The 57,671-nt window shown below is 36.4% G+C and carries 47 protein-coding genes, 2 tRNA genes, 1 pseudogene and 1 riboswitch (2 of these 51 running past the window's edge); of the genes and pseudogenes, 7 read left to right on the top strand and 43 right to left on the bottom strand.

Translation table 11 applies throughout. The features are described 5' to 3' along the window. The 9 genes from lpdA to IGI87_RS06425 form a co-directional block, all read right to left on the bottom strand. Window positions 1–430 carry the 5' portion of a dihydrolipoyl dehydrogenase gene (gene lpdA, locus IGI87_RS06465; RefSeq protein ID WP_113793913.1) on the bottom strand. The gene continues 977 nt to the left of window position 1, outside the view, so only the first 430 of its 1,407 coding nucleotides appear in the window; its start codon is at window positions 428–430; the stop codon falls past the left edge of the window. Window positions 431–437: 7 nt separating this feature from the next. Beyond that, a complete protein-coding gene (locus IGI87_RS06460; RefSeq protein WP_438736490.1) occupies window positions 438–2,057 on the bottom strand; it encodes a dihydrolipoyllysine-residue acetyltransferase in 1,620 nt (539 codons plus the stop codon). 142 nt (window positions 2,058–2,199) lie between these two features. Further along, complete coding sequence (locus IGI87_RS06455; protein WP_002357767.1) at window positions 2,200–3,177, bottom strand: alpha-ketoacid dehydrogenase subunit beta; 978 nt, start codon at window positions 3,175–3,177, stop codon at window positions 2,200–2,202. A gap of 2 nt (window positions 3,178–3,179) precedes the next feature. Continuing rightward, window positions 3,180–4,295: a pyruvate dehydrogenase (acetyl-transferring) E1 component subunit alpha gene (pdhA, locus tag IGI87_RS06450; protein WP_104854580.1), complete on the bottom strand. Its 1,116-nt coding sequence runs from the start codon at window positions 4,293–4,295 to the stop codon at window positions 3,180–3,182. Window positions 4,296–4,892: 597 nt separating this feature from the next. Then, window positions 4,893–7,505: a magnesium-translocating P-type ATPase gene (gene mgtA, locus IGI87_RS06445; RefSeq protein ID WP_438736489.1), complete on the bottom strand. Its 2,613-nt coding sequence runs from the start codon at window positions 7,503–7,505 to the stop codon at window positions 4,893–4,895. Window positions 7,506–7,728: 223 nt separating this feature from the next. Next, a riboswitch (M-box (ykoK) riboswitch) is annotated at window positions 7,729–7,896 on the bottom strand. Between the two features lie 81 nt (window positions 7,897–7,977). Further along, complete coding sequence (locus tag IGI87_RS06440) at window positions 7,978–8,559, bottom strand: TMEM175 family protein (RefSeq protein WP_438736488.1); 582 nt, start codon at window positions 8,557–8,559, stop codon at window positions 7,978–7,980. 168 nt (window positions 8,560–8,727) lie between these two features. Beyond that, entirely contained in the window at window positions 8,728–10,341 is a 1,614-nt protein-coding gene (locus IGI87_RS06435; RefSeq protein ID WP_438736487.1) for a glycoside hydrolase family 13 protein, read from the bottom strand. 1 nt (window position 10,342) lies between these two features. Next, the gene (locus IGI87_RS06430; RefSeq protein WP_438736486.1) at window positions 10,343–11,968 is read right to left on the bottom strand and encodes a glycoside hydrolase family 13 protein; all 1,626 of its coding nucleotides are present in this window, start codon (window positions 11,966–11,968) and stop codon (window positions 10,343–10,345) included. Window positions 11,969–11,995: 27 nt separating this feature from the next. After that, on the bottom strand, window positions 11,996–13,762 hold the full coding sequence (locus tag IGI87_RS06425) for a glycoside hydrolase family 13 protein (protein ID WP_438736485.1): 1,767 nt from the start codon (window positions 13,760–13,762) through the stop codon (window positions 11,996–11,998). Between the two features lie 259 nt (window positions 13,763–14,021). Here IGI87_RS06425 and IGI87_RS06420 point away from each other — a divergent pair, with 259 nt between their 5' ends. The 3 genes from IGI87_RS06420 to IGI87_RS06410 all read left to right on the top strand — a co-directional run bounded on the left by IGI87_RS06420 (window position 14,022) and on the right by IGI87_RS06410 (window position 17,568). Next, on the top strand, window positions 14,022–15,272 hold the full coding sequence (locus IGI87_RS06420) for an extracellular solute-binding protein (protein WP_438736484.1): 1,251 nt from the start codon (window positions 14,022–14,024) through the stop codon (window positions 15,270–15,272). An 85-nt stretch (window positions 15,273–15,357) separates the two neighbouring features. Further along, window positions 15,358–16,701 carry a carbohydrate ABC transporter permease gene (locus IGI87_RS06415; protein ID WP_104854588.1) on the top strand — a complete coding sequence of 448 codons (1,344 nt, stop codon included), beginning with the start codon at window positions 15,358–15,360 and terminating at the stop codon, window positions 16,699–16,701. Window positions 16,702–16,704: 3 nt separating this feature from the next. After that, window positions 16,705–17,568 carry a sugar ABC transporter permease gene (locus IGI87_RS06410; RefSeq protein WP_002369496.1) on the top strand — a complete coding sequence of 288 codons (864 nt, stop codon included), beginning with the start codon at window positions 16,705–16,707 and terminating at the stop codon, window positions 17,566–17,568. Between the two features lie 38 nt (window positions 17,569–17,606). Here the strand turns inward: IGI87_RS06410 and IGI87_RS06405 are convergent, their stop codons facing one another. Then, window positions 17,607–18,116 (bottom strand): MarR family winged helix-turn-helix transcriptional regulator, encoded by a 510-nt coding sequence (locus IGI87_RS06405; RefSeq protein WP_438736483.1) that lies wholly within the window; start codon window positions 18,114–18,116, stop codon window positions 17,607–17,609. Window positions 18,117–18,240: 124 nt separating this feature from the next. Here IGI87_RS06405 and IGI87_RS06400 point away from each other — a divergent pair, with 124 nt between their 5' ends. The 3 genes from IGI87_RS06400 (at window position 18,241) to IGI87_RS06390 (ending at window position 21,854) form a co-directional block, all read left to right on the top strand. Further along, window positions 18,241–20,580: an ABC transporter ATP-binding protein/permease gene (locus tag IGI87_RS06400; protein ID WP_438736482.1), complete on the top strand. Its 2,340-nt coding sequence runs from the start codon at window positions 18,241–18,243 to the stop codon at window positions 20,578–20,580. Between the two features lie 118 nt (window positions 20,581–20,698). After that, window positions 20,699–21,196 (top strand): PepSY domain-containing protein, encoded by a 498-nt coding sequence (locus tag IGI87_RS06395; protein WP_242365932.1) that lies wholly within the window; start codon window positions 20,699–20,701, stop codon window positions 21,194–21,196. Window positions 21,197–21,392: 196 nt separating this feature from the next. After that, a complete protein-coding gene (locus IGI87_RS06390; RefSeq protein WP_104854592.1) occupies window positions 21,393–21,854 on the top strand; it encodes a phage tail protein in 462 nt (153 codons plus the stop codon). 42 nt (window positions 21,855–21,896) lie between these two features. Here the strand turns inward: IGI87_RS06390 and trxB are convergent, their stop codons facing one another. The 25 genes and pseudogenes from trxB to IGI87_RS06265 all read right to left on the bottom strand — a co-directional run bounded on the left by trxB (window position 21,897) and on the right by IGI87_RS06265 (window position 50,514). Beyond that, window positions 21,897–22,811, bottom strand: coding sequence for a thioredoxin-disulfide reductase (trxB, locus tag IGI87_RS06385; protein ID WP_438736481.1), 915 nt, complete (start codon window positions 22,809–22,811; stop codon window positions 21,897–21,899). 157 nt (window positions 22,812–22,968) lie between these two features. Continuing rightward, window positions 22,969–23,505: a hypothetical protein gene (locus tag IGI87_RS06380; RefSeq protein WP_280210346.1), complete on the bottom strand. Its 537-nt coding sequence runs from the start codon at window positions 23,503–23,505 to the stop codon at window positions 22,969–22,971. A gap of 47 nt (window positions 23,506–23,552) precedes the next feature. Further along, window positions 23,553–24,002 carry a DUF5085 family protein gene (locus tag IGI87_RS06375; RefSeq protein WP_438736480.1) on the bottom strand — a complete coding sequence of 150 codons (450 nt, stop codon included), beginning with the start codon at window positions 24,000–24,002 and terminating at the stop codon, window positions 23,553–23,555. A gap of 8 nt (window positions 24,003–24,010) precedes the next feature. Further along, window positions 24,011–24,457 carry a hypothetical protein gene (locus tag IGI87_RS06370; protein WP_025189366.1) on the bottom strand — a complete coding sequence of 149 codons (447 nt, stop codon included), beginning with the start codon at window positions 24,455–24,457 and terminating at the stop codon, window positions 24,011–24,013. A 238-nt stretch (window positions 24,458–24,695) separates the two neighbouring features. After that, window positions 24,696–25,424, bottom strand: coding sequence for a hypothetical protein (locus IGI87_RS06365; RefSeq protein WP_010712383.1), 729 nt, complete (start codon window positions 25,422–25,424; stop codon window positions 24,696–24,698). Next, window positions 25,412–26,110, bottom strand: coding sequence for a hypothetical protein (locus tag IGI87_RS06360; protein ID WP_438736479.1), 699 nt, complete (start codon window positions 26,108–26,110; stop codon window positions 25,412–25,414). Before IGI87_RS06360 ends, IGI87_RS06365 begins: the two co-directional genes overlap by 13 nt. 25 nt (window positions 26,111–26,135) lie before the next feature. Continuing rightward, on the bottom strand, window positions 26,136–26,846 hold the full coding sequence (locus tag IGI87_RS06355) for a hypothetical protein (RefSeq protein ID WP_202577601.1): 711 nt from the start codon (window positions 26,844–26,846) through the stop codon (window positions 26,136–26,138). Between the two features lie 63 nt (window positions 26,847–26,909). After that, window positions 26,910–27,617, bottom strand: a complete 708-nt coding sequence (locus IGI87_RS06350; RefSeq protein WP_438736478.1) for a hypothetical protein — start codon at window positions 27,615–27,617, stop codon at window positions 26,910–26,912. Beyond that, entirely contained in the window at window positions 27,596–28,030 is a 435-nt protein-coding gene (locus IGI87_RS06345; RefSeq protein WP_438736477.1) for a hypothetical protein, read from the bottom strand. The genes IGI87_RS06350 and IGI87_RS06345 overlap by 22 nt, the downstream gene beginning before the upstream one ends. A gap of 176 nt (window positions 28,031–28,206) precedes the next feature. Further along, window positions 28,207–28,926, bottom strand: a complete 720-nt coding sequence (locus IGI87_RS06340; RefSeq protein ID WP_438736476.1) for a hypothetical protein — start codon at window positions 28,924–28,926, stop codon at window positions 28,207–28,209. Next, window positions 28,914–30,218 (bottom strand): annotated as a pseudogene (locus tag IGI87_RS06335) (T7SS effector LXG polymorphic toxin); the annotation flags it as partial. The gene IGI87_RS06340 and the pseudogene IGI87_RS06335, both read right to left, overlap by 13 nt. Beyond that, window positions 30,197–30,907 (bottom strand): hypothetical protein, encoded by a 711-nt coding sequence (locus IGI87_RS06330; protein WP_057086930.1) that lies wholly within the window; start codon window positions 30,905–30,907, stop codon window positions 30,197–30,199. The gene IGI87_RS06330 and the pseudogene IGI87_RS06335, both read right to left, overlap by 22 nt. Continuing rightward, a complete protein-coding gene (locus tag IGI87_RS06325) occupies window positions 30,904–32,445 on the bottom strand; it encodes a T7SS effector LXG polymorphic toxin (RefSeq protein ID WP_438736475.1) in 1,542 nt (513 codons plus the stop codon). The genes IGI87_RS06330 and IGI87_RS06325 overlap by 4 nt, the downstream gene beginning before the upstream one ends. Window positions 32,446–32,460: 15 nt before the next feature. Continuing rightward, window positions 32,461–33,105, bottom strand: a complete 645-nt coding sequence (locus tag IGI87_RS06320) for a DUF4176 domain-containing protein (protein WP_002407018.1) — start codon at window positions 33,103–33,105, stop codon at window positions 32,461–32,463. A 13-nt stretch (window positions 33,106–33,118) separates the two neighbouring features. Beyond that, window positions 33,119–33,391: a hypothetical protein gene (locus IGI87_RS06315; RefSeq protein WP_438736474.1), complete on the bottom strand. Its 273-nt coding sequence runs from the start codon at window positions 33,389–33,391 to the stop codon at window positions 33,119–33,121. A gap of 19 nt (window positions 33,392–33,410) precedes the next feature. Beyond that, on the bottom strand, window positions 33,411–33,857 hold the full coding sequence (locus IGI87_RS06310) for a YwqH-like family protein (RefSeq protein ID WP_438736473.1): 447 nt from the start codon (window positions 33,855–33,857) through the stop codon (window positions 33,411–33,413). Between the two features lie 12 nt (window positions 33,858–33,869). Continuing rightward, on the bottom strand, window positions 33,870–34,742 hold the full coding sequence (locus IGI87_RS06305; protein ID WP_438736472.1) for a DUF6232 family protein: 873 nt from the start codon (window positions 34,740–34,742) through the stop codon (window positions 33,870–33,872). A 14-nt stretch (window positions 34,743–34,756) separates the two neighbouring features. Continuing rightward, window positions 34,757–39,205: a type VII secretion protein EssC gene (essC, locus tag IGI87_RS06300; RefSeq protein ID WP_438736471.1), complete on the bottom strand. Its 4,449-nt coding sequence runs from the start codon at window positions 39,203–39,205 to the stop codon at window positions 34,757–34,759. Further along, window positions 39,186–40,358, bottom strand: a complete 1,173-nt coding sequence (essB, locus tag IGI87_RS06295; protein ID WP_368552223.1) for a type VII secretion protein EssB — start codon at window positions 40,356–40,358, stop codon at window positions 39,186–39,188. The genes essC and essB overlap by 20 nt, the downstream gene beginning before the upstream one ends. Next, the gene (locus tag IGI87_RS06290; protein ID WP_438736470.1) at window positions 40,355–40,624 is read right to left on the bottom strand and encodes an EsaB/YukD family protein; all 270 of its coding nucleotides are present in this window, start codon (window positions 40,622–40,624) and stop codon (window positions 40,355–40,357) included. Before IGI87_RS06290 ends, essB begins: the two co-directional genes overlap by 4 nt. Before the next feature lie 14 nt (window positions 40,625–40,638). Further along, window positions 40,639–41,136, bottom strand: a complete 498-nt coding sequence (locus IGI87_RS06285) for a hypothetical protein (RefSeq protein WP_438736469.1) — start codon at window positions 41,134–41,136, stop codon at window positions 40,639–40,641. 2 nt (window positions 41,137–41,138) lie between these two features. Further along, window positions 41,139–44,615, bottom strand: coding sequence for a type VII secretion protein EsaA (gene esaA, locus IGI87_RS06280; protein WP_438736468.1), 3,477 nt, complete (start codon window positions 44,613–44,615; stop codon window positions 41,139–41,141). Between the two features lie 27 nt (window positions 44,616–44,642). Then, window positions 44,643–44,936, bottom strand: coding sequence for a WXG100 family type VII secretion target (locus tag IGI87_RS06275; protein WP_202564659.1), 294 nt, complete (start codon window positions 44,934–44,936; stop codon window positions 44,643–44,645). 416 nt (window positions 44,937–45,352) lie between these two features. Then, window positions 45,353–46,060, bottom strand: a complete 708-nt coding sequence (locus IGI87_RS06270; protein ID WP_104854593.1) for a GntR family transcriptional regulator — start codon at window positions 46,058–46,060, stop codon at window positions 45,353–45,355. Window positions 46,061–46,266: 206 nt separating this feature from the next. Continuing rightward, a complete protein-coding gene (locus tag IGI87_RS06265; RefSeq protein WP_438737408.1) occupies window positions 46,267–50,514 on the bottom strand; it encodes an acyl-CoA dehydratase activase-related protein in 4,248 nt (1,415 codons plus the stop codon). A gap of 175 nt (window positions 50,515–50,689) precedes the next feature. Here IGI87_RS06265 and IGI87_RS06260 point away from each other — a divergent pair, with 175 nt between their 5' ends. Continuing rightward, entirely contained in the window at window positions 50,690–51,301 is a 612-nt protein-coding gene (locus IGI87_RS06260; RefSeq protein ID WP_002357803.1) for a TetR/AcrR family transcriptional regulator, read from the top strand. Window positions 51,302–51,356: 55 nt separating this feature from the next. On the opposite strand, the gene IGI87_RS06255 is transcribed toward IGI87_RS06260, so the two are convergent. The 8 genes from IGI87_RS06255 to IGI87_RS06220 form a co-directional block, all read right to left on the bottom strand. Then, the gene (locus IGI87_RS06255; protein WP_002357804.1) at window positions 51,357–51,536 is read right to left on the bottom strand and encodes a hypothetical protein; all 180 of its coding nucleotides are present in this window, start codon (window positions 51,534–51,536) and stop codon (window positions 51,357–51,359) included. A gap of 154 nt (window positions 51,537–51,690) precedes the next feature. After that, window positions 51,691–51,762, bottom strand: a tRNA-Gln gene (locus IGI87_RS06250). 9 nt (window positions 51,763–51,771) lie between these two features. Then, window positions 51,772–51,852: transfer RNA gene (locus tag IGI87_RS06245), tRNA-Tyr, on the bottom strand. 96 nt (window positions 51,853–51,948) lie between these two features. After that, on the bottom strand, window positions 51,949–52,182 hold the full coding sequence (locus IGI87_RS06240) for a DUF2969 domain-containing protein (RefSeq protein WP_002357806.1): 234 nt from the start codon (window positions 52,180–52,182) through the stop codon (window positions 51,949–51,951). 146 nt (window positions 52,183–52,328) lie between these two features. Then, window positions 52,329–53,798 (bottom strand): flotillin family protein, encoded by a 1,470-nt coding sequence (locus IGI87_RS06235; protein ID WP_002357808.1) that lies wholly within the window; start codon window positions 53,796–53,798, stop codon window positions 52,329–52,331. Window positions 53,799–53,814: 16 nt separating this feature from the next. Then, entirely contained in the window at window positions 53,815–54,348 is a 534-nt protein-coding gene (locus IGI87_RS06230; RefSeq protein WP_162782449.1) for a hypothetical protein, read from the bottom strand. A 183-nt stretch (window positions 54,349–54,531) separates the two neighbouring features. Continuing rightward, a complete protein-coding gene (locus IGI87_RS06225; RefSeq protein WP_438736467.1) occupies window positions 54,532–57,168 on the bottom strand; it encodes an FtsX-like permease family protein in 2,637 nt (878 codons plus the stop codon). A 9-nt stretch (window positions 57,169–57,177) separates the two neighbouring features. Continuing rightward, window positions 57,178–57,671: the 3' portion of an ABC transporter ATP-binding protein gene (locus IGI87_RS06220; RefSeq protein ID WP_002360463.1), read on the bottom strand. 208 nt of this gene lie beyond the right edge of the window; the window shows 494 of its 702 coding nt (coding positions 209–702); its start codon lies beyond the right edge, outside the window — the gene reads right to left on this strand; its stop codon occupies window positions 57,178–57,180.

The following is a 57,671-nucleotide window of genomic DNA, read 5'->3' as shown; positions in this document are numbered from 1 at the left end:
CATTATTGAATGAGTAAGTTTGTGCTGAGTCTGGGTGAATAACACGCAATGTATTTTCGTCAACGAAGAATGCTTCGCCTTCAATAATTTCTACTTTGTGTTTTTTCAATAACATGCCAACGCCGCCTGTTAATGATTTAACAACTGTGTTATCTTTCCAGTCTTGTGTTTTCGTAAAGTCTAATTCTACGTCTTTTGCTGTTACACCAAAAGTTGAAGAATCTTGTGCTTCTTGATAATGATGTCCTGCAGCAATTAATGCTTTTGAAGGAATACAACCAACGTTTAAACAAACGCCTCCGATGTATTCACGTTCGATAATTGCAACTTTTTGACCCATTTCAGCTGCACGAATTGCAGCTACATATCCACCAGGTCCAGCTCCGATTACGACTGTATCTAATTCAATGGCGAAATCTCCTACTACCATTTGTTAATCATCCTTCCATTAATAGTAATTCTGGATCAGCTAATAAGCGTTTAATGTTGTTCATTGCTTTTTGAGCAGTTGCGCCGTCAACGATACGGTGGTCAAAGCTTAATGATAATTTCATCATGCGTCCCACAACGATTTCGCCGTCTGCATTAACAACTGGTTCTTGAGCAATTGTACCAACGCCTAAAATAGCAACTTCAGGGTAGTTGATTACTGGTGTAAACCAGCCGCCACCGACTGAACCAATGTTACTAATTGTGATTGTGCCATCACGCATATCTTGTGCAGTTAATTTACCTTCGATAGCCAATGCTGCTTTTTCGTTGATTTCATCAGCGATAGCAAACATGCTCTTCGTATTAGCATTTTTAACATTTGGTACATATAAGCCATGATCTGTATCAGTAGCGATACCAATGTTAAAGTAATTTTTGTAAACAATTTCTTGTGCTGCGTCATCGATTGATGCATTCAAGATTGGGAATTTTTGAACAGTTGAAGTCAATGCTTTTACAACGTATGGTAAGAATGTTAATTTTGTACCATTTGCAGCAGCAACATCTTTAAATTTCTTACGGTGATCCCATAATTTAGAAACTTCTACTTCATCATGTAATGTTACGTGAGGAGCAGTGTGCTTGCTGTTAACCATTGCTTTCGCAATTGCTTTACGTGTTGGTGTCATTTTTTCACGTGTTTCCATTTCGCCTAAATCAGAAGTAAAGGCTTTTGGCGCTGCTTTAGGTGCAGCTGCTTCCGCTTTAGGTTCTGCTTCTGTTGCGGTAGCTTCAGTAGCTGTTGCTGCTTGAGAACCACCAGAGACAAAGGCATCAATATCCGCTTTAATGACACGGCCACCTTTACCAGTTGCAGTTACTTGTGTAATATCAACGTCTTTTTCACGCGCATACTGACGAACAGATGGCATTGCTAAAACGCGTTTGTTTGGATCAGCGGCTGCAACTACGCCTGTTGAAGCGGCTGGAGCTGATGCTTCCGCTTTAGGAGCGTCAGTAGCTGGTGCTGCGGCTGCTGGTGCTGCTGAATTATGACCAGGTGCGTCAATTTCAACTAACACGTCACCCACATTGGCAACTGTTCCTTCTGGTACAACGATATTTTTTACAGTACCTGTTACTGGTGATGGAATTTCTTCTACTGATTTGTCATTTTGTACTTCTAATAATGAATCATCTTCATTAATTGTGTCGCCAGCTTTAACGAACCATTTAACGATTTCGCCTTCGGCAATTCCTTCACCGATGTCTGGTAATTTGAATTGGAAAAATCCGCCAGCTGCTTCTGTTGTTGGTACAGCAGCAGGTTGTGCTGGTGTTTGTTCTTGTGCAGGAGCTGCTGGTGCTGCATCGTTATCTTCGTGACCAGGTGCATCGATTTCGATTAACACGTCACCAACGTTTGCAACTGTTCCTTCTGGTACAACGATATTTTTTACAGTACCTGTTACTGGTGATGGAATTTCTTCCACTGATTTGTCATTTTGTACTTCTAATAACGTATCGTCTTCGTTGATTGTATCGCCAGGTTTTACAAACCATTTAACGATTTCGCCTTCGGCAATCCCTTCACCGATATCCGGTAATTTAAACTGATAAGCCATTTTTTAAGTCTTCCCTTCTTCGTTGGATCTGTCTATTTTCTTAGGAGCAAAACGCGGGGAAACGACTATAGTAGCTGAACATTTCATGCCTATAGCCGTATTCCACCTGTTTAATTCTTCGTTTATCTACTTCGAATAACTATTAAAATTCGACGATTTCTCTAGCTTTTGCTTCGATATCTTTCGCATTTGGTAACCAGATATTTTCTGCTTGTCCGAATGGGAAGATTGTATCTGGAGCAGATACACGTCCGATTGGTGCTTCTAATGATAATACGGCACGTTCAGAAATTTCAGAAACAACCATAGCGCCAACGCCAGCTTGTTTTTGTGCTTCTTGAACGACAACCACACGGCCAGTTTTTTCAACAGAGTTAATAATTGTTTCCACATCTAAAGGAGCCACTGTACGTAAGTCAATGATTTCTGCTGAAATATTGTCTTTCGCTAAGCTATCAGCTGCTTTAATCGCTTCACGAACCATAGCGCCGTAAGTGATGATTGATACGTCTGTTCCTTCACGAGTTACAGCCGCTTTATCTAAAGGCACTTCATAAGCTTCGTCTGGCACTTCCTCACGGAATGAACGGTATAATTTCATGTGCTCTAAGTAGACAACGGGATCGTTGCTGCGAATAGATGAAATTAATAGTCCTTTTGCATCGTAAGGGTTTGATGGAATAACAACACGAACGCCTGGTGATTGTGCGATTAATCCTTCTAAGTTATCTGAGTGAAGTTCTGGTGTATGAACACCACCACCAAATGGGGCACGAACAGTAATTGGCATATTACGAGTTCCACCCATACGGTAACGCGTACGAGCCATTTGACCAACGATTTCGTCAAATACTTCAAAAACGAAACCAAAGAATTGGATTTCAGGAACTGGACGGTAACCTTGCAAGGCAAGACCGAAAGCCAATCCACCGATACCAGATTCAGCTAAAGGTGTATCGAAGACGCGGTCTTCACCAAATTTTTCTTGTAAACCTTCAGTTGCACGGAAAACCCCACCGTTGTTACCAACGTCTTCACCGAAGATTAAGACATTTTCGTCTTTCTCTAATTCAAGAGCTAAGGCATCTGTAATTGCTTGGATCATAGTTTTTTGTGCCATTTTTATTTCGACTCCTTCGCTTCATAAAATGCAATTTGTTCTTTAATTGTTTGAGGTTGAACTTCAAACATATTTTTCAAGAAATCAGAAACTTTTTGTTTTGGCGCTTTATCCGCTTCTGCAATCGCTACTTTGATTTCTTCTTTTGTTTTTTCAATAATTTCTTCTTCTTTTGCTTCAGACCATAAGCCTTTATCTGTTAGATATTTACGGAAACGAGTCAATGGATCTTTTTGTACCCATTCGTCATCCATTTCTTTTGAACGGTAACGTGTTGGATCGTCTCCAGATAAAGTATGTGGACCATAACGATAGGTTAATGTTTCAATTAAAACTGGACCGTTTCCTGCAGCTGACCAATCGCGTGCTTCTTTTGCAATTGCGTAAACTGCTAATGGATCCATACCATCAACTTGAATACCAGGAATTCCTGCTGCAACAGCTTTTTGAGCTAAAGTTTTAGCCGCTGTTTGTTTTTCACGAGGTGTAGAAATCGCAAAACCATTGTTTTGGATAATGAAGACACCGTTTGCTTGGTAAGCACCAGCAAAGTTAATTGCTTCATAGAAGTCCCCTTGTGAAGAACCGCCGTCACCAGTATAAGTGAAGACAACATTTTCTTTTCCACGTTTTTTCAATCCTAAAGCAACACCAGCTGCTTGGATGTATTGAGCACCAATGATAATTTGTGGTGGTAACGCATTTAAATCTTCCGCGTAGTAGTTCCCTGCTACGTGACCACGAGACCATAAGAAAGCTTCTTTTAATGGTAAGCCATGTTGTACTAATTGAGGTACATCACGGTAACCTGGTAATAAGTAGTCTTCTTTTTCCATTGCAAATTGACTTGCCAATTGGCTTGCTTCTTGTCCAGCTGTTGGTGCGAAGAATCCTAAGCGTCCTTGACGGTTTAATGCAGTAGAACGTTGGTCTAACACACGAGACCAAACCATGCGTGTCATTAATTCAACTAATTCCTCATCCGATAAATCAGGTACTAAATCTTCATTCACAATTTTTCCATCTTGATCCAAGATTTGGAAAGTTGGGAAATCAGCGTCGACTTTAGCCATTAGCTCTTTAAAGTCAATAGGTTTTTGTTTCTTAGCCTTTGCCATTTTGTCACACAATCCTCTCTATTACGTTTCTTTAATTTCGATAAAAGTAAAACAGAGTGCGAAACTGTATTACTTTTTATCGACTACACTTAACAAATTATCACTAAATTCGAAAAAGCGCAAGAAAAAAACTCTAATTTCTTCATTTTTTCACAAAAGAGTAAAACCGCATGTTTTTGCGGTTTAGTGATAATTTTCACAAACAAGAAAACGGTTTCTGTTTCACACTTCTTCTGTACTATTTTTCTCCCAACTGTTATATTCTATTTCGAAAATATTATATAACAGTTCCGTTAATTCGAGCCCTCTCATCTCTGAGCTGGCTAGTAATCTGATTTCCGAACTTTGTGTTTTCATGAAAATTATCTTGAAAAAATCAAAAAATAAAAACCGCCAGCCGAATAACCTATTCAGCATGCGGTTTTTTATTTTTTAGAAAACAAAGTTTTTTCGTTAATTTTTATTTTTTTTGGTTCGTTTTTTTTTCAAATACTTTGCCTTAGGTTTTATCACGAACATTCATTGCGTAAAATCACCAAATTTTCGCAAAACGAGTAATACAGCTTAGCAATTTCTTTTCTCTTTCAGTAGATTTTACTAAATCCATTCCTTGGTAATTTTAATATATAAACGTTTAGCTACTTCAACAGTTAACATGTAAGCAATGATGATTACAAAGAACCATGGCCAGTAGTTAGCCGGAAGTTTCACAAAGTCAAAAACCTCTCTTATAGGCGTTGCTACAATCAAGAAACCGAGTAAAATTGCGCCTAAACTACTTAGCATCACAGGCATTGACGCACGACTTTGAATGAATGGTATTTTCCGCGTCCGGACCATATGAACAACTAACGTTTGACTAACAAGCCCCACCATAAACCAACCTGTTTGGAATAAATGTTGAGTGGCCAAACTATTGGCGCTAAAGACAAACCACATGACAAGATACGTTAGAATATCGAAAATACTACTTACTGGGCCTATACATATTGTAAATTTCGCTAGGCCGTTCGTTTCCCAACGAACAGGACTTAATAACTCTTCTTCATCGACATTATCCCAAGGAATTGTCAACTGAGCCACATCATAAATCAGATTTTGAATCAAGAGTTGTAAAGAAAGCATTGGTAGGAATGGTAAAAACGCACTGGCTACTAAAATTGAAAAGACGTTCCCAAAATTTGAACTGATGGTAATTTTAATATATTTCATCATGTTGCTAAATACTTTTCGTCCTTCAATCACACCAGATTCCAGTACATTTAAACTTTTTTCCAGTAAAATAATCGAACTAGCATCTTTAGTAATATCAGCTGCAGTATCTACTGAAATGCCCACATCAGCTTTTCGCAATGCTGGTGCATCGTTAATACCATCCCCCATAAAACCAACCGTATGACCTTTCGCTTGTAGCAATTCAATAATTTTAGATTTTTGCATCGGATTTAATTTGGCAAATAAATTGGTTTCTTCTACTTGCTCCCGCAACTCTTCATCTGTCATTGTTTCAATTTGAGAACCTAATAGCACATGGGAAACTTCAATACCTACATCTTTACAAACTTTTTTGGCGACAATGTCATTATCGCCCGTTAGCACTTTCACGTTGACACCATGTTCATGTAAGGAGCGGATAGCGCTGACAGCTGACTCTTTTGCTGGATCAAGAAAACCCATAAACCCAATCAATGTCATCTCTTTTTCATCTTCAACTGAATAAACTGCTTCTTTATGGACATCTTTTTTTACAGCTACCGCTAACACACGCATCCCTTGTTTGTTCATTTGAACATTCACTCGGCGTAGTTCTTCTCGTACAGCAGTGCTTAATGGCACAATTTCGCCATTAATTTGCGCATGCGTGCACACTTCTTCCATTTCTTCCACGGCGCCTTTCGTAATCATCAATTGATGATCATCTGCATTCACGACAACCGTTAAGCGGCGTCTGGAAAAGTCAAAAGGAATTTCATCAATTTTAGTGACATTTTTAAACGGCGTTTTCCATTGATGCTCTTCATAAAAATTAATAACGGCAATATCCATTAAATTTTTCCAACCTGTTTGATAAGAAGAATTTAAGTAGGCTAAATTTAGAACCTCGTCACTCAAATCACCTAATGGATTCAAATGCTGAACCAAAACTACACGATCTTCGGTAATCGTTCCAGTCTTATCTGTACAGAGCACATCCATACCACCCAAATTTTGGATAGCCGCTAATTCTTTAACAATGACTTTATGTTTCGATAAGGATAATGCACCCTTGGCTAAGTTACTCGTAACAATCATTGGCAACATTTCTGGTGTCAAACCAACTGCAACGGCAATCGCGAAGAAAAACGCTTCGCCCCAAGCACCTTTAGTTAAACCATTAATCAAGAAAACGATTGGAAACAAAATCATTACCATTCGTAATAAAAACTTACTGACTTTTGCTAAGCCTAAGTCAAAACTAGTTTTTCCTCGTTGTGTTGTAGCATTTTTAGCAATATCCCCAAAAAATGTATGTTGCCCAGTTTTTAAAATAATCGCTTTTCCTTGTCCACTCAAGACATCTGTGCCCATAAACACTAGGTCTTGCATATCTAATGCAGAAACCTCTGTTTGTTGACGATCCACACCTGCATCCACAAATTTTTCGACAGGCATGGATTCGCCTGTTAGCGACGATTGATTAACGAATAAATCTTTGGTCCAAATCAACACGGCATCTGCAGGAATCATGTCTCCTGTAGCTAAAGTTACAATGTCTCCTGGAACAATTTCGTCCATTGGAATTTCTTTCGTAATTCCTTCCCGTGTCACTGCAGCGGTGTTTTCAATTAATTCTTTTAAATCCAAACTCGCTTTTTGAGAACGATACTCTTGTATAAAAGCAATCAAGACACTGGCTAAAATCATCACGCCCATCACGATAGCGGCTTCGAAATCTTTCGTTAAAGTTGAAACGACCATCAATAAGGCTAAGACATAGACAAATGGATCTTTGAATGCACTTAAAAATAAAATAATTGCTGGGGTTGGCTTTTGTGCAGAAACTTCGTTTGGTCCAAATTCCTCTAATCTTTTTTCAGCGTCTTCATTCGAGAGTCCTTTTTCAGATGTCCGTAATTCCATCATTAATTCTCGTTCAGAAAGCAACGCCAATTTACGTAATTCTTGATCTTTGGTTGCTTTTCTCATATCCATTGTTTTTTTGTTCATCATTTTCTTTTCCTCCAAGGTTGTGGTCACCTGCCGAAAAGAGCGCTAAAATCTTCTCCTTTCGTTGGTGACTGTATTTTGTTTCTCTGTTCACTTCCAGGGTCTTCCATGACAGTCATCCTTTCTTTTTCTTATTTATACTTCCAGTGAATAATTGCTTTTTTGCCAAACACACAAAAAAGGACCTACTCAACAATAGAGTACGTCCCAAAATACCATCTTTAAATAAGATTCTCTATCGTTGAGCTTTAGCACTATAGGGCGTAGATAACATGTATCAGCTACATTATGAATAACCTTCACGATTATTCCTGTTCAACCAACTAAGGGTCTCTCGATCCTTTCGCGGCAGCAGCATTTGTCCAAATAGGAGCCTCACCTAACAATTATTCAGTTTTTATCCACTTCTTATAATAGATGAGTTTGACATTCTTGTCAAAAGATTTATGACTTTTTTGTTATAAATAAAAAATGACTACTTTAAAATTTCCTTTATTTCTGCTTTTCGCTCAGGAATAAACCACATGACTAAAACAATCGTATCAATAATCAGGACAGCGATTGGCGCTACCAGTTTGCCCACAATCAACGCAATAATATTCAACACAATCGAAAGCGTTAATTTGGGATAGTGGCCAAACAAACGTTGTACTTCAGATTTGGGCCCATTTGCCTGAATCAATGCCCGCACCACTAGATAATAAGCAACATCAGCTCCTAATATTACTAAACCATATAAAGCTTGTGGCGGCCAAGAAAACGGATGTTCACCTACCCAACCAGTAACAAACGGGAAAAACGTTAACGTCAAAATTAAAAAATTATTCATCCAAAGGACACGTCCATCAATTTTACGGACACTTTGAAATAAATGATGATGATTGTTCCAATAAATTAATAAAGTAACAAAACTAATTAAATAAATAATGATTTTGTGTCCAGATTGGGTCAAAGCAGACCAATCTGCTTTTTCCGGAATTTTTAATTCTAAAATTAATAACGTTAAAATAATCGCAATGACTGCATCTGTAAATGCTTCTACACGTGTTTTCGGCATCATTTCCCCTACTTTCATAAAATTAAATAACTTACCCAAAGTAAGTATAACGCATTTCTGTAAAAATTCAATTATTTATGAAGTCTCTCGGTTGTTGAAGTTCCTAAAAACAAGTGCAAGAGTCCTACTTAAAAGTAAGCCTCTTGCACTAGTTATAGAACGAATCAGTTATTGGAAGACGCCTGTTTGATAAGGTGCTAACTGCATCCGTTTTTCCACTGTAAAATCTTGATTTCCTAACAATTGTTGCCACTTTCTGCCCAGTAATTTATTCGGCAAGTCAAATTGGCACTTTTCTCCACTTAAATTGACAATCACTAATGCTGTTGCCTCGGTTGTTTTTCTTAAAAAAGCAAAAACAGACGAATGATTGGGCGCTAATAGTTCAAACTGTCCATCTGTAAAGACTGGATTTTCTTTCCGCAGCACAATTAACTTTTTATAATAATTCAACACGGATTGTGCATCCGTTTCTTGATCAGCAACATTTATTTCTTTAAAATTGGGATGAATTGCTAACCACGGCTGCCCCGAGGTGAAGGAGCTCGCTTCTTGACTCGTCCACTGCATAGGCGTACGCGAATGGTCCCGCGTCCAATGCCCTACTTCTTTTAATGCTTGTTTTGCATCGTAGCCACTTTCTATAAGCAAACGATAATGGTTATGAGAATCTTTAGCATCTAACTCATCAATCTGTTGAAATGGATAATTAACCATACCAATTTCCTGTCCTTGATAAATAAACGGCGTCCCTCGCAAGAGCAAGGCGATTGTTCCAATCGCCTTAGCAGAACGAGGGGTTTCATTACCTAAAATTGAATTGATTCTGGGATTATCATGATTTTCTACATATAATGCATTCCAGCCTTCTGTCCCTAAATGCTTTTGCCAGCGAGCCATTACTTTTTTATAGCCTAAAATATTTAATCGTTCTTCTCCTGGCTTTCCTTCTCGAACATTGTGCTCCAATTCAAAAATCATATTCAGATAGCCCGCATCATTGGTCCATTCCACCGCTTTCTTACTTGAAACGCCACTAGCTTCCCCCACTGTCATGATGTCATACTCAGCAAAAATAGCTTTCAAATCCAGCATATAGTCTTCAATGCCTTTTACATTCATAAAGGGAGCCCATGGATTCGTGGTAATCTTAAAATCCCAAGGTTCTTTTTGGATATGACTAATCGCATCTAATCGGAAACCATCAATTCCCAAATCTAACCACCAGCGAATCATCGCATAAATCTCTTCACGAACTTTAGGATTTTTCCAGTTCAAATCAGGTTGCTCTTTGGCAAACACATGAAAATATGCTTGCTTTGTACCCTCGTCATAGGTCCAAGTCGAGCCGCCAAAAAAGCTTTGCCATTCATTCGGCATACGATCTGGTGTCGCATCGGCCCATAAATAATACTCACGATACGGATTATCTAAACTTTTTTTCGCTTCAACAAACCACGGATGTTGATCACTAGTATGATTGACCACCAAATCAAGAATAATCTTCAAACCTAATTGATGTGCTTGGTCCAAAAGTTCTTGAAAATCTTCCATCGTACCCAATTCTGGCTGAATCCCTTGATAATCCGCAATATCATAACCATTGTCAACGTTTGGCGAAGTGTAAATCGGATTTAGCCATAAAAAATCGACCCCTAGTTCTTTTAAATACGGTAATTTCTCAATAATTCCTCGCAAATCACCAATGCCATCCCCGTTGCTATCTTTAAAACTCCGAGGATAAATTTGATAACCGACAGCATTTTTCCACCATTGTTCCATCTTATTGACTCACTTTCACAACAAATGCTTGCCAAGGCGCTAACGAATAGTCTGCTAAAGCAGTGACATCTGTCGGCATATTTTCAATCATTACTTGTTCTACATGAACGTCTGCAGAAAATGGCTGAACTTTGTCAGAAAAGTTCGTTACAACAAGCCAGCGTTCCTCACCATAGGTACGATAAAAACTAATCACTTCGTCTACTGTTTCCAGCAATTCAAAGTCGCCCCAAACAATTAAAGGATGTTCTTTTCTCAAACGAATCATTTCTTGGTACGTATAGAATAGTGAATTTTTATCTGCCAAAGCAGCAGCGACGTTAATCGTTTGATAATTGGGATTAATATCAATCCAAGGTGTACCCGTCGTAAAGCCAGCATTTTTTTCAGAGGTCCACTGCATAGGCCGGCGTGCATTGTCGCGACCTTTAGTATTAATTTTCAGCAAAATTTCTTCTTTAGAATATCCTTTTTCTAGATACTCATGGTACATGTTAATCGTTTCGATATCCCGCGCTTCACGAATATCTGTAATCGGCGTATTGGTCATACCAATTTCTTCCCCTTGATAAATATAAGGTGTGCCTTTCAGCATGTGCAGTAAAATAGCGAATAACTTACTACTTTCCAACCAATATTCTTGATCATTTCCCCAACGTGAAATCATTCTCGGTAAATCATGGTTATTCCAAAATAAAGAATTCCAGCCATCATTTCCTAATTCTGTTTGCCATTTTGCAAAAACCTGTTTCAATTTGGCAACTTCCATTGGTTGGAGGTCCCATTTTTCTTTACCTGGTTGTTGATCCAAGCTCATATGTTCAAACTGAAAAATCATGGATAATTCATGACGCTCTGGACTAGAGTACATTTTCGCAATTTCAGGTGTGGCCCCCCATGTTTCGCCTACAGTTAACAGCTCTTTACCACCAAATGTCGCGGCGTTCATTTCTTGTAAATAGCGATGTAAATGAGGCCCATTTGCGGTGATCTCTTCTCCTGGAATTTTACCCACTAAGTCGATCACATCTAAACGGAAACCGCCAATTCCTTTATCAATCCAAAAATTCATCATCTCGTAAACCGACTGACGCATTTGTTGATTTTCCCAATTTAAATCTGGTTGTTTTTTACTAAACAAATGTAAATAGTATTGCCCACTCGCTTCATCAAACGTCCACGCAGAACCCGAAAAGGCAGATTTCAATCGGTTAGGTACACCGCCATCTGAAGCAGGGTCCGCCCATACATAATAGTCTCGGTATGGGTTCTCCTTGCTTTTTTTCGCTTCAATAAACCAACGATGTTCATCTGATGTATGGTTAACCACTAAATCCATAACAATTGCAATCTTTCGCTTTTTCGCTTCCTCAATTAGACGATCCATATCCGCCATCGTACCAAATTCTGTCATAATCGCTTCATAATCAGAAATATCATAACCATTATCATCATTAGGCGATTGATAAACTGGCGATAACCAAATAGCCCCAATGCCTAACATTTCCAAATAATCCAATTTTTCAATAATTCCTGGTAAATCTCCAATGCCATCTCCATTGCTATCCTTAAAACTGCGAGGATAAATCTGATAAACCACGACTTCTTGCCACCAATGTTTTTCCATTCTTCTTCACATTCCTTTGCTTAATTATTATGCTTGATATAAAAGAAAACCTTTTGGTAAAACCATTATCTGTTCTGAAGCAGTTTCGATAGAAGAACTTAGCAAAACTTCTCGATCAGTTCTATCAACAAATTGTGTCTCTTGGCCAGTATTAAAAATCCCATAGATCGTTTGTTCCTCCAAACGACAAGCGAGTCTAATCAACCCCGTTTCAAAAGAAGTTCCTGTCCAATCGATTGTTCCACCAGAAAAAACAGCCGCATACTTTTTGCGAAGGGCAATCAATGCTTTTACAAATTCCTTCAAATCCAAATCTTGCTGATTTTCCTCCCAAACCATACAACGACGACAATCAGGATCCATATCACCTGTCATACCAATTTCATCACCATAGTAAAGACAAGGGACGCCTGGTTGAATATACGTAAACGCTAATACTTGGCGCATCAACTCTTTATCCTCTTTCGTTTCATGCAATAAGCGCGGTGTATCGTGGGAATCTAAAACATTAAACTGCATTTGGTTCGTTTGTTGTCGATAGAGCATTAACTGGTTGTTCATTTCAGAGAGCATCTTTTCCAATGACAATTCTTGCTTGACAAAGTACCCCATAATCGCATCTGTGTATGCATAATTCATCACTGCATGAAATTCATCTCCTTGGAGCCAGCTTTGTGACGAGTGCCAAATTTCCCCTAAAATATAAAAATCTTCTTTTGCGTCGTCGCATGTTTGCCGGAATTTTTTCCAGAATGCATGATCCACTTCATTTGCCACATCTAAACGCCAGGCATCAATATCATATTCCTCAATCCAATAACGAGCAATTTCTAAAAGATAGGCTTGCACTTCTGGATTTGCTGTATTTAATTTAGGCATATGCGGAGTGAATGCAAAAGTATCATAGGTAATGTTGCTTGATTCTTCAAAATCAGCACTTTCTTCATAGCTAGCTGGAAACTCATTTACGTGGAACCAATCGGCATAAATTGAGTCCTGGCCATTTTTTAACACATCTTGCCATTGAGGCGAAGTGTCCCCCATATGGTTAAAAACGGCGTCCAACATAATCTTGATGCCCCGTCGATGACACTCTTCGACTAAACGCTTAAAGGTAGCACCATCACCAAAAGCTGGGTCAATTTTTAAATAATCAATCGTATCATATTTGTGATTAGAAAACGCTTCAAAAATTGGGCAAAAATATAAGCCGTTAACGCCTAAATCTTCAATGTAATCAAGATGATCTAGCACCCCTTGCAAATCCCCACCAAAAAAATCTTGTCGATCTGGTCTTTTAGAGCCCCAAGGCAACGTTCCTTCAGGATCATTGGCGGGATCACCATTTGCAAAACGCTCTGGAAATATTTGATACCAAACCGTTTCTTTCACCCATTCAGGTGCTTTAAAACGATCGATTTCATGAAAATACGGCATCCGAAAATAATTATTCGCCCGCTCTAAATACTTTTCTTCTAAAGGATAAATGCCGTGTTCGCCATAAAACGCCGTCAAACCATCCGTCCCCACTAAAGTAAAAGCATATGAAAGGCGTTTAAATTTTGCACTCAATGCAATAAACCAGTAATCATATAACTCCGTAGATACTAACTTCTCCATGGTTAACGACTGTTGGTACCACTTTTCTTTTCCTAAAAGATAAGGATCTCCTTGCACTAATTGGACAGAGGCAATGTCGCCTTTGGCCGTACGCAAACGAATATGCATTGTTTCTGCTGTATAAAGATAAGCAAATTCACTTTCTGGACGATGGTAGATTGCAGCAGTGTTCATTTAATTCTCTCCTTTAATTGTCACTTTTCGTGTATTTTCTCATACTCGAACACATTTTAGCGCAAACGATTGCATTTGTATACCCTTTTTTATTTTTTTATTTAAAATGCTTAATTAGTGGTATACACCACTTTAAACAAACAGTATGTTATTTATAATAAAAAAACTTTTTTAACTTTCTCGATGAAAAACACTTGATTATTTCCGCAATCGGTTGCATAATAAGACTTGTAAAAAATAATTTTTGGAGGGTTCAAAAATGAAAGTGAATTGGAAAAAGATTTTAATGGGCGGTATCCTTTTAAGTGCTTCCGCAGTTTTACTTACTGCCTGTGGTGGCGCAGAAAAAACGAAAGCCGAAAATGAAAGCGGTTCAACAAATAAAGCAGCTGGTGACGTAAAATTATGGGTTGATACTGAATATAAGGGTGTCTTTAAAAAAGTTGTCGCCGATTTTGAAAAAGAATACCCTGATATTAAAGTTAACTTAACTGCTGGCAATTCGGCAGATGCTAAAAAAGATATTGCGAAAGACCCTAAAGCAGCCGCAGATGTTTTCATGATGCCACATGATCAAATTGGTCAAATGGCAGAAGCTGGTCTGATTTACCCTAACACAAAATATGAAAAAGAAGTCAAAGAAAACAATATTGACTCGGCAGTCGAAGGGGTCACTTGGAAAGACAAAGTCTATGCCTACCCTTATGCCGTAGAGTCACAAGTTCTTTATTATAACAAAGATACGTATTCTCCAGAGGAAATCAAAACTTGGAAGTCTTTAACTGAAAAAGGCAAAATCGGCACCAATTTTGGTGAAGATGGCGCAAATTATATCTTCGGTCCTCTATTTATGAGTAATGGCGATTACTTATATGGTGAAAATGGCGAAGATCCAAAAGGTACCAACTTTAATAACCAACAAGGCATTGAAGTATTACAATGGATTGCCGATCAAAAAAATAATCCTGGTGTGATCCAATCAAATACAGAAGCATTATCTAACCTAGGTTCTGGTAAAACGGATGCCTTCCTTTCTGGCCCTTGGTCTAAAAACGATGTAGAAAAAGCTCTTGGCGACAAAATGGGGGCTGCTGCCTATCCAACCATTGATTTTGGCAATGGCGAAAAACAAATGAAAGCTTTCTTGGGCGTTCGTAGTTTTGCTGTCAACCAACAAACACAAGCACCATTGGCCGCAATGACATTAGCAAACTATTTAACAAGCGAAAAATCACAAATGACTTACTTTAAAGAAATCGGTTTTGTCCCTTCAAACAAAAAATTACAAACAAACGAAGAAATTACACAAGATACTGTTGCAAAAGCTATCTTAGAAATGGCGCAACCAACCCACTCTGTGGTAATGCCAAAAATCCCAGAAATCGTTTCATTCTGGCCTGCGATGGATGCAGTGATTAATGATACGTACAAAGGCAATATCAAACCTGCGGATTATCAAGCAAAATTAGATAAATTAGTCCAAGACACATCAAAAGAAGCAAAAGAATAAAAAGAGTAAAGAAATGGGACGAGCTTCAATCTGCTGTCCCATTTCCTCTATCTTTTTTATTTAAGTAGAAAGTGAGTGAACGAAGATGTTCAAGAAAAAGAAAGCCCAGACGTCATTTCGAGAGGTCTTTAACAAAGGCGACTTTGCTACAAAACTATCTTTTTTAGTTATGGGTGCTGCAAACTTTGCCAACAAGCAGTGGTTAAAGGGAATCATCTTTTTAACAGCTGAAATTGGCTTTATCTATTGGTTAATCCGTAACGGTTTCCACGCATTAATGATGCTAGGAACACTAGGGACCCAACAGCAAGGATTAGTATATGATGATTCTTTAGGGATTGAAGTTCTAAAAGAAGGCGATAATTCAATGCTTTTATTATTATTCGGAATTGCAGCAATTTTAGTCTGTTTATCGCTAATCATTTTATATGTAATCAATTTAAAAAGCGCCCGTCACCTGTATGAATTAAAGACAGCTGGTAAAAAGATTCCAACAACTATGGATGATCTACGTAGCTTGCTAAACGAACGTTTCCATGCAACCTTAATGACGATTCCCTTACTAGGTGTTCTTTTCTTTACCATCTTGCCGTTGTTGTATATGATTTCAATTGCCTTTACCAACTACGACCATAACCATTTGCCACCGAAAAACCTCTTTACTTGGGTTGGATTGGCAAATTTAGGCAATGTAATCACAGGCGATATGGCTTCAACGTTCTTTCCTGTGCTTGGCTGGACCTTGATTTGGGCTGTTTTTGCAACCGCAACTTGTTTCTTCTTTGGAATCATTTTAGCCTTGCTTATCAATACAAAAGGTTTAAAATATAAAGCGTTTTGGCGAACTATTTTTGTTATCACGATGGCCGTACCTCCGTTTGTTTCACTTTTAATTATGCGAAACCTCTTAAATGGTTCTGGGCCTATCAATGCTCTCTTATTAAACTGGGGCTTAATTGATTCTTCTATCCCCTTCTTAACAGATCCGAATTGGGCAAAATTAACCATTATTGTTGTCAATATGTGGATTGGTATTCCTGCTACGATGTTAATCTCTACAGGGATTATCCAAAATCTTCCAGAAGATCAAATCGAAGCAGCTAGAATTGACGGCGCCAATAAATGGCAAATTTTCAAAAGTATAACGTTTCCACAAATTCTATTTGTGATGACCCCGGCGCTGATTCAACAATTTATTGGCAACATCAATAACTTCAATGTCATTTATCTATTAACGGGCGGCGGTCCAGCCAATTCTAACTTCTACGGTGCAGGCTCAACTGACCTTTTAGTTACCTGGCTATACAAATTGACTGTCGATACAATGGATTACAATTTAGCCTCTGTGATTGGTATTTTAATCTTCATTCTCTCCGCAGTCTTCAGTTTAATTGCCTATACACGGACGAATTCATTTAAGGAGGCGTAACTTATGGCTAAAGCAAAAAGTTACCAGAAAAAACAACGCACTGCACTTACCAGCGTTTACATCATTCTAACCATTTTAGCAGTTTTTTGGATGTTCCCCATTGTGTGGATTATCTTAACAAGTTTTCGTGGCGAAGGCGGTGCATTTGTTCCCTATATCATTCCCAAAACATTCACTTTAGAAAACTATAAAGTATTATTAACAAATCAGACTGGCAACTTTCCTTTTGTCCGTTGGTTTTTAAACACCTTGTTCGTCTCCATCGCAAGCTGTCTGTTATCAACTTTTATTACAATCGCAATGGCTTATGCGCTGTCACGGTTGCGTTTTCGCTTAAGAAAACCATTTTTAAAAGTGGCGCTTGTTTTAAATATGTTCCCTGGTTTTATGAGTATGATTGCCGTTTACTATATTTTAAAAGCCTTAAATTTAACTGAAAGTTTATTCGCTTTAATTCTGGTTTATTCTGCAGGCTCGGCGCTAGGTTTTTACATCGCCAAAGGGTTCTTCGATACCATTCCGATGGCTTTAGACGAATCTGCTATGATTGACGGTGCCAACAAGTGGCAAATTTTCACAAAAATTACGTTGCCATTATCGAAACCAATTATTGTCTATACTTCTTTAACCGCCTTCATGGGTCCTTGGATGGATTTTATTTTCGCAAAAGTTATTATGGGTGATAAAGTTGAAAATTACACCGTTGCGATTGGTCTCTTTTCGATGATGACCAAATCAACAGCTAATTCACTATTCATGGCTTTTACAGCTGGGTGTGTGCTAATTGCCATTCCAATTACTATTCTATTTATAGTAATGCAACGTTTCTATGTAGAAGGCGTGACTTCTGGCTCTGTCAAAGGCTAGAAAAAAACATCGTTTGGTTTATAGCCAAACGATGTTTTTTATTTTTTGGTGTTGTTTTCCTTACACGTTTTTCTTCGTAGCGCTTGATAATTGGACAAAATTTTCATGACCGCCAAGAAGTGTTGATTGACTTCTTGATAATCCTCTAACGAAAGAACACTAAGCGTTTCAGATAATTGCTGTTTTACTTGATTTTCTTTTTGCTTAAAAAGCTTCTCGCCTTCTTTTGTCGTATAGACATTAACCATGCGGCGATTTTCCTGATTATGGCGACGTTGAACGATCGCTCGTTCTTCTAACCCCGCAATGGAGCGACTCACTTGAACTTTCGACGTTCCTACTTGGTTAGCCAATTCCGTCATACTGATTCCTTCATTCGTTGCCACAATTAATAAAATTAACATGTCTAACTTTGTTAATTTTAGATCTTCCAAGTCTAGGTCTTTAAAAAGCAATTGGCTCATATATGAAAAAATTTCAGTAAAGACACTAATATCTAAATTTGACGAATGCTTCTCTTTATCCATATGTTCTCCCTCGTTTCCCACCTAGTGTATACTAAATTCACTTGATTATCAAATGGTAATGATTGATTTTTGTTAACTATTATGTTACGTTATACACTAACTTAAGGTTGTGTTGTTGATAAATTGGAAGAAGGATGCGAAAAACATGCTAGAACTCAAAGAGATAAAAAAATATTATACTGTCGGCGGAACGACCACTAAAGCTTTAGATGGCGTCTCTGTCGCTTTTCGAAAACAAGAATTTGTAGCAATTCTGGGTCCCAGCGGCTCTGGTAAAACAACGATGTTGAATGTGATTGGCGGATTGGACAATTACGATTCTGGTGACTTAATCATTAACGGCAAATCAACAAAAAATTTTAAAGAAGCCGATTGGGATGCTTATCGGAACAACTCAATTGGTTTTATTTTTCAAAGTTACAACTTAATTAGTCATCAAGGGATTTTGGATAATGTCGAGCTTGGTATGACACTAAGTGGTATTTCAAAAGCAGAAAGACGCCAAAAAGCCGAAGATGCACTCATCCGTGTCGGACTGAAGGACCATATCCATAAAAAACCTTCCCAATTATCTGGCGGTCAAATGCAACGGGTTGCCATTGCTCGTGCTTTAGCTAATGATCCCGATATTTTACTTTGTGACGAACCAACTGGTGCATTGGATTCAGAAACCAGCCTACAAATTATGACACTTATCCAAGAACTTTCGAAAGAAAAATTAGTCATTATGGTGACCCACAACCCTGAATTAGCTCATGAATACGCTGATCGAATTATTGAATTTTCAGATGGCCAAATTCGTCATGACTCGCGTCCTCATATTGAACATGAAAAAAAAGAACCTTTCGAATTGAAACGCACCAAAATGAAATTCACGACTGCGCTGCGTTTGTCTTTTAATAATATCCGCACTAAAAAAGGGCGAACTTTTTTAACCGCCTTTGCTTCAAGTATTGGGATTATCAGTATTGCGATTGTCCTTTCTCTTTCAACAGGATTCCAGAAACAAATTGATAAAACTCAGTCGGAAACGTTAGCGCAATTTCCGATTACCATTTCTAAAATAGCGACAGATCAAGATCCAGAAAGTTTCAATAATCAGGACAAAAAAGGCACCTTCCCCAAAGAAAAAGAAGTGACTGCTAAAATTAGCGATGCGGACCGTGCGCAACACACGAATTTAATTGACCAAAAGTTTATTGACTATGTCAATCACATTGATCCTGAATTAAGTAATAATATTGGCTATACTCGTCTAGTCAATATGAACTTATTAAGAGAAATCAACGGGAAAGCACAAACGGTCAAATTTTCAAACGATGCACCTGACGGCCAATCAAACGCGATGGCTTCCATGATGGCTGCCCAAACTGGCGTCGGCGTTTCTGCTTTTCCTAAACAATTAGAAAACGGAAAAAACAATTTCTTAAAAGACAATTACTCGTTGCTTGAAGGAAATTATCCAGAAAAAGAAACCGATGTCGTTTTAATCGTCGATAGTAACAATACCACCAATATTAATGCTTTAAAAAATCTTGGCTTTGACGTGAAAGATAATCAAAAGATTGCCTTTTCAGACATTGTCGGTACAAAAATGAAGTTAGCCAATAATAATGCATTTTACACCAAATTACCGACAGGCAACTTCATTCCTAACCAAGATTTGCAAGCTGTTTACAATAATCCAGAAAATACCGAGTTAACAATTTCAGGGATTTTGCGAATTAAAGATTCTTCAACAATGAATCTATTAGCACCTGGAATTGCTTATAGCGATGCACTTTCAACTAATATGATTGCCAAAAACAAAACCTCTGATATTGTTAAAGCGCAAGAAGCTAGCAACACTAACGTTATGACCAACGAAACATTAGATGCTTCCGCTAAAGAAAACCTGTTGTCTTATTTAGGAGCGAATGAAATTCCTTCAAGTATTATGATTTATCCAAACGATTTCAAATCAAAAGATAAAATTCTTGATTATTTAGACGCTTATAACAAAGGAAAAGATAAAAAAGACCAAATTATCTATTCTGATTTAGCCGGAACGATGACCCGCTTAACAGGTGGTTTAATGGATGCAATCACCTATGTGCTGATTGCATTTGCTGGGATTTCCCTTGTCACAAGTATGATTATGATTGGGATCATCACCTATACTTCTGTCATTGAGCGGACCAAAGAAATCGGTATTCTGAAAGCGCTAGGGGCTCGTAAAAAAGATATTACCCGTGTGTTTGATGCCGAAACCGCTATTTTAGGCGTTGCCTCTGGCATTCTTGGTGTTGTGATCGCCTTTCTCGCAACATTTCCGATTAACGCAGTGTTGTATAACCTGACTGATTTAGAAAATGTTGCCACCTTAAACCCAATTCACGGGATTATTTTGATTGTAATTAGCACAATCTTAACCATGATTGGTGGCCATATTCCTGCTCGAATGGCAGCGAAAAAAGATGCGGCAGTTGCATTACGTGCAGAATAAATAACAAAAAATAATCCTTTAATTTCTCTTAAAGGATTGTTTTTTATTTGTAATTTTTATAAAACCTCCGTATACTAAATGATTGTGAACACTTAATAAAAGGAAACGAGGTAATTTCATGTTAAAAAAACCATTTTTACTATTTTTTTCACTTTTAGGAGCTATTTTTATTTTAGCTAGTTGTGGCATAGGAAAAGATACTGTCACAGATACTAAATACAAAGTTAGTTTGCAGCAAGCTGCTGAAATCTACGAAAAAGAAGCTGGCAACAAACCATTAGTAAATGTCCAATTTGATACAAAACCAGATAGTGACTACAGCTATATCTTTACCAATGAGACAGAAACACTTTACGTGAATCCTGAAACAGGAAAAGTCACCAAAAATACTGAAACAAATCAACTTGGCGAAAATGAGACAACCTTTTCAGCTGCTGAAGTCAAAGAATTAGGCGCTGTTAACGACGTCTTAGCCAAAGCAAAAAAAGAAGTTGGAGGACTTTCTCCACGTATTTTGACTTGGAAGTTAGCCAAAAATAACAACAAACTTATTTATACAGTAGATGTTAAAACGACTACCGCAGATGAAAAAGTTAACATAGATGCCAATAAATAAGCACATGCGAATATCTTATCGCTAAATAACCAAATTTTATACTAATCTATGGGACAGAACCTACGCTTTCGGAAATCCTAACATTTCTCGAAGCCAATCGTTTTGTCCCAATTTCATTCTTTTAAGTAATAATAATTGTCCGTTACTCCTGCTACCGTTATACTTAGTTTAAAATAAATGATGGGAGTATCAAATCATGGTTTATACAGTTGATTTTAAAGAAGTAACTACTATTGGTTTAGAAAGTTCACCAGTAGCACCTGCTCTTGCTGGACTAAGAGCGAATGAAGCTCGCTATTTTTGGAATAAATACAAACATCGCTTTACGACCGTCCCTGCCTCTGAAGCCCCAGAAACATTGGCCTGGATTGAAAAAATTTTATTAGAACGAGAATTACATTTCCCTTACAAGCCACTTGAAATTTCTTCTTTCACTTTAGATGGCATAAAAATGGCCTATGTATTTTATGAAAACGGCTTAACAGTTAACGTGATGTACACATTAGCTGATGAAGGCAAACGCGCCGTTGGGTTTAAACTTTCAGATGGTATGGTAATTCCTGCAGAATTTGAAGGAAAATTCAAATTTGCTCGTCAAAAATCAAAATTAGCTGGAACCATTCGTGGCTCTTATTTTGTCATTAAAGGAACCTATTAAAAAAATGCTTTTGCCCTTATTATTAAAGGCAAAAGCATTTTTTTATTTTAATTCTTCAATATAGTTAAATACTTGTTGTCCAGCAATACCGCCTTCACCGACCGCTGTCGTGATTTGACGCAATGTTTTTTCACGGACATCACCAATGGCATAAACACCAGGAATTTTTGTTCTCATTTCTTGGTCTGTTTCAATCCAACCAGCCTCATTCGTAATACCAGCTTTCTTAAATGGTTCTGTTAATGGATCTAGCCCCACATAAATGAACACGCCGTTTGCTTCAATTTCAGAAACTTCATCTGTTTTGACATTTCGTGCTTTCACACCTGTCACGACCATTTCATTGCCAACAATTTCTTCGACAACTGTATCCCAAACAAAGGAAATCTTTTCATTTGCAAAGGCACGATCTTGAATGATTTTTTGCGCACGCAATTCATCACGACGGTGAACAATCACTACTTCAGAAGCAAATTGTGTTAAATAGATTGCTTCTTCAACTGCAGAATCGCCACCACCAACAACTACTAAGCGTTTATTTTTAAAGAAGGCACCGTCACAAACGGCACAATAAGAAACACCACGACCAGCAAATTCTTCTTCGCCTTTTACACCCAATTTTCGGTGTTCACAGCCTGTTGCTATAATTACCGCTTTAGCTTCATAAGATTTGTCATCACAAATCACTTCTTTATAGAATCCGTGGTCTTCAATGCCCATCACAATGCCATACGCATTTTCCGTACCAAATTTCTCTACATTTTCATACATTTTATAGGCCAATTCTGGACCCATAATAGAATCAAAGCCTGGGTAATTCTCTACCTCAGCAGTGTTGTTCATTTGCCCACCGGGCGCACCGCGTTCAATCATCAATACAGAAAGATTGGACCGTGATGCATAAAGTGCTGCCGTCATCCCAGCAGGACCGGCACCAATGATAATTACATCATACATTTTATTTCCCCCAAAATTTTAAGTAAGTTTACTTTACTCCTTAAACAATTTCTTGTCTACTTTTCTGCCCTTTTTTGACATTCGGAGTAGGCGTGTCTATTACGTAAGTTATTGTACCACGGTTTTTTGTTTTCTAGGAGGGGGAATGAAGATTAATTTAGCTATTGTATTTAAACCAGAATTCTTCAATTTTTTCTTTGAATGCTATCGTTGGATAATTCCCTCTTAAATCAAAGGTGTGTCTATCACCATCACTAAATTTTATTTGATAATTATAAATAACCTCCCTTTCCATTTGTCTGAAAAGTCCTACATCAATGACCTCCGACCAACTACGCACTATTAGAAATCCCTTTTCATGATATGACAAACCATGACTGTCCATTCTATATAAAATGCCACCATATTTTCTGATATACTTAGTCTCATCAATCCCGGTTTCGATTATCAAAAAAGCAAACATACATATTAATTTAAGTAAGGATAAAGCACTGATTAGTATAGCCACTACTGTTAAAAAAACAAAAAAAATTATATTACTTGTCACTGGATTTTTATAGAGTGGAAAGTAAAACCATACCAAGCAACTAAGTGTGACAAAAATAACACCTAGCCCTATACCAATTTTTTTGTACCCATCTGCCTTAGTCAGTCTCACTTCAAATATCTCTTCCTCATTTATAAGCAAACTCAAACTTTTCTCTCCTCTTTCCTTACAACAAAACTCTAATCAGTTCAAAACTATTTAACACCAATCATCAAATCAGTATATACCTTATTATCTATTACTTGCGGACAATAGAAAATTGGTGAAACAATTGTCAAATCTTCCTGAACAACTATAGTGATTAACTCTTCTAATGCTTTAGAGAATTCAGATAGCTTATCGCCTTTTGCTCTAGTTGCTAACATATTGTTCACCTGAAAATAAGATTGGAAACGATATTCTGCTGGAAGATTCTCTTGCCATTCTTCATTGACAGGTAAAAAAACTTGAATCAGCAATTCTTCTTCACGAATGTCAGAATTCATTGAATAGAAAAAGCTGTCTGATAAAGAATAATCTGCTTCAAAAATTGTTCCCAAAGCATCTTCTAAACAACGACCCATCTCCTCTGAAGTCGTTACATAATAACGACTGATGACATTTTGATAATGTAATGATTGTGTATAGCCAATTGTTTTTCTCATTTTTTCACCTACTCTTTTGTTGGGATTAAAACATCTACCCAATATTCATCATAAACTAAGGTCATTACCAACAATAATTTATCATCAAATTCAATCTTTTGTTCCAGCAAGTAATCCGTCATTTCCTCAATATTAGCGCCAAGTTCATCATCAAAAGGAATTCTTTTACGAACTAGATGATCATAATGAATATTTTCTACAGTAAAAATCTCGCCACTTTCAACTGGCTCGTTCACAGGAATATAAAATTTATACGTTTGTTGTTCTTCACTTAATTCAGTTGGTTTTAGTTCAATCATTGTTGGTCCATTTTTATAAAAACCTTCTTCATAAGTTAATTCTTCTGATTGTAAAATTAAATCCACTAATTGATCTGTTGTTGCTCGTTTTTCAATATACACTAAATTGTTCATTTCCAATGATACTTTTTCAATCATCTTTTTCCCTCTTTTCATTAAATTAATTTCCTAAAATCGATCTATTTTTAAATTTTTCAATACCTACCAATTCCTTTGACTGAATCTTTGAAGGCTGGTTTTAAGCCTCCTTACGTGCTGGAGTCAAGTAAAGTCTTTGCCTTTTCTTATATAGTTATCAATTCCGGTTAGTTTATCAAACTTACTCAACCATTTCCCAGATTTTTTGATCACTAAAGTGCCGTCTGACATTCGTTTAATTCTGGAAGAAATATAGCTATTTTTTGGTTCTCTTGTTCTTCATCATTTCAATTGAATTTCCATATGCAGATTTGTTTAAATCAATCAATGGCATTTTCTTCCAATATCGTATTACACGAGGAAAATGGAAAATCCCAATATTAATAAGTATAGATATTGTGATAGAAAACCCTATAAAAAACAATGAGCTATTATCCAATATCTTTGCTAAAAGAAGAATTAATAATCCGAAAATGCCAATAAAGTTCATACAATAATTTGCGTATTTATCTCGAATGCTCAGATTATTTTTTTTCAAGGAGATGAAAGTTAAAACAAAATTATAAACAACCTGCAAAAATAGACAACTAAAAACAAGAATAAGCTCCCATATAAATACATTAGTTGTGTTATCTGATAATGATGCTGTAAATGCACACAAAATTATTAAAAATAACATACCTAACGCATAAATAAATACAGCTAAATATTTTTGCAGCTTTTTTATTTTAAATAACATTAAACATACAACATCTAATATTAGTAATTGCATAATTATCTTTAAAAAGTTTAAAATAAACTGATTGGTTTCATCTGTTATGGTTCCCGAAGATCTTCCAGACCACCTACCTAAAAGCCAAAATAAAAGCAAAAATATATATCCACTTCCTGACAGTAAAAATGATTTATTTGTATACTCCTTTAAACTATATTTTTTATAATTCGATGGAATAAAATTTTTAAAAATACTTTTTATTTGAACCATCCAGATACCCCTTTTACCATTGAATTTACTCCAGATTTTAAAGAATTAGTTACTTTCCATTTCTTATCTGCATAATTAATTGCTTCTGAGACTGCAATTCCAGTTAAAACCACACCCACAACAGGAGCGCCAAACAATCCTGCTACAGCACCAGCCGCTCCTATCGCCACCGTTGTCACCGCTACTTTCCCGACATCCACCAATGCACCACCAACTTTACTTGCGGTAATTTCATGCCCTTTCAATCCGTCTTTTCTGGCTTGTTTCTCACTCTTACTGATTCCTTGAACGACATCTATAGCTCCTAAGGCTATATTTAACCCTGGCACAATTTTTCCTGCGCCTTTAGCCTTAACTAAGGCCTTGGCATCTTTCACGACACCGTTAATCCCAAAACTTACGCTTTTTTTCAACGCACCACCAGCACTCTTTAAAGTTCCTTTGCCAATTCCTTTAACTGATTCTTTGAATGCTTGTTTTGATCCTTTTAATACAACATTTTTATCCAATAACTTCAATTTATCCAGTAATGAATCACCTAAATCAGTAAATTGTTTTAAGCCTCCTGAGGTGCTTAGTCGAGTAAAATCTTTGCCTTTTCTCATATATTTATCAATTCCGGTTAGTTTATCAAACTTACTCAACCATTTCCCGGCTTTTTTGATGACTAAAGTGCCGTCTGACATTCGTTTAATTCTGGAAGAAATATAGCTATTTTTTGGTTCTCTTGTTCTTCATCATTTCAATGGAATTACCATAGATTGACGTTTGATCATTATTCGAATTATTTGGTTTCCACAGAAGAAGGATTCTATTTAAATGAATAGTTGCTAAAAGAAGAGTCATGATTAAAATACATGCACAACCTAAGATTCCCAAAAACCAATTATCTGTAAAATCTGATATAAACAGAAATACTATCCCTAATAAACTAACTCCATTGAGCAGAAAGTTAAAAAATTTATCTCTTATTTTATAATTATTTTTGATAACTGAGCGTTTAATAGAGAATAGATATAAAATTTCAGCTATTACAAATGTAACTAAAGTAGCTATACTAACTTCGACAAAAGTTTCAAAAGAATTATCTAATAAAAATGATATACAACCTAGTATCAAAAATATATCCACTATCATAGATACATAGAAAAAAATTCCTGCCCACTTATTTATACTGCTTTTGAAAACATAATTTAAATATATACTTAGATTTACAACTATTATAAATATAGTGATAAAGGTTAATATATCTAGAAATAGCTTATCAATTACTATATCATTACCAAATACATAATAAAAAATCTGCAATAAGAATGTAGCTAAAAGTATATACAAGCCTCTTTTTATTGTTCTGGTTGTTATTTTTTTCTTGCTCCTTATTTTGTATTGATTTGGAATGTAATTTTTTATTATATCTTTCATTTTCCCCACCCCCGAATGCCTTTTATCATTGAATTAACTCCTTTTTTTCTATATTAACGATATTTATTTTTTGTTTTTCTTCTTTATTAATTCAATTGAATTGCCATATACAGATGTATTTTCTGGTTCTTTTTTCCAATACCTCAAAATTCTTGGAAAGTGAAATGTTGCTAGAAATAAGATCATTGCACCCATAAATGTGAATCCTAAAACACCAAATTCAAAATTATCTATTACTTCAGATAAAATCATAAGTATGATACCTAAGATACTTACCCCATTTAGCAAGTTTTGCGCTGTAGCATCCCTCAATTTCATGTCTTCATTTTTCAAGGATATCCTAATCGTTATCAGATAAATTATCTCCATTGTTAAGCATACACAAAATAGAGTAACTATTGAATAGGCAAACGTCTTAAATGACGGTGCAACTAATAACGATACATAGGCTAACATCAAGAATACCGATACAATCGCAGAAATATACAACCCTAACGAACAATATTTTTTATATTTTATTAATTTTACATAAAAATAATAATAAAACATATTTTGAATTAAAAATAGGACAACACATATCGTTTGAATATTTAAAAATAGGAGTTGATTATCTTTTTTTTCACCAAATAGTTGAGTAATGGTTACTCCTGCAAATAAAGCTAAATACATGAATATTCCTTTTTTATAAGAATTTTTTGTAATTTTCTTTTCAGCATAACTTTTATATTGACTTGAAATATAATTTTTCATTAACTTTTTCCCTTGAACCATGCGGATACTCCTTTTATCATTGAATTAACAGCTCTTTTAGATTTTTTAGTAAGATTGTTATCTTTATCTGTCTTATTTATAAGTAAACTTACTCCAATGCCAGCCATAACAACTCCCCACACTGGAGCTCCAACAGTAGCCAAAGCTGCCCCAGCCGCTCCTATCGCTGCCGTTGTCACCGCTACTTTCCCGACATCCACCAATGCACCGCCAACTTTACTTGCGGTAATTTCTTGCCCTTTCAATCCGTCTTTTCTGGCTTGTTTCTCACTCTTGCTTATTCCTTGAACGACATCTACAGCTCCTAAAGCTATGTTCAACCCTGGCACAATTTTTCCTGCACATTTTGCATTAACTAATGCTTTGGCATCTTTCACAACACCATTCATCCCAAAACTTACGCTTTTTTTCAACGCACCACCAGCACTCTTTAAAGTTCCTTTACCAATACCTTTAACTGATTCTTTGAATGCTTGTTTTGATCCTTTTAATACAACATTTTAATTTATCAAACTTACTCAACCATTTCCCGGCTTTTTTGATGACTAAAGTGCCGTCTGACATTCGTTTAATTCTGGAAGAAATATAGTTATTTTTTGGTTCTCTTGTTCTTCACCATTTCAATGGAATTCCCATATACAGATGTGTTTTCATTTTTTTCTGATTCTTTTTTCCAATATTGTAATATTCTTGGTATTTGAAAAGTTAAAGCAAATTGCAAGGCTGATACCATTACTACCAATGCTAAATAAAAAAGATTAATATTATCCAATGCAGTAGAAGCCATGGCACCTATTATAGCTAAAATGGATAAACAATTGATATAATAGTTTGCATACTTATCTCTGATATCAAAATTATTATTTTTTAGGGAGAGATACACTAATATACTATTGATGATTATCCCTAATATCCAAAGTAATAAAACCATTAATTCACCAACAATAAATTTTTCAACAGGATTACTTAGTAAGATCGAGAAATATGATACTGTGAGAAGTAGCAACATTACCAATGAGATATACGGAATTATTACTATATACTTTTGTTTTTGATTACTTTTAAATACGACTGTACCCGTTACTATTAATACAACAAAAAATATAAGTATCCCTAATTGAACATTAGCAAAAATTATTGTATGACGATTATATATTTTTTCTTTATTTCCTGACCAATAAGTTAACAAAAAAATTGTGATAAACACTATATAACAAACCAACATTGACGAAAAAGACTTTATAGTATATTTCTTTTTGCTATTTTTTTCATAAAATTTTGGTATAAAATTAGATATTATTTGAACCATCCAGATACTCCTTTTATCATAGAGTTAACTCCTGATTTTATATTTTTTGTTATATTCATTTGTTTATCAGCCCAGTTTAAACCTTGGCTAACTATTATCCCTGCCCCCACAACAGCCCAAACTGGTGCAAATGTAGCTACACCCGCCGATACAGCTCCTATCGCCGCCGTTGTCACTGCTACTTTCCCGACATCCACCAATGCACCACCCACTTTACTTGCGGTAATTTCTTGCCCTTTCAATCCGTCTTTTCTGGCTTGTTTCTCACTCTTACTGATTCCTTGAACGACATCTACAGCTCCTAAGGCTATATTTAACCCTGGTACAATTTTTCCTGCTCCCTTTGCATTGACTAATGCTTTGGCATCTTTCACAACACCGTTAATCCCAAAACTTACGCTTTTTTTCAAAGCATTTCCAACTCTCTTTAAAGTTCCTTTGCCAATTCCTTTGATTGCTTCTTTAAATGCTTGTTTTGATCCTTTTAACACAACGTTTTTATCCACTAATTTCAATTTATCTAGTAATGAATCACCTAAATCTGTAAATTGTTTTAAGCCTCCTGAGGTGCTTAGTCGAGTAAAGTCTTTGCCTTTTCTCATATAGTTATCAATTCCGGTTAGTTTATCAAACTTACTCAACCATTTCCCGGCTTTTTTGATGACTAAAGTACCGTCTGACATTCGTTTAATTCTGGAAGAAATGTATAAGTTTTTAACATGCTTTGTCCACCGCTTCCCTTCTTTTATAGAACCTGCCAACGAACTATTTATCAATTTATCCAATTCCTGCAAATCTGCTTCGGTTAGATTCCCGTTCATGGCTGCTAAGAGTGGATGTTCTTTTTTAAAATCAAGTTTTTCTTCTTTTTTTACAGTTTTATGTGCTTCTTTTATTTCATTTTTAAATGTCTTATCCGTAAAAATTGCCAATGATTTGGGATTGGTATAGCTTAATCCTCCGACTTTCGCGATTTGGCTGGATTGTTGGGCTAGTTTGTCTTTGACAGCACTGTCTGCTTTGTGTCCGTTAAAGGTATCCATGCCTTCCAATGTTTCCGTCAAGACTTTCTTAGCCTCTTCCATTTTTTTATTAAATTGATTGGATGGTGCGGAAACTGGGACAATATGTGCCACAGAACTGTAGATGTTGCTAATTTTCTTATCTAATTTCGCAAAATTTGATAACGGTGTTGAAAATTTTCCTTTTGCTTCATTTAAGACATCTGTATCGATGATGGCTGATTCACTTAATTCTGGAAGAAATGTTTCTATTTTTTTGTTTTCTTGTTCTTCATCATTTCAATTGAATTGCCATATGCAGAAACATCTTCATTTTTTTTGGTTTTCCAATATTCATATACTCGTTGAAAATCAAAAGTTACGAAAAATAGAACAACTATTACAATTAAACATGCTGCAAGAAAAAATAAATTTTCTTTTTCTGTAACATAAGAGATTATTGCTAATGATATCCCCAAAATACCAATAACGTTCGAAAAATAATTAGTAGCTGTATCTCTCAATTTAAGGTTATTTCGTTTCAACGACCACCAAACCAAAAGAGCATGTACAAGTAGCTCTAAAATCCATCCAATAAATATCACAATCATACCTACAACAAAGTTATGAAGCGGTCTATCTGTTATTAGAGATAACAATGCTATCCCGCTAAAAATTCCTAAAACGCCTGAAAAGTATACAACGAGAACTAAATATTTTTGTAGCTTTATCTTTTTAAATTGTATATAACTTATTCCGTTGATAAAAATCACTATCACAGAATATATTATTTGAAAATATAAAAACCCTTTATTTTCTGTGAAATCATTTTTATTCCCAATCGTTCCATAAATTATCAATAGAAAAGTTAACAATATTCCATAGCCTATCATAACTTTAATGAAGGACGCGTTTGAAAATAATAATTCTTTTTGCTTTTTAAATTTATTTGGGACAAAATGCTTTATGATAGATTTCATTTAAACCACCCTGAAATTCCTTTTATCATTGAATTTACTCCCTTTTTTGCTATATTAATTGCATTTGTTTTTTTCAAAATGAATTCAGCTCCCATACTAACTCCTATTCCTACACCAACAACTGCCGTTAATGATGCAGTTGCTGGTAATGCAGCAACAAAAAAGCCGACAGTCGCTGTCACAGCTGCAACCTTCCCGACATCCACCAATGCACCGCCAACTTTACTTGCGGTAATTTCATGCCCTTTCAATCCGTCTTTTCTTGCTAGTCCCTCACTCTTGCTTATTCCTTGCACAACCTCCACAGCACCTGCCGCTATGTTTAATCCAGGAATAATTTTTCCTGCACCTTTTGCATTGATTAATGCTTTGGCATCTTTCACAACACCGTTAACACCAAAAGATAATCCTTTCTTTAACGATTTTCCCATCGATTTTAGAGTTCCCTTTGCGACTCCTTTAATACTTGCTTTACTAAAAGCTTCACCAGATTCTCTTAGAATAGACTTCTTATCTACTAAATCTAATTTGCCTAATAATTTATCTCCTAGTTTAGTAAATTCCTTTGCGGTCCCCGATGCAGTGATACTTAATGACCGGTGACCTTTTGGCACATAATCATCAATATCTGCTAATTGATCTAATTTTTTTAGCCAGCCTTTTGCTCGTCTCATTACCAATTTTCCATTTGGCAGACGTTTGATACGACTAGAAATGTATAATTTTTTCATATGGTTTATATATTTTTTTCCTGAAACAACGCCTTTTGCTATCGCATGATTAATTAATTTATCTAGTTCGTCTAACTTTTCTTCTGTTAAATTACCATCCATAGCCATTAAAATTGGATGGTCTTTTTCAAAAGCAAGTCTATCTTTTTCTTCTTCCTGGACTTTTTTATGCGCTTCTTTTATTTCATTTTTAAATGTTTTATCCGTAAATATTTCCAATGATTTAGGATTGGTATAGCTTAATCCTCCGACGTTCGTGATTTGGCTGGATTGTTGGGCTAGTTTGTCTTTGACAGCACTGCCTACTTTGCGTCCGTTAAAAGTGTCCATGCCTTTCAGCGTTTCCGTCAAAATTTTCTTAGCCTCTTCCATTTTTTTATTAAATTGATTGGATGGTGCGGAAATAGGGACGATATGTGCTACAGAACTGTAGATGTTGCTAATTTTCTTATCTAATTTCGCAAAATTTGATAACGGTGTTGAAAATTTTCCTTTCGCTTCATTTAAGGCATCTGTATCAATGATGGCTGATTCACTATTTTCCTTCACACTAGCTTTAAAATCACTAATTGTTTTTTCCATTTCTTGTGCTATTGTATGTAAAAGATCATAATAATTGGTTAGCATCGGTAGTTGGTAATTACCAATTTCACCATTAATAGCTGTTTTGACTTTTCCAGATAAAGCATCGCTTCCTTGGACTGTTTTCCAATCGCTTTTGGCACGATTGATTTCTGCTTGTAGTTTATTTCTAGAAGAAGTAATTTTGTTTTTAGCTTCCATCACTTCACGCATATTAATTTTCATTTGCCCACCTCCTCATTAGACATACGTACACGAATATTTTTCATCTTGCACCAATTGTTTTCTCAAAACTTCAAAAGTAAACTTTTCCTCGTACGCATTAGTAGGCCCTTCTGAAATAACTCGTTTTACCATGACCGAGTTAAAATAAATTGGCTCCACCTCTGCTTGTAATCCAAATGGCCATAAAGTTCCTACGTAATCAATCATCATTTGCGTTTCTGGAATGGTTAATTTTCTCCCTTGAACAGAAACAAATAAACCTAATTCATCTGTAGTAAAAAGCGCTTTAACATCTTCGGTTAATAATTCTTCATCTAATTCGACAATGGTTCCAATTGGATAGATTTCTGTAAAAATTGTATCAACGAAACCCATAAATCGTTTAAATTGTGGCACGGTCAATACAACTTGTTTTTTTAACCAAGCAAAAGTGACTCTTTCCTCTTCATAATCAAAACTAATATGAATAATCGCGCCAATTCTTGGTTTATGTTCATAACTTGTGGTTTGATTGAGGAAACTTTGATAAATATTTTGAGCTAATTGGGGTTGACCGCCCAAAATTAAACCGAGTTCGTTTATGGTGTCCTTTGTTATTTCTCCAGTCAGGTTACTACTTTCTATAGTAGCCACCCACAACTCCTTTTGTTGTTGATTCATTTTTCTTCACTCCTTATTGACTAATTTTCATAGTAGCAGCTCCCGCTTTATCATCATTGGCTTTATTTTTTCCGGCAGCAATCATTTTATTGGTGCTTCCTTTTGCAAATCCTTTGTAACTTTCTAGAGAAGAATTGATTTGCTCTATCATTGTTTTGAATTCTGCAAAAGGTCGCGCATTTGTTTGAGAAAAAGATACAGTTTTCATTTTGCCAATTCCTGAAATTGTGCTGTTTGCTTTATTGACAGATTGCGTCCATTCCGATAAATTTACACCGCTTTTCATTATTTTTTTCACTCCTTTATTAAGAATCCAAACTCATTGCTATTGATAATAGTGCCGAAATTTGTGAATTTAATGAACTGATTGTCATGGCTTCACGTTGCGCATCTTCTTGTAAGTTAGACAATTTCCGTTGAAAGGTTTGTAAATTTTCTTGATTTTTTGTGGCGTATTTTGATAAATCACTATCTACTTTTCTAACTTTTTCATTGTACTTATTCCGTCGTGTGCCTTTAAAATTACTTCCAGAAATACTCTTTAACTGACTAGAAACGGTTGATTTCAATTGATGAATACTACGAATCTCTCGACTTAATTCACGAATTGCTTTTTCTAATTCTCGAATTTTCTGATCAATTTGATTTTTGTTGGCTTGTGCTATGTTGACCTGACTACTTAAATGACTGGCTTCAGCACGCTTTCCGGCTGCCAGTGCTCTTTTTTGCGCTTTTATTGCTTCATCACTCATGAGGTTCCTCCTTTACCGAATCCCTAAAATCGTTGAAATTACTTGAGCCAATACACCACTAGCGGTATTTAAAAATAGGTTGGACGTAAAAATTTTCCGATTCATTTTAATGATTGTCTCAAATTGTTTTGCGTCTTTTTCTTCAACAGCTTTTAGCGCTTGCCTGTTGACTTGTTTTGTTTCGTCTTCATTTTTCAATGAAGTGATTACTGCTTTAAAATTAGCTTCAAGTACCGGCCAATCATAAACAGGTTGTTCATTTTTTTGATGATTCTGGTTGCCAAATGTCGAATGATGAATAGTACTATCTGTGATATCCCCAACAGTAGTTGAAGAATGTTCTTCATGATTATTCGAATGTATTGTATTGCCTTGTTGAATCCCTGTGTTTAGGTTGGCCTGGTTGCCATGAATTACATGGTGATTTCCTTGAATAATTTTTTGTTCCGCAATATTGATTTCTGAAAACATATTTTTGTGATTGAATGCTGCTTCAACTGCATTACGGACTTTGTTTAAAAATTCAGCATCTTGAAAATAAAGGGAGTAATTATCTCCAGAATTTAGTTGAAAGATTAAATATTCTTTATTACTTTGATGTCTTTGATAAACCATATAGATATACAATCCTGTCAATCCCATAATAATTAAACTAATCCAACGTAATCCTTCAAACCGAATAGTTCCAAAAGCTAAAACAAAAATGCTTATCGCCATCACAGGAATTCTCATCCGCTTAGTTCCAGCATATATTCTGGAAATGTTACTTAATTGTAAAGTTAGATGATCAAACCTTAAAATGTTATCTTTGATAATAAAATGATTTGTTTCAATTTCTTCTTCGCTCTTTTTCATATCAATTAATTTTGAGAATTCATTATTCATAATTCCACTCCTTTTTATTCACTTACTAACTTCACCCGCATTGCTGTTCGACCTTCAAAGAAATGAGATTCATCCAATTCCACGGCAGATTCATTATAATCACTTTTCGTTTTAATAAAGCTTTGGTCTGCGAGTCTGGTACCAACCATACCCGCTGGGATATTAGCACGTAATAATTTATCGGCATCATTAAAACTGTTTTCCAATAATTTTTGATTGGTTTGGAAAATAAAATACATCGCGACTTGGCTACCTTTTTTCAGTAGGATATTTAGGTTTTCAGCACTAATAAAGGATTTTTCGACAAATTGTTGCGCTTCGGGAATATAAATCAACATCGGTTCATACTCACTAATCATTTGTCGTTGTTCAATTTCATGTAGTAATTCATTGACAAAGCTTCCATATTCAGTTCCTGCGATCACTGTATCAAAGCTATCTGCATAACCGCCAAAACGGTCACTATGGTTAAAGATAATCCGTTCGGCACGCCCTATAAAATGCTTCATGTCTTCGATAATCACTTTTTCAACAGATTCATTTTGTTGTGGTGTATCATCCCCAATCACAAAATAACCGTGTTCCGTTGGTTTGAAGCCCACTATGTTAGTCGTTTCTTTATCAAAGGCAATAGGGAACTCCATATTTTCCAGCATTTGTTGAGCGTGTGGATGATTGTATAGATTCGCCATAGCGATTGTTTTCGGTAACATTGGGATTGGTAGTGGTCGTTCACCGCCCCATTTTTGGCTCATCTTTTCAATTTCTTGTTCTAAACGGTTTAAACGAGCGATATCATTTTCCCCTTCTGTTGGTAGATAGATTTGAATTTCTTGCGGCTGTTCCAATTTCACTTGTGCACGTCCCATAATTTCTTGTGGAATCAAAGCTTCTCGTCCAACAACATCACGAATCGCATCTTCTTCTACTAAATACAAACCGATATGTGTTGGGATATTACTTGTCATACTCATTTTAAAGCTATTTGTTCTTAGAACCGTAATAATGGTATACAAGCCAACACTTGCTCCTTCTCGTAGCAATTGATTTAAAACAGATTCAATTGGATCTTCTAATGGGCTTTCTTTGACTGCATCAAACCCATCTACAATCGTAACAATCACTGGTAATTTCTGTCCTGATTTTTCTTCGTATTGATTTAAACTAGCAACACCGTATTCAGTAAAGGCATCTTTACGCTCTTGAATTTCTTTACGAATTCGTTTTAAGAATTTAACCAATTTTTCCTCTTCTTCTAAACGGACTAAATCAGCAACGTGTGGTAATTTTTTCAATGGTAACAACCCATTTGTACCAAAATCAAACAAATTAAATTGAACTTGTTCTGGTGTATTTTTACGAGCAAAGTTCATTACTAGGGTTTGCAAAGCTGTTGATTTACCGAACCCCGGTGAACCATATAAGGCAGTATGATTTAATTCGTGCAAATCGAAATTGAAATTGACTTGTTCTTGTTTTGCTGGAATATCCATAAAACCAAAAGGAACAGAAAGTTCTCGTTGTTCTTGCCATTGCGTTTTAAAAAGTGGTGAAACAATTTCTGTTGCTAATGGAGGTAACCAAGGTTTCTCTGGTAAAGTTGCTTGACTTTCTTCCGCATGCTTGGCAATTTCTTCAACAATTGCATCTAATTGTGTTAACTCTTCCTCCGTTTTAATAGAAACCTCTTCTTCTTCGGAAAGGTCGGCAGTTAATAATTCGTATTGTCCTAATTGATTAATTGACCAAATCCTTTCATCCACTTTTTCTTCCTTGGTAGCGAATGGATCATAGTTAGCACCACTCCAAGCAGATTGGAATAATTCGTAAATTTCATTATTCCCTACTTGCAAATAAGCACGACCCGGTTGAGTAATACTAGCAGCATCTGGGGTTTTAATAATCTCATTGGAATCATTGGCGTCAGCAACTTTTAATGCCAGCTTAAACCGTGAGTTTGACCAGATTTGGTCATCCACTACGCCGCTTGGTTTTTGTGTCGCTAAAATTAAATGTACACCTAACGAACGACCAATCCGTGCAGTAGAGACAAGTTCTGCCATAAAATCTGGTTCATTAGCTTTTAATTCAGCAAATTCATCGCTGATTAAAAATAAATGGGGTAATGGCTCACTTGGATAGTTTTTCTTTTCTTCTGGGTCAGTAATTTCTTTACCTTGTTTATATAATTTCGTATAACCATTGATGTGGTTAACCCCGTATTCTCCAAATTTTCGTTGCCGTTTTTGTAATTCTGCACGAATACTTTGTAATGCTCTAGCTGAACTAGCTCCATCTAAGTTAGTAATCGAACCCAATAAATGAGGTAATTTTGCAAATAAGTTAGCCATTCCGCCTCCTTTAAAATCAATAGGTAAAAAACCTACATCTTCTGGAGCAAAATTAACAGCTAATGACAACATATAACTTTGAACGATTTCAGACTTACCAGAGCCAGTCGTTCCTGCGACAAGTCCATGCGGTCCATGGGCACGTTCATGTAAGTTCAAGTAAACAATGTCATCTTTGCCACGAACGCCAAGAGGAACTGCTAAAGACTTAGAAGTATCGGCTCTTTGCCAACGGTCTGTTACATTTAAATCCTTTATTTCCTTTACATCATATAATTCTAAAAAGTCAATTGCTTCAGGAATAGCATTCTTCTCCACTTCCACATGCTGCAAATTCGCCAAGCGCTGAATCGCATAAGCAAGCGGATAAGCAGTCGGTAAATGATTAGGAACGAAGTTTTGGTTCACATATTTATTATTTTGATTGATTAAAGTCGCCGCTTCACTACTTTGATACTCAATCAGTGTAGTTGTCGTTTCTGGTAACATATTTAAAGCATCTTTTCCCCAAATAACTGTCACACCATATTGACTCATATCTTCAGCTAAAAATTCATTTAAGCCATGCCCTGACAACCAACTTTCCTCTAAAATCGACAGAATGTACTGTGGTTGAAAGTGAACTTTTTCATTGCCGGCTTCGCGCACTTGTTGACGACGTTTCGTAATCATTTGATAGAAAGAGTTTAAAACCATATCCCTTGTTTGAGGATCGTGAACAATCCCACGCAAATTCAGACTGCGGATTTTGACGTGTGGCAACCAACGCCAAGAATGCCAATCTTTCTGATAATCTTCCTCTGGTACTAAAGTAACAAACTCTACGTCACGATAGGAATGTAAAACAGAAACTTGAAATAACAACGTTTGAATGGCTGTCCTTAAAACAGCAGGTGTTCCCGCCAATCCTAAGGTTTGTCCCATTAGTGGTACAACAATCGGCGCCTTTTCTAATTGTTTATATGGCCATACTAATTGTTCTTCAGCTTCTTGACTTAGTGAATCATCTTCCGTTGACTGATAATTTGTCGTAAAACTTGAAGAAATTTCACCAACCCCTAAGCGAACTGTCAAAAAATCTTCATTAGTCATCATGCGTTCATATATCCGCGCATGATACTCTTTTGTCATTAAGGCTAATTCGTTCATGGCAGGATTCATATATTCCAAGGCCTCTTTTTGTTCTTGTTGCAGTATACTTAAACGAGCTTTCTCTTGTATTAAATATTGTTCGTAGCTATTTGTCCGTTCGATATTCTTTTGCTTTGTTTCTTTTTTATTGGTGAAATAACTAGAGACTGAAAAACCAGCCGTCAATAAACTCGCTCCGCCCATACTAAGCATCATAATTGGATTGCCCCCACTTAAAAAGCTTGTTGCGCCACTCAAAACGACCATTCCTAAAGGTGGGACAATCGTCCGTAACAGTTCATTTTTCCCTTCTGTTTGCTTGGCTTTTGGGGCAGCAATTTCTATTTGTTTTTTTGGCTCCTTCAAGTGAATCCGTGGACTTCGTCGAAATGACGGGAAATCGACAGGATATTCCGGAATAACCTCCTCTTCTACAATTTGCCAAGGATTCAGGGAATATGTAGCTCCTAGACTTGTTAACTTTAATTGTTTTTCCCGAACTTCAATGATTAAGCCATTGACAACTAATTGATCACCGACTGCAAAAGTATAGCTTCCTTTTTCAACTAAATAATGATTGTAGTAAATCGTATCTTCTCCGGGATAAATCGTTGCTGTATATTCCCCAGTTTCTGGTGCTAGTGTAATATTGATGATGGCATCTGTTTCTAATGAAATCGCAGCATTTTTGGCAGAGGCAATTAAAAAATCTTTCTGCGGTTTATTGGTGGTGACAGTAATCAATTCTTCGTGGGGAAAAACAGAAAAATTTTCAGCAGAATCAAAGGTTTCACCATTACAGAATAATTCTTCATTTTCGTAAAAAAATAATTGTTGATTGATTGAAACGCTTGGGTTTTTAGCCGTAATTTGACGGTGAAGAAGTTGGGGACCAAAATAAAAAATGTCAAAATAAATCATGCTAGATGTATGAATTTGATCATTCACAGAGACCAATTTTTTACTGATTTTCGTTGTCATCCGTTTTTCCTCCCAAGATTTTCATGTATTTATCAATTGCTTCTTCATATTTTGTTAACAATGCTTGTTTTTTCTCGCCGTTCATTTTGTTATTGGCTTTGGTTGCATCATATAATTTTGTATAGGCATGTAATATATATTGGTTATCGCCTAAATTTTGGGCAATATCTAATGATTTTTCAAAGTCTCCTTTGCCAATATAAATCCAATAAAGTAAGGTGTTTTCACTAGATTTTTGAGATAAATTATTTAAAATTGCTGTTTTTTGTTCATTTGATAAATTATCTAGTTGGACAGAACTAACAGCAGCAACATATTTAGCGCCTATCGGTAATTCTTCTGGCGTATCTTCTTTTAATGTTTTCGTAACACTTGCATAGTCATTAGAAATATACTGCGCTTCTGCCAAACTCACTCGCTCTTGGGCTGGTAATTTTTTTAAGACATAAATCCCTGTTGTAGTTGCAAAAAGTAGCGTTAAAGCCAATAACACTAAGCTGGCCCATTTAAAGGTTAAATAACTTTTTTTACTCACTAATTTGGTTTCTGCTTCACGCTTGGCTTTTTGACGAATGACTTGTTCACCAATGATTTGCTCAATTTCATTGATTGTTTTCGCCTCTTGTAATTGTTTAGATAGCGTATCTTTCAGGGTGCCATTCCCTTGAATTAATTGTTCATACTCATACTTTGGATGTAAAATTGCTAAAATCAGCGCTCGATATTGTTTGAAAAATTCTCTTTCATCTGTTGAATATGGAACAATAACCTGCATAAAGCCGCGATGAGCAATTAATAATTCTTCGCCAAAGATATAGATATTTTCTGGATGAATAAAGGGTTGGACCGGCGTACCTAAGAAATCAACCAAATAATGGACTCTTTGCGCTAGCAATAAACGCTCATATTGATCCATTTTTTTGATCGCTTGTAAAATGGATTGCATATATTGATCCTTATGGTATTGAATCACTAACGCTTCTTCCGTTGCTTGTATTATTTTTCCTGATAAAAATCCACGACTTGGTTTTAAAAATTGTTGAAACTGTTCTAGTTTTTCTAACTGATATTGATTTGCTTGTAATGTCACTTGAACATATTCTTTTGTTGCTTCTAATGTGATTGTTTCTGAAATATCCTTTAACTCGCTCATCCATGTGTCTCCTTTACAATTTCTTTTACTATTAGTTGGTCGCCATTCCCTAATGGATAATTTGCAATTAATTGATTGTCAGCTAAAAGAATCGGTTTATTCAAAACAACCAATTCAAATGATCCTGGCAAACGAGTTGGCAACAGCTCAAACGATTCAAGTAACAATTCTTTTAAACGTGCAACTGAGACCTGATTAGGGATTTGCAAATCAATTATTTGATTCGACACATGTAATCCGATGCCAATCGATGTTTTTTTGTTCATATTCCTTTCACTCCTTAACTTCCTTTTTGTACACGATGATATGAAAAACGGTTTCCTAGAAAAACACCAACGAATAAAATAACTATACTTCCTAAAAAAATAGCACTGTACAACCAAAAGTTTATGGATATTTCTCGCTGAACCTCAAGAGATTCAACACTTCCAGGAGAAGTGACCGTTGTCGTCTCTTTGAACAGAAAAGGCCTTACCTTTTTATCAACTGCTAATGTTTTTGCATTCTGTTCTGTCCTAAATACATCATTTTTTGCTTCGTTGACAACTCTCGCTTTACTTTGATTGACTTCTTTTTCTCTCTCTGCTTTTATCGGTAAAAACAAATCTGGAATAATGAAATTCACTTCTACGTTTTTTTTCTGCTGATTGTTTTGGTAGATCACTTGATTATTTATTTTTAAAGCGCCTACTTCTTCTGCTTCTATTTTTATTGATGTCCATAATAAATAGAACATACTAACGTTTAGAACAATCACTATTTTTGCTATTTTTCTCATGGCTATTCCTCCGGTCGGACAAACAAGTTAAGGACAACACCTAAAACAAGTAAAATCATTAAAATAAGGTAACTAACCCAACTAATTTGTACGCCATTTACTAAAGCAGTAAAGCCATTTTGAATATTTTGAAGCGGCGACAAACGATAGAGCCAATTGCTTAATGAGCCTACCTTCGTTGCAATGCCTAATAAAGGTGTCAACATGAAAAATAACCCAAGCATCGCTCCATAAACATATAAAGTAAGTTTTTTAAATTGGCGCAAACAAGCACAAACCAAAAGTGCACCGCTAGCAAATACAAAGAAACTATAGCTAAACCAAGCGAATCGATTTATTTGGGACACATTGTAGACCAGTAGAAGTGAAAAAACACTCCCAAACAAAACAACCGTAATCAAGAGTAATAACAGATTTGGTATATTTTGCCAAACTCTGGTTGGTTCAACCAGCGCATCCGCTACAGTAACTGTTCTTTTCTTCATAAAGCCTTGGAAAGTTAGCGCAATAACGAATGTTAGAATACTAACAATCAGGGTAGCGTAATAGGGAATTAAAGAGACTTGTCGTGTTTCGCCGAAGATTCCTTCTCCTTGAATTGGGCTCGCAAGAAAATTAAATACCCGTGGATTATCAGCACCGCCGTCTCTTGTATTAGCCAATACTTTTTCAAATGTTTTAGCATACTCTTCATTTTCTTTGGTTGTTTTCTTTGACTCATCAATTGAATCATTTAAGTTTGCTAAGATATTTTGTGCATGATCTTGAACTTTGGTTGTTGAGGCTTTCAATTCTTTGATAGTCGGGGCAACATCTTTGACTTTGGCTGCTGAATCAGCAGTTGTTAGACTAGTTTCTTTCGTTGTTTGCATTAACGTTTGCATCATTTTAACTAAATTTTCTGTTTCTGCATCTAAAGTGGTGGTTTGATTTTCTTCTGGATGTGGATTTCTTTCATCAATTACAGAAGTAGCTTCCACTTTTCCAGCTTCTTGCCAAGTAGCATATGTCGCATTTACTTGTTTCGTTGCTTCATCAAACCATGTATTTAATTTCTCTGCTTCTTGCAATAATTTTTCGGGGACTGTCATTAAATTTAAGGTTCCATATAGCGTTGCTGGATTGCCGACTGTATTTTGATCTGTCTCAGTACCAATTAATTGTTTTAATTGATTAATTTGTTCATCTGTTTCTCGATATAATTGATTTCCTGTTTTTTTATATTCGTCTAATAATTTATCTGTAATCATCATGGTTTGCTCGTTTTCAGTGATATTATCGTACATCCAGTAAATGGATGTCTCACCTGCTAACTCCTCAATTGTTTTATCCTGATTTTTAGGGGCAGTTAACATTGCTGCATACTCTTGAATAGATAGACTTTGATTAGGCGTACCATATAAAGTCACAATTTGTTGTGATACAGTATCTAAAAGTTGAAATTGCTTCATGATTTCAGGAATATCGGTTACTAATGGTTGGTCCATTGCAATATACACAGCAAACGAACGTGCATTTTGAAGATCATTATTTACCCACCAAGAATAATTGATCTGATTAAATGCTGTTTTTTGTTGTTCTGGTGTCAGTTGCCAAGCCATTGGTAAGTCAATTGTTAAAGAAAGTTTTTCTGGAAGTGGGGGCAAATCATTTGCTGGCTCAGTTACTTTTTCAGATTCTTCTGCGGATTCTTCTGCCAACTCTTCTTGCGTATTTTCTTCATTCATTTCATCATTCTCAGGAATCTCAGCTTGTATTTTCAGTGGTTTGGTAATTGTTAGCTGTTTCGGGGTAATTGCTGAAATATCAATGCTGTAACCTGCACCTGCTAACTGCTGATTCAAAGATGTTTTAATTGTTTGAACTTTTGAATCATCTAAAAGAAATGACAATTCGCCATTTTGTGTATTGGTTTGTCGTAATGAAATAACCGACTCTTGATTTGTCGCTAGTGAAAACGTTACTTTTTCTTGTGGAATCGCTATAGTATCTTCATGAAGTTGTTTAGGTTCCAAATACATAAAGCGGCTTGAATTGGTGAAATCAAGTTCATGTTGTTCTGCATATCGCTGAATAATTTGTAACTCATCACGGAAAAGATTGCCTTGTTCAACTGAAATCCTATTATTCATTTCTAATTCACTAACGAGCCTTTCTAAACTTACAAAAGAAATTTCACTTAGTGATTCTTCCAATCTTTCTTGATAATTTTTATTTAAGTTAGGTATATTTTCTTTTTCGTTCGTAATTAACTGAATAATCGCTTGCTTAATTTGAGTGTCTGTTGCTATCTCAGGTGTTGCTTCAAGATCATTATAATATGTAGCCGCAATTTGCTTTTTTAACACAGTTAATTGTTCTACTTGCATATGTAGTTCTGCGATTTCTTTTTGTAGTTCCTCAATGCGATTGCTTTGTGTTTCTTGAAATAATTTAGATTCTGATAAAAAATCAGCATAAATCCCTGAGCTTCCTTGTTCACTTGGTGTATAGAAGGAGCTAAACTGATTGATTACCATTCCATTTAGTTGATCGAATTGTTGTTTGTATACTGTCGTGTCACTTTCCCATTGATTAGTCAATTCTTGTTTTTGTCTCTCAAACTGTTCATTAAATTGTGCAATTGATTTTTTTATTTTTTCATTTGCTTCTTTCGAATACTCGCCCACTGATTTTTTCGTATCTTCCGTTGTCTTACTAGTTGATTCTAAGCTCTGATTATTGCTTTCTAATAAGGCTTGTACTGATTTTACAAACGCTTCTTGCTCGGTTGTAAATAATTTATTGTCCTCATCTAAAATACTAGCCGTACTTAGTACTGTCGTATAACTCATGGGAATTTCTTTAAATGGTTGCTGAATTGTTTCTTCTAATTGATTTTGATAGAGCAACTGCGTATCGGTAATTTGGTTAACGTTTTGTTGTGCGACAACTAAATTTCCAACAATACTGGAAAAATACATCTGAATTACTCGTTGGTTAAAATCTTTTAAAATAGTATTTACTTTGTCTTGAATTGCTTGATTGGTCAATTCATTTTGTCCGTCTCGCACTTGGTATTCAACAGAAGCCTGTTCTGGACTAACGGCTTGTAGGGACAATAGTTTCTCCGAAAAATCTTGAGGAATAATAATTTGGGCATCGAATTGTCCATTTTCAACCCCAGATGTTGCGATATTTCGAGTCGTTGTTTCCCATCGATTCGTTGTATCTTTGTTAATTAATGTGACAAAATCAGAACCTAATGCATAACGTTTTCCTTCAAAACTTGCGCCTTTATCTTCATTGACTAATGCATATTGCATCTTTGTTGTCTGATCATTGCTGCTTCGAGTCACGTTCTCATCTTTAAACCCTAAATGAATGAAAAAAAGCAACAACAAGAAAATTGCTCCAATTGCTAAGGCAAAAGGGATACCTTTTTTTATTTTCCCTTCCATTATCTTCTCTCCTTTAGAAAAAGCGCTAGTGCAATTCATTGCGCTAGCGCTTCAATCTTTGATCAATTAAAAGCCAAATGATCCTGCATCTTGACGGTCACGTTCTGCGACAGTATCTGCGTATTTGTTTAATTGTTGATTAATATTAATCAATAATTCTTCCATCTGTTTGACATTACCTTCCAATTGATTGTACTGTTCCAGATACGCTTGAAATGCTTGCCCTTTCCATTGTTGTGAAATTTGTTGGTTCATTGAATTCACTTTACGAATCGCATCTTGAATTTGCGATGATGCTTGCGAATATACTTTCGCTTGTGATTTCAGTTGTTCTGGTGTTACAGCAATTGATCCTGCCATAAGTAATCCCTCCACATTTTTTATAGTTTTATTACGTGATATAAATATTATAACTATATATAAAAAACATAGTCAATAACTATTTTAATATATACGTATTCGCATAAAAATAAATATAACAATAAAATAAACAAATAAAAAACTCTTAAAAACAACATTCTAAACTATTTAAATCAATATTTAGCAAAATAAAAACAAAAACAACCGATAAATAAAAATTATTTAAAAAATATTTAAATAAAACCCTAAGAAATAAATAGATTTCATTAAATTGTTATTTTTTACCACCAGATAAATTAACAAGTAAACATGCATTTTATTAAAAAAACAATTTATTTCTTTATCACAAAAAAATTAAAAGATAAGAAAACTTATCAATGTGATAAGTTTTCCTATCTTTTATTCATTCTTTTTTTCTACTTCTCTAAATAAAACTCGAATCGACTTCCTGCATACTGCGTACGAACATATTCAAAAGGTAGTCCGTTTTCAAAATAGGATACTTGGCGCACACGCAGAATCGCATCGCCTCGTTTAATCTCTAAATATTCTGCGATCTGCTCCGATGCTTGAACAGCAGAAATCGTTTGGTTAGAATGGCCAATTTTGTGGCCGGATTTGGCTTCAAGTGTTTTATAAAAGGAGTTCGTGATTTCAGATTTGCCATATTCCGAGACCAATGAATAAGGAATGCTCGCCACCTCAAAACAAATCGGAATGTCATCCGCAAAACGAATTCTTTCCATTCGTAAAATTGAATCTTCTGGACCTAGTTGTAATTTTTCCATCTCACTAGAACTAGGTTTCGCTACAAAATAAGACACCGTTCGACTAGAAGGAACACGATTTTGAGACAAGGTAATTTCTGTAAAACTAGTGGTACCTGTCATTGTTTCTTGAACTTTCTTACGTGCTACATACGTTCCTGAACCAATTTTTCGTTCTAAAATCCCTTCGTCTGCTAAAGTCTGAATGGCTTGGCGTAAGGTCATTCGACTAACATCAAATTTCAAGGCTAATTCTCGCTCAGAGGGCAAACGATCCCCGATACTCCAGACACCTTTTTCAATATCTTCTTTGATTTTATCGTGAATTTGAATATAAATTGGTATATTTTGAACCATTTACGCTTCCTCCTCTTCGTTCATCTCCTCTTCTATTATAACTGGTATAGACCGTGTAAACAACCAAAAAATGATAAATAAAAGAGGAATTGGAATTTTTATCAAAGTTGGTCTAGTTGCATGCTTTCTTTTTATAACAAAAACATTTGGCTTAGTCAGTAAAAAGTGACCAAGTCAAATGTTTTTAAACGAATTTCTATTAGTTATTATCTTTTTACATTTTCTTCTTTCAACAACTTGTTCGCTGTGGCCATCATCAAACGGATTCGGTTCAACTGATTGACCAAAGATACCCCTGGATCATAATCCACCGGCGCAATGTTTGCTTGCGGATATTGACGTCGTAGCTCTTTCACGACCCCTTTTCCAACAATATGGTTTGGTAAACATCCAAACGGTTGCATACAAACGATGTTGTTCACCTCATGTTTTAAGAGCTCAATCATTTCAGCTGTTAAAAACCAACCTTCACCCGTATGATTGCCAATTGATAAAATTTTACTTGCTTCTGCTGCCATATCATAAATGGAATGAAGGCCATCAAAACGGACCGATTTTCTCAATGCCTTATCCATTGGTTTTTCTACCAATTCAATGATTTTTATCGCAAATTCTGCTAAACGTTTGCTTTGTTTTGACATCCCCATATTTTCGTATTTCCAAATTTGATTGTACAAAGAATAGTTCATAAAGCCAACAATATCTGGCACAACTGCTTCAGCACCTTCTTCTTCTAACAAACGCACAATGTCGTTATTTGCTGTCGGCGAATATTTCACTAAAATTTCCCCGACCACACCGACTTTTGGTTTTTTTATCTCCTGTAAAGGAATTTCATCAAACGTCCGGATAATTTTTTTCATGAAGTGATTAAATTGTGTCAGCGAACCATTCCGGACATTGGCTTCCACTCTTTTTAGCCAATCTTGGTGCAGTTGATCCACCATTCCTTTTTTCGTTTCATAAGGTCTTGTCCGATAGACTACTCGTTCGAATAAGTCACCATATAAAAAGGCAACCACTAAGCGTTTGATCATTGGCAACGTAAATTTAAATCCTGGATTAGATTCGACCCCTTTATTGCCCATCGAAACTGAAACTACAGGAACTTGAGAAAAACCAGCATCATTTAAGGCTTTTCGTAATAATGGAATGTAATTCGTTGCACGACAACCACCCCCCGTTTGCGTCATTAAGACACTAACATTATCCAAATCATATTGACCACTTTCCAAAGCTTCAACTAGTTGTCCGATCGAAATAATTGCTGGGTAACACGCATCATTATTGACATATTTTAACCCGACATTCACGGCTTCTTTATCTTGCGCAGGCAAACAGACGACATGATAGCCAGAAGCTTGTAATGCTACATCGACTAATCCAGATTGATGAATCGGGCTAAGCATTGGTAACAGTAAGGTATGTGTTTTTTTCATTTGTTTTGTAAACACTATTTTCTCTGGCTCTTCCATTTGTCTATGCGGAACAAACTGTTGCTTCTCCCGCTCATTGACAGCCGCATTCAAGGAGCGCAACCGAATACGAATTGCTCCCAAATTCGCGCCTTCGTCGATTTTAAGGACTGTATAAATTTTGCCAGACCGATCCATGATTTCTTCTACTTGATCGGTTGTCACAGCATCTAAGCCGCAACCAAAGGAATTCAGTTGGACAAGTTCTAAATTTTTCGTCTTAGCCACTACTTTAGCAGCCGCATATAAGCGAGAATGATAGACCCATTGGTTCACCACACGTAAATTTTGTACATCTCCAAGATGCGAGATACTGTCTTCTGTCAAGACATGGAATCCTTCCTGTGTAATAACTTCGGCAATGCCGTGATTAATTTCAGGATCCAAGTGATATGGTCGCCCCGATAAGACAATCCCTCTCTGACCTTTTTGAGTTAACATGGCTAACGTTTCTTCGCCTTTTTCCTGAATTTCTTTTTTAAAAGCTGCTAATTCTTGATAACCATGATGCAACGCTGTTTGAATTTCTTCTAAGGAAATCCCTAAATCAGCAAAATTTCCAGCTAAAACTTTGGCAACTGCCGCTTCATTCGCTAAATTAAGATAGGGATTTCGATAATCCACTTGGCCCTCTCTGATGGCATCCACATTATTTCGAATAACATCTGGGTAGCTTTGCACAATTGGACAATTAAAATGATTATCTGCTTCCACTGTTTCTTGCTGTTCAAAAACAACACCAGGATAAAAGATGATTGGCACTTGCGCATCAATTAATGCTTGAATATGTCCATGCGCCATTTTTGCTGGGTAACAAACCGTATCACTTGGAATCGTTTCAAGCCCTTGTTCATAGATTTGCTTATTAGAACGTGGCGATAATTCGACCCGAAAGCCTAAGTCAGTAAAAAATGTATGCCACAAAGGATAATTTTCATACATGTTTAGAACTCTAGGGATACCCAAGCGTCCACGAAAAGCTTTATTTTCCCGCAAAGGTCGGTACTTAAATAGCCTGCGGTACTTATAATCAACCAAATTCACTTTGCGTTCTTCTCGTTTAATTTTAATTCGTGCACCACGTTCACAGCGATTTCCCGTAATAAATTGGCGCCCATCCGAAAACACCGTGACCGTTAATTGACAATTGTTTTCACACAAGCCGCAATGAGTAAATTCCTTTTCAGAGCTAAATGCCGCTAACTCTTCTAAAGAAAGAAGCGTGGTTTCTTCCCCAATTTCATAAGCGTCTAAAGCAATCAGCGCTGCCCCATAGGCCCCCATCAAACCAGCAATAGATGGACGAACCACTTCACGACCGCTAATTTTTTCAAAAGCTCTCAAGACCGCTTCATTGTAAAATGTTCCTCCCTGGCAGACAATCTTTGCTCCCAACTCTTCAGGTCGACGAACCTTAATTACTTTATAAATGGCATTTTTGATGACTGAATAAGATAGTCCAGCAGAAATATCGCCGACAGAGGCCCCTTCTTTTTGAACTTGTTTCACTTTTGAGTTCATAAAAACAGTACACCGAGAACCTAAATCAACAGGTGCTTGCGATTCTAAGGCGGCTAAAGCAAAATCCTTCACGTTATAGTTTAAGGATTGCGCAAAGGTTTCGATAAAAGAACCGCACCCAGAAGAACAACCTTCATTTAATTGGATCGAGGAAAGCACGCCATTTTTAATGGTCATCGCTTTCATATCTTGTCCCCCGATATCCAAAATAAAATCCACACCCGGCTGAAAATGGTTGGCTGCTTTGTAATGGGCCATCGTTTCAACTTCGCCAATATCGACTTTTAACGCGTTTTTTATTAGCTGTTCTCCATATCCTGTGACAGCCGCTTTTCCGATAAAAACTTCTTTAGGCAATTGTTGATAAAGTGATTTCAGTACTGTCATGGTGGTTTCTAAAGGTTGCCCTTGGTTATTACCATAAAAAGAAAACAACAAATGACCATCTTCATCAATCAATGTGACTTTTGTCGTTGTGGAGCCTGCATCAATCCCTAAAAAGGTCACGCCAGTATGTTGAGATAAAGGTTTCTCCGTTGCTTGGGCTTGCGCGTGTCTTTCTCGAAAATCTGCCAAATCTTCTGCGCTGTTAAATAACGGTGGTAACGTGTCGCTCGGCTGTAAATCAGTAGCCTGGCTGTTCACTAAGCGCTGAATTAATTCTTCCAATGTACATTCGGCTGCATCTTCTGAATAAAGTGCTGCTCCCATTGCTACAAACAGTTGCGGTTGTTCTGGAAAAATAACATCTTCTGGCTGAATTGCTAAGGTTTCAACAAACCGTTTTCTCAATTCTGACATGAAAAATAAAGGTCCGCCTAAAAACGCTACTTTACCTTTAATTTTGCGACCAGCAGCTAACCCGGCGATTGTTTGATTAACTACCGCTTGAAAAATACTTGCCGCGATATCTTCTTTTGCTGCTCCTTCATTGATTAAAGGTTGAACATCTGTTTTGGCAAAAACTCCACAGCGGGAAGCAATCGGATAAATGTTTTGATAATTTTTCGCCAATTCATTCACTCCATTGGCATCCGTTTTAAGTAAAACAGCCATTTGATCGATAAAGGCGCCTGTCCCACCTGCACAACTACCATTCATTCGTTGCTCTAAAGCGCCATCAAAAAAAGTGATTTTTGCATCTTCTCCGCCAAGTTCGATAGCAACATCCGTTTCTGGGATCATTGTTTCAACAGTTCGCGTACATGCGATTACCTCTTGAACAAAGGGAATCCCTAATACCTCAGCCAGCCCCATACCACCAGAGCCAGTTATGGTCATTGTCAAAGGTTGATCTGCGCCGACCTTTGATAGCCCTTCTTTTAAAATGCGTTCCGTTGCTGCTTTGACATCTGAAAAATGACGTTCATATTTTGTAAAAATAGGCTGATTTTGTTTATTTAAAAATACTAATTTTACTGTCGTTGACCCAACATCAATCCCTGCTCTCATAACCATCAATTGAAATACCCCTTCATTTCCCAACAGTTTGTTGATTATTATACAAACTGTTTGTTATAATAGATATACCTATTTTAGAAAGGTTCTAAATGATTTGCAACAAGCAATTTACCCTATTTTGTGAGATAAACAACAAAGTTTCCGTGAATGTTGACTATCTCGAAAGGAATTTATGATGGCAAAGAAAACAGACCTTAGAGTACAACGAACCAGAAAAATGATTATTGAAGCTTTTTTTAAACTTGTAGAAACGAAAGGCTACGAAGCGGTGACAATTCAGGATATTGCTGATGAAGCTATGATTAATCGTGCGACTTTTTATGCTCATTTTAAAGACAAACAGCATTTATATGATGCAATCTTCACCTTTACGCTTAGTGCATTTACCGCTATTCTTGATTCGCAACAACTAGTTAATGGCAATCGTGTCCGCGTGAAGCATATTGAAGAACTTCTGACGCAACTCTACATTAACATTCAAGAGAACAAATCTTTCTTCTTAACTATCATGGACAATAATTTCAACGAACACTTTCGAAAACGCTTAGCTGAAATTATCGAAGAAAAATATGCGACGATTTTTTCGCAGTTGCGAATTACTGAAAATGATATTGATGTGCCAATAGATTTTGTTATTGAATACATGACCTCTATCTTCATCGGTACGCTTCATTGGTGGATTACTAGCGAGACGGATATGACACCCAACCATTTAGCCCAATTAGTTATCAAATTAGTTGGTAATGGGCATTTAACTGTCTTAGGCATTGAATTAGAAAAATAAAAACACCGGAGCCGACAATAATTTTGTCTGCTCTGGTGTTTCTGTTAAAGATGAGTTAGTTTTTTGAGCGCCATTTGATGTTGTGGGCTGTATTTCTTGAAGAAGTAACTTTAACGCCACTTTTAATGTTGCCTTTTTTACGTGGAATTAAGTCAACTTTGACATCATACTTACCATCACGCGCTAAATCATAAACATTTTCAACCATTTCTGTAATTTTTTCTTTAAAGTTCATTCTTATCAACTCCAGACTATTCTTTCTTAATACTTTAGCATATTCTTATATAAATGAAAACTTTTCTAGCCTGTACATGAGGAAAATCTTACCTCTTTTTTGTTATATAATTATACAAAAAAAGAACATCTCTCTACCAGAAATGTTCTGAAAACTGGGGTAGCTGGATTCGAACCAACGCATGACGGAGTCAAAGTCCGTTGCCTTACCGCTTGGCTATACCCCAAAAAGAAAATGGAGGAAAGTGGATTCGAACCACTGAACCCTAAGGAACGGATTTACAGTCCGTCGCGTTTAGCCACTTCGCTATTCCTCCAAAAAGTCATTGTCGCTGTAACGACCTGACTTAGTTATAATACAATCTTTTCCAGAAAAAAGCAACCCTTTTTTTAAAAAAATTGTTATTTATTTTTTATTCACTTAAATTCCATTGACGAATAATTGTTTCAAAGGCTTCGTCCAGATTTTTTGCTGTACCTTCTTGCTTGCCATCAATTTCAATGATGAATTTTTTATCATTTTGCGGAATGACACGACCGATTTCTTTTTTACCAATAAATAATTTGTTCATTAAAACGTTCGCTCCATTATATTGAGCTTTTTCTTCTTCAACACGTACTTCAATATCTTTATTCTTTTTTGACATCTCTATCCCTCCAAGAACTCTATGTTATCAGAATCTTTGAAACAAAACAAGCACTCACTATTTCTCTGTCAGATTGTTCGTTTATCGTTTCAATGCAGCATTAAGGAGTAACGAAATGCGATTCGCTACTCCTTAAAGACTGATTCCTATTCTTTTTCTGAGCCTTCTGTCGCATGATAGTTCACGCTATTTGAGGTACCTTTTTTAGAAAAGTTTTCAATTAGCTCTTTCACATCAAGGCCCGTTGTTTCTTTTAGTGTTTCTTGTGTACCAGCCAACAAGTTTGTTGCATAGTTGGTAATACGGTTGGCGCCAGAATTTTCGCCACCTGCGCCTGTATCTACCACTGAAATCTTGTCGATGTTGCCCAATGGTTGTGCCGCTTCTTTCATTAATTGTGGCAACATTTCCATCACCATACTTAACACAGCTGCTTCACCATATTCCTTGAAGGCATCAGCAATCTTTTGTTTGGCTTCGGCTTCCGCTGCACCACGAGCTAAAATAGCTTCGGCTTGCGCTTGACCTGTTAAACGCGTTTTGTTGGCTTCCGCTTCGGCTAATGCTTCAACTTTGAAGCGTTCTGCTTCGGCTTCTGCCACTTCACGTGCTTTTTGTGCAAGGGCTTCTTGTTCGCGTGCGTAACGATCTGCATCGGCTTTTTTCTTCACTTCTGAGTCGTATTGTTTTTCACGACGCGTAATTTCTTTTTCTTCTAACTCAATTTGTTTTTGACGTTCAACGACTTTGACTTCCATTTCTTGTTCAACCACGTGTTGTTGTGCACGCGCGCTTTCCAAGTTATAAGCTTGGTCTGCTTTGGCTTTGGCAATGTCTTGTTCTTGTTTGTATAACGCTAATTTCAATTCTTTTTCTTTTGAAGCTTCTGCGATTTCTGTTTGACGTTGCAATTCTGCTTGTTGTGATTCTTTTTCAGCTTCCGCTTTTTTGATACGAGTTTCTTTCAAGGCTTCTGCTTCAGCAATATCTGCATCACGTTTAACTTGCGCGATTCTTGGTTTCCCTAATGAATCCAAGTATCCATTTTTATCACGAACTTCTTTAATTGTGAACGACACAATAACTAGGCCCATTTTAGCTAAGTCAACACTGGCAACTTCTTGCACACTTTGGCTAAATTTATCACGGTTTTGGTAAATTTCTTCCACTGTCATTGAACCTAAAATCGAACGTAAATGTCCTTCTAATACTTCACGTGCTTCATTTTCTAATTCTTCCGTTGTTTTTCCTAAAAATTGTTCCGCTGCTGTCGCAATTTCTTCAACCGATGAACCAATTTTAATGATTGATGTCCCATCACACATCACAGGAACCCCTTGTTCTGTGTACACTTCTGGTGTAGAAACATCTAATTTACTTGAAAGCAAACTAATTCGATTCGAACGTTGGAACACGGGTAAGACAAACGCACCACCGCCACGAACGATTTTAATTTTGTTGCCACCTTCGTCCACATGAACATTTTTAGAGCCTAGATAGCTCCCGCTGATAATTAACGCCTCATCAGGTTTGGCTGTCTGATATTTAGAAACAAACACAATTAATAACATTAATAATACTAAAACTGCAATAATAATCGGTAACAAAATTCCCATTTTCTTCTCTCCTACTCTATATTTTTAGACTGCCTTCGTAAGGAATGACATAACAAACCCGTTCTTTCAATTCAATAATCAATACCTCACTACCACTTGGCGCAGCTACTTCTTGTGGCACATAAAATGCTGCTGGTCGACTTAACGAACCTGTAACACTCTTCAATTGAATCTCGCCCATTCCTTGGACAGGAATTGGAGTAATCACAGTAGCAACACGACCTTCCATGTCTTTTTCCGAAATAGAAATTGTGGCCTCCGAATTTTTCAAAGGGACCAACACATAAAAATTCAGGAAGAAAACAATAATAGTTGAAAGAATACCACTGACCATTAAAATAAGCCAACTATTCACCGCTGTTAATTCTTCCCCAAGGTACCCAAACAGCGAGGTAAAAGCAATCCATGGAATAATCAGCATTGGGTCCACCGGTCCATCAAAATTAAAAACATCCCCAAAAATAATTAGTAAAAAAGCGAGGACCGCGCTCCCCACTAATACATAAAAATAAACCGTTTCCAATGGTAGACCTTCTAACACTTTTCCCACACTCCTTTCTGTGCTATAACCTAGTAATAGTGTACCAATTTTTAAATAAAAAGAGTAGTAATTTCCAAATAAATCTCAAAAGATACATCTTAAGACCTATTTTTTCTTAATAAAAGAAACAGCAATAAACGAGCAGCCCTAGAATTATCGAACTTCTACGGACTCCTCGTTTTTTAAAATGTGCTATTCATTTGATTTTAACGCTTCAATCATATTGATCTTCTTCAATTTTCGATGCATAATGACCATCACAAACAACGTGAAACACATGGTGATGACTGCGGAATACAGATAACTCGGCCAATGAATAATTGGCGAAAACATAATTAAATCAACTTCAACGGTTGCTAAAATATACTGATGCAAAATTTTCCCAAAGAAGCAGCCGACAATAATACCAATAAACGTTAAAATAATGTTTTCACGGTAGACATAGGTGGTGACTTCACGATCGTAAAACCCTAAAACCTTAATCGTGGAAAGTTCTCGAATCCGTTCAGAAACATTAATGTTGGTTAAATTATATAACACAATTAACGCTAAAGAACCAGAAACAGCAATCAGTACCCAAATGACAATATCGAGGCTTTTCAGCATATCATCAAACGAACCTTTCATCGCAGTTAAAAACGTAATGTTCAAAACTTTCGGCTGTTTTGTCAATGCCTCGCCGATTGAGGTTTCTTGTTTTGAGGATAACTTTTTGTCAAAAAGTAGGAATTCTGTATTATACTCCGGCTTCTGCTTCGTCATCGTTTGGTAAAGTTTCGGCGTCATATAGACAAAATGACCCGTGTAGTTCTCTGCAATCGCCGCAATTTTCACGTGATAGGTCTGATTATCACTATTTTCTAAATTTAACTGATCTCCGACTTTATAGCCAAATAATTTAGCTAATTTTTCATTAATGATTACACCGTCATCATGGAAAGAATATTTTTCTCCAGTGACTCGATCATTAAATAATTGAAACTCAGCCATTTTCGAAGGATCTTGCGGCACATAAAGTGTAATATTTTGAGTTGGTGCGCCTTTGCCCTTCGTTTTAAAGATTTCTGAATATAACGGAATTGTTTTATTCAAACCATCCAGTTTGCGCAACGTTTCTTGATACTCTTTTGTCTCTTCAGGTGTTGTTTGCTCTTTAAAAGTCACGACTGCTTGGTAATGCCAGATTTTATTAAATTGAATTGTAGCGACATCGACAATTGAATCGCGTAAACCAAAACCAACAATTAACAGCCCCATACAACCAGCTATTCCGATAACGGTCATCAGCATCCGACGTTTATAGCGGAACAGATTTCTAGCGGTCACTTTTTGAATAAAGCTCATGCGTTGCCATAAAGGGCGGATTCGTTCTAGTAAAATCCGTTGGCCTGCTTTCGGCGCTTTGGGTCTTAGCAAGGTAGCTGGGGTACTTAATAAATCGATTCTTAATGTCACTAAAGCTGCCCCCACAGTACAAGCTAAGGCTACAATAATGCCCCATAAACTGTAATTCAAGTACCACGGTGTAACTAAATCAGGAATATTGTACATTTGACCGTAGGCATCAAAAATTATTTTAGGGAATAGATAATAGCCAACTGCCAATCCTAATAATGCGCCTGTTAGACTGGCAACCGTCGCATAGGTAATAAAGATTGAAGCAATTTCACGATTACGATAACCTAAAGCTTTCAAACTACCAATTTCCATTCTTTTTTCTTCCACCATACGTGTCATGGTAGTTAAGCTAACTAATGCCGCAATTAGGAAAAAGAACAACGGGAACAGCGTGGCTAAAGAAGAAATCCGATCAGCATTATCTTGATATTCAGAAAATCCTGGATTGTCTTCCCTGGTAAAATAATAATACGTTGGGGCTTTCAAATTGGCTAGCTCTGTTTCTTTTTCAGCCAATAGTTGTTCCTGTTTAGTCAATTCGTCTTTTTGCTTTTCAAGCATCTCAGCTGGAATTCCTGGTTGTTGCTCCAACTGCGCAAGCGCTTGTTTTCCCGTTTCTAACGCTTGCCGCCCTTGGTTAATGTCCGGCTGAGCCGAATCACGTAGGGAGGCAACCTGTTCTTCTGGCCGATTTTTCAGTGCCTCTTTTACCTGATTCAAGGCCTGCTCTCTTTTCTTTTCATAATCAGCGGAATACGTATTTTGATGTTTTAATGAACGAAATGAGATTAGCAATTCTGGATACCGTTGACTGTCAAAGGCTTTTCCCGAAACCACGCCAAAAAAGTTTAACGTTCCAGAACCGACCGTTGTGGTTCCCCTCGATGTATTATCAATATATTCTGGTGAATTGACAAATCCGACAATAGTAAAATGAGTTTGCGTCAGCCCTTTTTCTTTAATCGCTGCATCGTTTAAAGTGATTTTATCACCCATTTTATAGTCATATCTAGTTTTCGCCAATGTATCTAGTGCAATTTCATTTGTTTGTTTAGGTAACCGACCGTCAACTACTTGATAGTTAACCGAGCCTACTTGATTTTTTCGATAGCCAAACAATTTAACTGCATTATTTTGCGGCCCAATCGTCGCATCTATTGTATACCGCGGCACAACTGTTTCGACATCTTTTAAAGACTGTAGTGTTGTTAAATCTTTCTTTTCCAGTCCCATTGTAGAAATTATTCGCGCATCTGGAAGCTGCTCTTTCTGGTAATAATTATTCGCGGTTTTAATCATATCTGGTCCAGTAGCTTTCAAACCAACAAAAACCATGACACCAAGGAAAATAATCCCCATAATCGATAAAAACCGTGTAGTAGATTGTCTAATTTCACGTATACTTGTTTTAATTAGCGCTGTTTTCTTCATTTTAGGCACCTACCATTCAATTTCAGCAACCAATTTAGGCTGATCATTCACAGTCATTTCACGAACTTTCGCATCATTAATTCGAATTACCCGATCGGCCATTTCTGCAATGGCTGAATTGTGGGTAATAATTAAGACGGTCGTTCCTGTTTCACGAGCAGTGTTTTGCAAAATGGTTAAAATTTGTTTCCCTGTTTCATAATCCAGCGCTCCTGTTGGTTCATCACATAAAAGTAACTTGGGCTTTTTAGCAATCGCACGGGCGATGGTTACTCGTTGTTGTTCACCACCAGAAAGTTGCGCTGGAAAATTATCTAAACGTTCCCCTAAGCCCACCGATTGTAAAACAGTGGTTGAATCCAACGCATCCGCAACAATTTGCGAAGCCAATTCGACATTTTCTTTTGCCGTTAAATTTGGGACTAAATTGTAAAATTGGAAAACAAACCCGACATCGTTTCGTCGATAAGTGGTTAATTGTTTCTCTGAAAACTGAGCGATAT

The sequence above is a fragment of the Enterococcus sp. DIV1444a genome, from assembly GCF_051712125.1.
In the GTDB taxonomy this organism is placed as follows: Bacteria; Bacillota; Bacilli; order Lactobacillales; family Enterococcaceae; genus Enterococcus; species Enterococcus faecalis.
Note: the sequence above shows the minus strand (reverse complement) of the source record. Positions and strands in the feature narration are given on the sequence as shown.

Coding starts and splice junctions, on each gene's coding strand:
- mgtA (WP_438736489.1), bottom strand. CDS start 7,505: ATGATGAACAAAAAAACAATGGATATGAGAAAAGCAACCAAAGATCAA.
- IGI87_RS06350 (WP_438736478.1), bottom strand. CDS start 27,617: ATGGTTCAAGGGAAAAAGTTAATGAAAAATTATATTTCAAGTCAATAT.
- IGI87_RS06285 (WP_438736469.1), bottom strand. CDS start 41,136: ATGAGAAAAATAGCAAAAATAGTGATTGTTCTAAACGTTAGTATGTTC.
- IGI87_RS06420 (WP_438736484.1), top strand. CDS start 14,022: ATGAAAGTGAATTGGAAAAAGATTTTAATGGGCGGTATCCTTTTAAGT.
- IGI87_RS06235 (WP_002357808.1), bottom strand. CDS start 53,798: ATGGGAATTTTGTTACCGATTATTATTGCAGTTTTAGTATTATTAATG.
- IGI87_RS06370 (WP_025189366.1), bottom strand. CDS start 24,457: ATGAAAAGAGGGAAAAAGATGATTGAAAAAGTATCATTGGAAATGAAC.
- IGI87_RS06260 (WP_002357803.1), top strand. CDS start 50,690: ATGATGGCAAAGAAAACAGACCTTAGAGTACAACGAACCAGAAAAATG.
- IGI87_RS06255 (WP_002357804.1), bottom strand. CDS start 51,536: ATGAACTTTAAAGAAAAAATTACAGAAATGGTTGAAAATGTTTATGAT.
- IGI87_RS06330 (WP_057086930.1), bottom strand. CDS start 30,907: ATGAAATCTATCATAAAGCATTTTGTCCCAAATAAATTTAAAAAGCAA.
- IGI87_RS06290 (WP_438736470.1), bottom strand. CDS start 40,624: ATGAACAAAAAAACATCGATTGGCATCGGATTACATGTGTCGAATCAA.
- IGI87_RS06375 (WP_438736480.1), bottom strand. CDS start 24,002: ATGAGAAAAACAATTGGCTATACACAATCATTACATTATCAAAATGTC.
- IGI87_RS06455 (WP_002357767.1), bottom strand. CDS start 3,177: ATGGCACAAAAAACTATGATCCAAGCAATTACAGATGCCTTAGCTCTT.
- trxB (WP_438736481.1), bottom strand. CDS start 22,811: ATGTATGATGTAATTATCATTGGTGCCGGTCCTGCTGGGATGACGGCA.
- IGI87_RS06275 (WP_202564659.1), bottom strand. CDS start 44,936: ATGGCAGGATCAATTGCTGTAACACCAGAACAACTGAAATCACAAGCG.
- IGI87_RS06395 (WP_242365932.1), top strand. CDS start 20,699: ATGTTAAAAAAACCATTTTTACTATTTTTTTCACTTTTAGGAGCTATT.
- IGI87_RS06360 (WP_438736479.1), bottom strand. CDS start 26,110: ATGTCAGACGGCACTTTAGTCATCAAAAAAGCCGGGAAATGGTTGAGT.
- essB (WP_368552223.1), bottom strand. CDS start 40,358: ATGAGCGAGTTAAAGGATATTTCAGAAACAATCACATTAGAAGCAACA.
- IGI87_RS06400 (WP_438736482.1), top strand. CDS start 18,241: ATGCTAGAACTCAAAGAGATAAAAAAATATTATACTGTCGGCGGAACG.
- pdhA (WP_104854580.1), bottom strand. CDS start 4,295: ATGGCAAAGGCTAAGAAACAAAAACCTATTGACTTTAAAGAGCTAATG.
- IGI87_RS06365 (WP_010712383.1), bottom strand. CDS start 25,424: ATGGTTCAAATAAAAAGTATTTTTAAAAATTTTATTCCATCGAATTAT.
- IGI87_RS06415 (WP_104854588.1), top strand. CDS start 15,358: ATGTTCAAGAAAAAGAAAGCCCAGACGTCATTTCGAGAGGTCTTTAAC.
- IGI87_RS06410 (WP_002369496.1), top strand. CDS start 16,705: ATGGCTAAAGCAAAAAGTTACCAGAAAAAACAACGCACTGCACTTACC.
- IGI87_RS06325 (WP_438736475.1), bottom strand. CDS start 32,445: ATGAAAATTAATATGCGTGAAGTGATGGAAGCTAAAAACAAAATTACT.
- IGI87_RS06315 (WP_438736474.1), bottom strand. CDS start 33,391: ATGAAAAGCGGTGTAAATTTATCGGAATGGACGCAATCTGTCAATAAA.
- IGI87_RS06340 (WP_438736476.1), bottom strand. CDS start 28,926: ATGGTTCAAATAATATCTAATTTTATACCAAAATTTTATGAAAAAAAT.
- IGI87_RS06320 (WP_002407018.1), bottom strand. CDS start 33,105: ATGAATCAACAACAAAAGGAGTTGTGGGTGGCTACTATAGAAAGTAGT.
- IGI87_RS06390 (WP_104854592.1), top strand. CDS start 21,393: ATGGTTTATACAGTTGATTTTAAAGAAGTAACTACTATTGGTTTAGAA.
- IGI87_RS06265 (WP_438737408.1), bottom strand. CDS start 50,514: ATGGTTATGAGAGCAGGGATTGATGTTGGGTCAACGACAGTAAAATTA.
- IGI87_RS06435 (WP_438736487.1), bottom strand. CDS start 10,341: ATGGAACAATGGTGGAAAAATGCTGTCGGTTATCAAATTTATCCTCGG.
- essC (WP_438736471.1), bottom strand. CDS start 39,205: ATGACAACGAAAATCAGTAAAAAATTGGTCTCTGTGAATGATCAAATT.
- IGI87_RS06310 (WP_438736473.1), bottom strand. CDS start 33,857: ATGAGTGATGAAGCAATAAAAGCGCAAAAAAGAGCACTGGCAGCCGGA.
- IGI87_RS06430 (WP_438736486.1), bottom strand. CDS start 11,968: ATGGAAAAACATTGGTGGCAAGAAGTCGTGGTTTATCAGATTTATCCT.
- IGI87_RS06460 (WP_438736490.1), bottom strand. CDS start 2,057: ATGGCTTATCAGTTTAAATTACCGGATATCGGTGAAGGGATTGCCGAA.
- IGI87_RS06355 (WP_202577601.1), bottom strand. CDS start 26,846: ATGAAAGATATAATAAAAAATTACATTCCAAATCAATACAAAATAAGG.
- IGI87_RS06240 (WP_002357806.1), bottom strand. CDS start 52,182: ATGTCAAAAAAGAATAAAGATATTGAAGTACGTGTTGAAGAAGAAAAA.
- IGI87_RS06305 (WP_438736472.1), bottom strand. CDS start 34,742: ATGAATAATGAATTCTCAAAATTAATTGATATGAAAAAGAGCGAAGAA.
- IGI87_RS06440 (WP_438736488.1), bottom strand. CDS start 8,559: ATGCCGAAAACACGTGTAGAAGCATTTACAGATGCAGTCATTGCGATT.
- IGI87_RS06225 (WP_438736467.1), bottom strand. CDS start 57,168: ATGAAGAAAACAGCGCTAATTAAAACAAGTATACGTGAAATTAGACAA.
- IGI87_RS06270 (WP_104854593.1), bottom strand. CDS start 46,060: ATGGTTCAAAATATACCAATTTATATTCAAATTCACGATAAAATCAAA.
- esaA (WP_438736468.1), bottom strand. CDS start 44,615: ATGAATTGCACTAGCGCTTTTTCTAAAGGAGAGAAGATAATGGAAGGG.
- IGI87_RS06425 (WP_438736485.1), bottom strand. CDS start 13,762: ATGAACACTGCTGCAATCTACCATCGTCCAGAAAGTGAATTTGCTTAT.